Source organism: Actinacidiphila sp. bgisy167, from assembly GCF_057707665.1.
Genome location: NZ_JBYIQP010000010.1, coordinates 1 through 57,671, shown reverse-complemented (window position 1 = coordinate 57,671; position 57,671 = coordinate 1). Strand labels below are relative to the sequence as shown.

The window sequence follows — 57,671 nt, the reverse complement described above, 5'->3', positions numbered from 1 at the left end:
GGCACTGCCCCGCGTCGTCGCAGACCTTGCCGACCAGCAGCTTGGCGCCGGGGGCGACACCCTTGCGCAGCCCCTTGGACGCGGCGCCGCTGCCGAGGACCGTGGACGCCACATGGGTGCCGTGCCCGTGCCCGTCCTTGGGGCCCGTGGGGCTGCCGGTGAAGTCGAGCGCCCCGACGATGCTTCCGGCCACGTCCGGGTGGGTGGCGTCGATGCCCGTGTCCAGCACCGCGACGGTCACCCCGGTGCCGTCGTAGCCGCGTTCCCACGCGACGGGCGCGCTGATCTGCGGAACCGACTGCTCGAGGTCGACATGGGACATGCCGTTGAGCCAGACCTTCTTGACGCCCGCCAGGGATCCGGCGGACCGGGCGGCGGCGGACGTGGCGGCCGTCTTGCCCCGTACGTCCTTCCACCACCGTCCGTCGTCGTCGACGTTCATCGAGCGGCCGTTGATGCTCGGCAGCGCCCTCCCGCCGGACGCCCCGGCGACCTTGCGCGCCGCTTCGGCGCCCGAGGTGCCGGTGTAGGTCACGAGCACCGGCACCGTGGCGCCCTTGCCCGCCGCCGTGAGCGTCGCCAGTTCGCTCACGTCGAACAGCGACCAGTCGAGCAGTCCCTGGCCGACCAGGGCGAGGGCGTCGTCCGGTACGACGTAGACCTTGCCTTGGCGGGTGAGGGTGTGGAACACGACCGGAGGTCCGTCGGGCCGCGCCGCACGGTCGATGTCCCGCACGACGGGCTTGCCGTCGTCGCCGACGCCGAGGTGCACCTTGTCACCGGTGATCAGCGTGACCGGGACGGACCCGCCGGACGCGGCGACGATCCGCGCCAGGTCGCCGTCCGCGCCCGCCGTCGGGCTGCCCGTCCGCGCGACGCCGGCCTTCGGCGTCTGCGCGGCGGCAGGCTCGGCGGGCTCGGCGGCGAAGGTCGCCGTCGTCGACACGACCATGCCGAGGACGGTCAGACCGACGGTCAACGCGCCGAGACGTCTGCCTGGGCGCTTTCTTGCACTTGGCCTCATCTATGGCTCTCCTGAATAAGGTTGACGGAGCATTAGAGAAAAACCACGCAGGACGCCATCGATCGGGCTCCAGGTCCGGGCGAGGACTCCGCGTCCGGACAGCAGACTCGGGGGCACCCGGCGCCGACGGCGCTCACGGTTCGGCGACGGCCTCCGCGCTACAGCGGTTCGTACTCGCCGCCGACGACGTCACGGCCCGCGCCCTCGGGGGTCGGGGCGTCGTCCGGCTCGGCCCGCGGTCGTGCGGGCACCGGTCCGTCCTCTGCGCGGCGTGGCGAACCGGCTGGGTCATCGACCGGTTCGGGGGACGGCTGTTGTGCGGGCACCATGGCACGAGTGTGCAACCGGACGCGGCCGGGCCTCGATTGGCCAGATGCGGGATTTAATCCCGCCGCCCGGCCCGCGAAATTCTTCGTTCGTGGCGACGGCACCCGGAATTTACTCGTCGCCGGGGGACGACGGCCGCCGCACCTCCCCCGCGATGCCGGACTCGACGACCTTGAGCGCGAGTGCCGTCCGCGAGGTCACGCGCAGTTTGCGCATCGCCGACTTCACCTGGCTGGCGACGGTCTGCGTCGACACCACCAAGGTCTCGGCGATCTGACGATTCGTCAAACCAGTGACCAGCAGCCGGGCCACCTCCACCTCTCGCGGCGAGAGCCGGTCGCCGTAGCCCGGACGCCCCCGGCCGCGCACCGCCGCGGGGGCCTCGCCCCCCTGCGCGGTGAGGAACCGGCCGATGCGGTCGGCGTCATGGCGGGCGCCGAGTTCCGACAGTGCCCGCGCGACGTCGGACAGCTGCGGCAACCCGGCCTCGTCCCCGCCGTCGGCGAGCAGGCAGTGCGCGGCCCGCTCCCGGGCGAGCAGGGCGTCGTACGGGCGCGGCAGCGCCTCCCACGCGGCGGCCGCCGCGCCGAACAGCGCCGCGGCGTCCGTGAAGCGGCCGTCGGCCTCCGCCAGGATCGCACGGCACAGGACCAGGGACGCCTGCGCCGCCGGGGCGTCCCGGTCACCCAGCGCCTTCTCGAAGGAGTCCACCAGCTCGGTGGCGCACCCGATCCGACCGGCGGCCGCCATGGCCGCGACCCGCACCGGGGCGAGCTCGACCGCCCTGGTCCAGATTCCGCTGCCGACGGCGGTCTCGGCCACCTCGTCGGTGAGCCGGAGCGCCTCACCGGCCTTGCCCTCGCGCAGCCGCATCCGCGCCAACGCGGCCGCGGCCTCGATGCGTTGCTGATCGTCGCGTCCGGCGAAGCGCAGGCGCTCCTCCGCCGCGGCACGGTCCCCCGCGGCCCCCAGGAGCAGGCCCGCCACCAGAGCGGCCTCGCACCGGTCCTTCCACCGCACCCGGTCGTCGTCGGCCAGCCGCCCCATCCGTTCGGCGAGTCCCGTCCAGGCACCGGTGAACCAGTCGAGGTGAGCCCGGCAGGAGGCGATGCTGTCGAGGTAGTCCAGCAGTTGATGGCGCTCGGCGAGTGCCTGGGCCGTGGCCAGCCGCGCCCTGGCCTCGTCGTACCGTCCCCACCGCATCGCCTCCTCGCCGACGTTCGTGTGGCCGATCGCGACGACGGACGCCTCCCGCAGGTCGCGGACCTCCTCCGGGATGAGCCGGGCCGCTTCCCACCCGGCCTCCTCGCCCAGCATCAGCAGCGCGAAGGCGCGTTCCACAGACAGGTGCACACGGTCGACGGCCGACAGCGAGCGGGCCGGCGGCGCTTCCCGCAGCCACCGCAGGTGCTCCGTCACGGGGAGTGCGTGGCCGAGGGGCAGGGCGAGCAGGATGCGGGCGCGCGCCGCCTCGGCGGAGTGCGGGGAGAGGTCGGGCACCGCCTCGAGGATCTCACCGCGGCCCGCCTCGATCTCGCCCGCCGCCATGAGCACCCGGCCCACCTGGAAGCGCACAGACGCCTGCTCACGCGGCGTCAGGACCTGGTGGTCGAGGGCCGTTCGGAGCGCTTCGATGATCTGCGAGTACGGGTCGGAACCGGACAGCGCCTGGAACTGGATCTTCGTGACCAGCCGCACCAGTGACTCCGCCGGCAGGGCCACGGTGGTGGCGAGGCTGTGCAGCAGCAGGGCCGAGGTGGCCACGTCCCCGGACTGGACGCACTGGTCGGCCGCCTGCTCCGTGTACCGGCACGCCGCCTCGACCTCGCCGGCGAGCCGGAAGTGCCGGGCCAGCTGCGCCACGGGCGGCAGCGGGCACCGCTCAAGGGCCCGGGCCGCCCGCAGATGCATGGCACGCCGTTCCTCGGCGGGTATCGCGTCGTACACGGCGTGGCAGGCCAGCGAATGACGGAAGGACCACTGCCCGGGCCGGACCTCGCGCAGCAGGCCGCCGCCGAGGGCTTCGGCCGCCTGTGCGGCGAACCGGTCGTCCGGCAGGCCGGTGACGGCGCGCAGGGTCTCGTAGTCGGCCGGGCAGGACAGCACCGACACCGCGTACAGAACGGCCCGGGTGTCGGGTCCGACCCGGCCGATGCGGTCGAGCACGGCGTCGCGGATCGTCGGCGGGACGTCGATGCGGTCCAGGCGGCGCCGCGCCCACCCGCCGTCCCGGCGGATCAGGTCGGCCCGGTCGTGCATCAGCCGCACCGACTCCTCCAGCGCCAGAGGAACGCCCTCGGTGCGCGCGTGCAGAAAGGCCGCGAACTCCTTCGAGACGTGTTCCCCGGACAGCATCGACGAGACCAGGGACGCCGTCCCGTCGACGTCCAGCGGCTTCAACGTCAGCCTGATCAGGTGCGCGTCCGCAGGCGGCCGCGAGGTCAGCCGCAGCAGCAGCGAGTCGGGCGGCACCTCGTCCCGCCGGTAGGTCAACACCACGCTGACCGTCTGCGGCCTGCGGGATACCAGGAACAGCAGGAACTCCAGGGTCGCCTCGTCAGCCCAGTGCACGTCCTCGAGCGCGAGGACCGCGACGCCGAGCCGGCCGAGGAGCTCGACGAACGCGCGGAACAACCGGTGCCGGGCGGCGGTCGGGTCCTCCAGCGGCTCCGGCGCCGGCGGCAGATCGTCGGCCCACTCGGGGAACAGGGGCCGCAGCGCCCCGCCCAGCCCGCTCAGCCCCAGTCCGGCGATGGTGTCGACGCCGTCGCGCACCGCGTCCACGACCGCCCCGAGCGTGTACGGCACCCGAAGCTCCGGGCAGGCGCCGACGAGGGCCCGCCGCCCTCTCTCGGCCTGCCGCGCCAGGAACTCGCGCAGCAGCCGCGTCTTGCCGATGCCCGCCTCACCGTCGAGGAGGACGACCGAGGGGGACGGCCCGAGCGCCTCGCCCAGGGCGGCGAGTTCGCGTTCCCGCCCGACGAACCGCGGCGCGGACAGCGCCTGGACCTCGCCGGCATCGGTATCCCGCCCCACCACCGCCGCTCCCTCTGTCGTCCCGTCACGCCGCTGATGACTTTAACCCCAGCAGACAGCCGCCCTGCCTGGCTGTTTCGAAGAGCGGTACGGAACGACCGCCGGGGCCGTGTCGTCGCGCCCGTCGGTCAGGGGCGGGGACTGGTGCTTCCGGCAGCGGTGTGCCAGGCTCGAGGTAACCAGCCTGGCCTGGTGAGGGACCCCGCGCCACCGAACGGTCACATTCCGTGGCCGACGGCCGGTGCGGGTGGTCTCGCTCGACTTCGGGCGGCAATGCGTCGCCTGCACTACGGCCGCTTTCCCAGCGGGAGTCGACCGTGATGGGCTTCGACCCGAATCGGCGACCTGTATGCAAAACCTCGGCATCACCGTCAGCGAAGAACGCAAGCTGACGACGATCATCCTGACCGGCGAGTTGGACCTCGACACGTGCCCCCGTGTCACCGCGGTCACCGACACCCTGCCGCTCGGCGGCAGGACGCTGCGCGTCGACCTCTCCGACGTCACCTTCATCGGCTCCACCAGTCTGAACATGCTGCTCAGCCTCCGCCTGCGCGCCGAAGCCGAGATGGGCTCGCTCGAGCTCACCGGCCTGCGGCACCAGGCGGAACGCGTCCTGGCACTGACCGGGACCCGCCACCTCTTCCGCATCCTCCCGGGCGCTCCGCCCGCTGCCCTGGGCGACAGCGCCTTCGTGCCGGCTGCTGAGGGGTGACCGTCACCGTCCGCTGCTTTTCTGCGCCGAATGCGGCTTACGGGAGGAAGTCGATCTCCTCTCGGGTTAGGCTCCCCACGAGCATTTCCCAGGATGTCGACCAGCGAACGCGGAGCGCTGACATGCCCGAAACCCGCCTCAAGTGCCGCAATGACTCCTCGGCCGCCGCTGTCGTGGCGGCCGGATCCGAGCCTGGCGATCCTCAGCACACCGTCCGCCAGGACGGGCGCCATGTGGTCATCGCCTACGCGAGCCCGCGCTGGCCCTTCGACGTCGCCGAGTGGGCGGCGCTCGAGGGCCACGCCAGCGACAAGGCCGCGGCCCGGGTCATGGCGTCCCTCTAGGCAGGCGCCGACGTGCGCCTGGGGCCCGGCCGGCGGCCGGGCCCGAAGCGCAGTCCCGCGGCAGTGCCCCGGCCTCGTTCAGTCCTCCGTGATCCGGATGATCGTCTTGCCGGGAAGCCGACGCCCGACACGGGCGAAGGCGTCGGGCGCCTCGTCCAGCGGCCGCACGTCCCCGACAACCGGCTTGAGCCGGCCCTCCCTGACGCGGCGGACGAGGTCCTCGAGGCGTGCCCGGTCGACTTCGACGACGAAGAACACGGCCCGGCCCTTGTCAGGTTGCACAGAGGGCGGCGCCGCGATGGTGACCACCGTTCCGCCGGTGCGGACCAGGGCGGTCGAGCGTTCGAGGATGTCGCCGCCGAACACGTCGAGGACGAGGTCCACCGCACCGACGTCTTCGAGCCGGTCGTTCTGCAGGTCCACGAAGGCGTGCGCGCCGAGGCCGAGCACGGTGTCCCTGTCGGCCGCGCGGCCAGTGCCGATCACCCGGGCGCCCGCCTCGTGGGCGAGCTGCACGGCGATCGAGCCGACCCCGCCGGCCGCACCGTGGACCAGGACGGTCTGGCCGGTCACGAGCCCGCCGTGCTCGAAGAGGCCCTGCCACGCGGTCAGCCCAGAGATCGGCAGGGCCGCGGCCACCGTGTGGTCGACGTCCGCGGGAAGCGGGGCCAGATTGCGGGCCTCCACCGCGACGTACTGGGCCAGCGAGCCGTTGCGGGTCCAGTCGGCCAGGCCGAACACCCGCTGGCCGACGGTCAGGCCCGTCGTCCCGTAGCCCAGTTCGGCCACGACGCCCGACAGCTCGTGCCCGGGCACGCTCGGTGTCCGGTCGCGCCCCGCCCGGTCGGTCCAGGTCGCGGGCCACTCCAGCTCCCCCGGCGTGTAGCCCGCGGCATGCACCCGCACGATGACGTCGTTCTCGGAGGTGTGCGGGTACGGCAACTCCGTGAGGGCGAGCCCGCCGACTCCGGCGTCACGGTCGCGAACGGTGATGGCTTGCATGGGTGGACCTTTCTGGGGCAGGGCTGCCGAAGGGGCGGACAGCCGCGGTGGATCGGTGGACGTGCGCTCGCCGTGGCCGTCGTCGGGGTCCCGGCGGCAGGGCGCGCGCAGGAGGGGTCCGCCCCCGCCCGGCGCCGTGCCGGTGGACGGACGGCGCAGTCATCAGCTCGGCCAGGGGGCGCCGAGGATGCGCTCGACCGTGGTCGTGCGCCGGAAGCCGGGGACGAAGTGCTCCAGTATGTCCGCGTTCACGGTCCCGTTCGTGGTCTCCGGGCGGTACCCGAGGCCGTCGACGAAGGCCTTGAGGAACTGGTTCTTGAAGTCCCCCCGCGGATGGACCGCGGTGACTTCCTCCACCTGGGCGGGGGCCAGCTCGTCAAGGGCCAGGCCGAGCACGTCGGTCAGAACGCCGAGATTCGTCAGGGCGATCTCCGCGCCCATCCGTCCGGGGATCTCCGGCGTCGTGTGCAACGCGATGGCGGTCCAGACCACGTCGGCGGCGGCGGCCGAAAAGCCGTGGTCGAGCATGAAGGCGCGGGCGTGGTCGGCTCCGTCGACCTCGAATCGCTGCTCGGCACCCGAGAACGGCGTCATGAGGCCGGTGTCATGGAACATCGCGGACAGGTAGAGCAGTTCGGGGTCGGGCTCCCTCTTCAGCCGGCGAGCGTGAATGGCGCCGAAGACGAATACGCGCCGCGAATGATGGTAGACGAGGGGGCCGGTCATCTCCCGAACGATTCGGGTCGCCTCGGCGGCCGCGGCTGTTTCCGGAATTTCGACCCCGGCGATGATCTCGGACATCGGCTCTGCACTTCCCGACATGCGCGTGTTATGAATGGACGGTGTTTCCGTCTTCCACCCTGCCGACCACCGGGCCCTCCGCGCCACCCCACTTTGGCCGTGAGGCCCACGGATCCGGACAGGCGGAGCGGCGGGAGGCGGACTCCGCGGCGCATCGCGTCGTGATCCTCGTCTACGACGGGGTGACGCTGCTCGACGTGGCCGGCCCCGCGGAGGTGTTCGCGGAGGCGAACCGGTTCGGGGCCGCGTACGAGGTGGTGCTGGTCTCGCCGACCGGCGCCGACGTCACCTCCTCCGCCGGGATCCGGATCGCCGTCGCCGGCGCCGCCGGGGAAGCCGCCCCGGACACCTTCATGGTCGTCGGGACGGACCGCTACCCGCGCGAGGCCGTCGCCCGCGACCAGGTCCAGGCCGCGCGGACCCTGGCCGGCGAGGCCACACGGATCGCGTCCATCTGCACCGGGGCGTTCGTCCTCGGCGCCGCCGGTCTCCTGGACGGCAAGCGCGCGACCACACATTGGAGGGTCGCCCACGAGCTCGCCGCCCGATGCCGGAGCAGCAGCGTCGTCCCCGATGCGATCTACGTCCAGGACGGCGCCACCTACACCTCGGCCGGGGTGACCGCCGGGATCGACCTCGCCCTGGCCCTCGTCGAGGAGGACCACGGCCCCGATCTGACCCGCGACGTCGCGCGTTCCCTCGTCGTCTATCTGCAGCGTGCGGGCGGTCAGTCGCAGTTCTCGGCCCCGCTGCAGAGACCTGCTCCGCACTCTCCGGCCATCCGGCGGATCGCCGACCTCGTGGCGGCCGATCCCGCGGGCGACCACTCGGTCGGTGAACTCGCCAAGCACCTGAACCTGAGCAGCCGGCATCTCACCCGGCTCTTCCGCGACGAGATGTCCACCACGCCGGCCCGCTACGTGGAAAGCATCCGGTTCGACATGGCGAAGGCCCTGCTCGACCAGGGCCACACCGCGACCCAGGTGGCGTCTCTCGCGGGATTTCCGAGTTACGAGAGCATGCGCAGAGTATTCGTGAAGAAAATGGCCATCAGCCCGGCCGCTTATCAGCGCCGCTTCCGGACGGCACTGCGGCCCGACCCGGCGTAGCCGTCACGCTGTGTCGCCGTTTTCACTGCAGTGCCCAGCATCCCACCGCGATCGGAGTCACCCATGAAGAATGCCACGATGCGTGCCGTCGGATACCGCAAGAGCCTGCCGGTCACCGACGAGGCGAGTCTGACCGACCTCGAGCTTCCCATGCCCCAGACCGGCCCGCACGACCTGCTGGTACGGGTCGAGGCCGTGGCGCTCAACCCCGTGGACTACAAGGTGCGCCAGGGGAACGACCCGGGCGGCGAGCCGAAGGTGCTGGGCTGGGACGCGGCGGGCACGGTCGTGGCGGTCGGCGACCGGGTCGAGATGTTCGCCGTCGGTGACGAGGTGTATTACGCCGGCGCCATCGACCGGCCGGGGGCGAACGCGCAGTTCCACGCAGTCGACGAGCGCATCGTCGCCCTGAAGCCCGCCACGCTGGACTTCACCGAGGCGGCCGCGCTCCCGCTGACCTCCCTGACGGCCTGGGAGGGCCTCTTCGAAAGGCTCGGCCTGCAGAACGGCGGCCTGGAGCGCAGCGGTTCACTGCTGATCACGGCCGCGGCCGGCGGCGTCGGGGCGATCGCGGCGCAGATGGCGCGTGCCCTGACCAGTCTGACGGTCATCGGCACCGCTTCCCGTCCCGAGACCGTCGAGTTCGCCAGCCGGATGGGCGTCCAGCACATCGTGAACCATCGTGAGCCGCTCGTCCCCCAGCTCGCCGAGGTGGCGCCGGAGGGGCTCACGCATGTGTTCAGCACGGCGAACACCGACCGCAATCTCGCCGACTACGCCGAGGCGCTGCAACCGTTCGGGGAGATCGTCGCCATCGACGACTTCGACTCCCTGCCCCTCGGCGTGCTGAAGCCCAAGAGCATCTCCTACCACTGGGAGTTCATGTTCACCAGGTCCCTGTTCCGGACGCCGGACCAGGTGCGGCAGCACCAGATCCTGAGCAAGGTGGCGCGCCTGGTGGACGCGGGAGTCCTCACCACCACCGCCCACCGGGACCTCGGCCCGGTCAACGCGGCCAACCTCCGGGAGGGCCACCGCATCCTGGAGTCGGGCACCGCGATCGGCAAGATCACCCTCACCGGGTTCTGATCCGCCGTCCGCACACGTGGGCGGGGCCGCCGATCGCGTACGTCGGTGGCGCGAACCGCGGTGGTGCGAACGGCCGTCGGCCACCGCCGCCGCACACGCCGTAGCCGCGTCCGACCTGTGCCCGGACACGGCCGGGGGCGGTACGGGATGGATCCCGTACCGCCCCTGCCACGACCGCACCGACCCGCCGTCGCCGGCTGCGACACCGGGTCACCCGGGTCGCGGGGATCAGCCGCGGACGATGTTCTCCGCCTGGGGGCCCTTCTGCCCCTGCGTCACGTCGAACGTGACGTGCTCACCCTCCACCAGCTCGCGGTAGCCGTTGCCCGCGATGTTGGAGTAGTGGGCGAACACGTCCGGTCCGCCCCCGTCCTGTGCGATGAAGCCGAAGCCCTTTTCGGAGTTGAACCACTTCACAACGCCAGATGCCACTGTGTTCGTCCCTCACGTGCTGCTGCTACGGCGCACCCCGTGGTGCGCCGGCGACCCCGTTACTGGGCCCCGGCCTTGCTTACCCGATGATCCACCCCGCGCGCCACCGAATAGGCGCGTGTCCGACCGTGTCGTTCAGGTGGTCCTCCCCGACGCACGGCGCGCGGCCGGCTCCGCGCGCCGGGTGTACCGGGTAGGAGCGGGTCTGGGGACGCCCTCGGCGCCCGGGACCATTTGCCGCCGCCCGACCGGACGCTGACCTACACCTCGCCGCGCCAGGAGCCGGTCTCCCTGCCGCGGGCCTCGATGTACTCCTTGAAGCGCTTGAGGTCGCCCTTGGCCTGACGCCTGACGACACCGAGCTTGTCGGCCACCGTGTCGGCCATGCCCTGAGGCTCGTGGTCGAGCTGCAGCATGACCTTGGTGTGCCTGTCGTCCAGGCGGTGGAAGGTGACCACTCCCGCCTGGTGGACGTCCCCGCCCACCGTGGTCCAGGCGACCCGCTCGTCGGGGATCTGCTCGCTGATCTGGGCGTCGAACTCGCGCTTGACGCCGCCGACCTTGGCGACCCAGTGCGTCAGGGTCGGCGTGCGCTGCTCGATCCGCTCGACCCCCTCCATGAAGCGGGGGAACTCCTCGAACTGGGTCCACTGGTTGTATGCCGTCGTGACCGGCACCGCGACCTCGACCGACTCCTCGACCGTCGACATGTGCCCACCTTTCTGGTCGGCATCCGCTTCGGGATGCGGCGTCTTCTGTCTCGTGTGCGCGCCTGCCCGAGCGGGGCGGGGGCAAACGCCGCCGCACGGCGGCGGCAGAGCGGCGCGTGACGCGTCGGGTGCGCTGACGGACTTGGCCGAGCCCCGTCATTCCGTCGGCGGCGTCACCATGCCGGGTCCTGTCCGCGCCATGAGGGGTGCGGCCACGGGGCGCGAAGGGGGCGGCAGCGGCGCCGGGCCGAGAGCCCCCGCTTCACCGCTGTGCACGGGCCAGGACTTGGTTTGCCGTGCGCGTGCCCTTAGGGTGTCAACAATGCGTCAAGATGGGGGCGCAGGGTGTGCCGGGAAGTCTGGTCGGCGTTTGTCAGGGGCGTGAGTGCCCGTTGCCGACGTCCCGGAAGGGTCCGCCTCGATGGCTGCCGCCCCGCGTTCCCGCCCCTTGTTCCTCGGCGTGCTCCCCTTGCCCGAGCGCCGTGCCATCGCCCGCGCGCTGCGGACGGAGACGGTCGGTGGCCTGGTGATGCTCACCGCCGCCGTGGTGGCGCTGGTGTGGGCGAACGGGCCGTGGCACGGGACGTACGAGTCGGTCCGTGAGTTCCACTTCGGCATATCCGCCCTCGGGCTGGACCTGTCGGTGGGGCACTGGGCGGCGGACGGGCTGCTGACGGTGTTCTTCCTGGTCGCCGGCATCGAGTTGAAGCGCGAGCTCGTCGTCGGCGAGCTGCGCACGCCCGAGACCGCGGCACTGCCGGTCATCGCGGCGGTGTGCGGGATGGTGGTGCCGGCCGGACTGTACGTCGCGGTCGCCGCGCTCGGGGGCGGGAGCCTGGAGGGCTGGGCCGTCCCCATGGCCACCGACATCGCCTTCGCGCTGGCGGTGCTGGCCGTCATCTCCACCCACCTGCCCACGGCTCTGCGCGCCTTCCTCCTCACCCTCGCGGTGGTGGACGACCTCGGCGCGATCCTCGTCATCGCCGTGTTCTTCACCTCCGACCTCGACCTCTGGGCTCTGCTCGGGGCGGCGGCCGGCCTGGCGGTCTTCTACGCGCTGCAGCGGCTGCGGGTGACCGGATGGTGGTGGTATGTACCGCTCGGTGTGGCGATCTGGGCCCTGATGTACCACGGGGGCGTCCACGCCACCGTCGCCGGCGTCGCCATGGGGCTGATCCTGCGCACCACCCGGGACGACGACGAGACCGCCTCCCCCGCGGAGCGCACCGGTTTCCTGCTGCACCCGCTGTCCGCCGGGGTCGCCGTTCCCTTGTTCGCGCTCTTCGCGGCCGGGGTCACCGTCTCCGCCGGCGCCCTGGGTGACGTGTTCACCCGTCCGGAGCCGCTCGGGGTCGTGGTGGGCCTGCTCCTCGGCAAGATCGTCGGCATTTTCGCGGGCACCTACCTGGCCGCCCGCTTCACCCGCGCGCGCCTCAACCCCGACCTGGCCTGGGGCGACGTGTTCGGCCTGGCCGTCCTGGGCGGGATCGGCTTCACCGTCGCCCTCCTGATCGGCGAGCTCGCCTTCCCCCCGGCCGAGGCGGAGCACGTCAAGGCCGCCGTCCTTGTCGCCTCCCTGGCAGCGGCATGCCTCGCCGCACTGCTGCTGCACCGCCGCAACCGGCTCTACCGGCGGCTGTGCACCGAGGAGGACCATCGCTGACGCCGCGGAACCGCCCAGCCGACGCACCCCGCCCCGAACGACACGGGCGTCGAACAGCCACACGTTGTTCCGCGTGCACCGGCCCGGTCCGAGGCGCACCCTGGGATTGTGGCGCATCGCCGTTCCTCCACGCGGCGCACGGCCACCTGAGAAATGAGAGGCCCTGCCGCCTGTGGGCTGCGCGGTGGGGCCTCGCCCGCGCGACCTCTAATCTTAAGTCTCGCCCGTTCCTCGCAGGAGGGACATGCACCCGAAGGCCCCGCCGCCGAAGTCGGCGCCCCCGTCGACGTCATCGAGACCCTGCTCATGGCGCAGGCCCACGGGTACCGGCCCGATCCGCGTGCTGTGGCGCTGCTCCACCCCATCCCGGAGCGGTTTCCTCGACGCCACCACGAGCGGTCCCCGGGTCCTCAGCGGCAAGGAACTCGCGCCAGTGGGCGCGCAGGCGACTCCGTGCTCCTTCACGACGCTCAGGACCGCGTCGCAGCAGGCGACCCTCTGCTCCTTCGCCGTCGGCAAGGGCCGCGACGACAACTGGGGCGGAGCCGTCGACGGTCTGCGCATCACCCGGTTCGTCCACGGCCTCGAGGCAGAAGGCGTGAGGGCCCGCCGCGTGGGCTGAAAGCCGCCGTTCCCCCCTGCGAGCAGGCCGGGCCGCCTGCACCGCTGCGGGCCGCACGACGGGCCCGAACCGGCCGGCGTTCGTCCACACCGCCCCGACCGGCCCGCGGCCCGCGCCCCTGCTCCGCCCTTTCGGGCGGGGCCGGGCCCGCGCCGGTCATCAGCGGGCATGGGCCGTTCGGCCCGTTCGGGGGACCCTCGGGCGTACCGGTGGCCCCCACCGGCCCATGTGGGGCCCGGCGGAATCGGCCGACAGTGGGATCCGAGGCCGGCGCGCCTCGGCCCGTCGGCATCACGGCCGAACACGCGCCGCGGCGAGGAGGAGACGAACGATGAGGCACCGCACGACGGGGCATGTGATGACGGCGGAGGTCGTCAGCGTCCGCGAGGGCATCCCCTACAAGGACCTCGTGGCACTGCTGGCACGGCACCGGATCAGCGGCGTGCCCGTGGTCGACGACGACGACAAGGTCCTCGGCGTCGTCTCCGAGACCGACCTGATGGCACGCCAGGCGGCGGGAAGAGGCGGCCCCCGACGGCGCCTGCCACCGCTGTCCCCCACCGCGCGGCGTGACGCCGCCCGGGCCGGAGCACGGACCGCCGGACAGCTGATGACCGCTCCGGCGGTCACCGTACGCGCACGGGACTCGATCGCCGTCGCGGCCCGCACCCTGACCGGGCACCGCGTCAACCGGCTGCCCGTGGTCGACGACGAGGACCGCCTCGTCGGCATCGTCACCCGCGGCGACCTCCTCCAGGTCTTCCTCCGCCCGGACCCCGACATCCGCGACGAGGTCGTCGACGAGGTGGTCGTGCGCGCGCTGTTGCAGCCCCCTCGTGAGATCGTGGTGGACGTCCACCACGGCGTGGTCACCCTCGAGGGCCGTCTGGAGCGCCGCAGCCAGGTCCCGCTGGCCGAGGCCATGGCCCGCCAGGTCGACGGCGTCGTCGCCGTGGTGAACCGGCTCGCCTACCGGCTTGATGACACGCACCAGCAGCCCGCCCGGCCCGCGGTCCACCGCGTCCCCGACGACCGGCCGCACACCGCGTGAGGAGGACGAGGAGGATGGGAAGGACGAGCGGGCCATGTCCGTCCATGACCGCGTGAACGGCCGCGGTCCGGCTTCGGTACCGATCGGGCGGCCGGTGTTCGCGGCCCTGGTCGGACCGGCCGTGGCGGCACCGGCGCGGCAACGCCGCCGACGGTGCGGCGCTGCCGGGCGGTGTGACCGGAGTCCGCGCGAGCCGCTCGCCGTGACCGGGGGACGCCGCCGCGCCGCGGTTCCCCGTCCCGGCACGACGTCAGCGAAAAGGGGACGGGCGGCCCGGCGGCGACGGCTGCCCGTCGACCCGGGACCGGTGGGGCGGGCCTGTCCGGCCCGCTCGGGAAGGAGGAGGCCATGAACCCCGGCAGGCGCCCGGCGACGGTCGGCGACGTGATGACGCGGAAGGTCGTCGCGGTCACCCCGGGCACGTCGTTCAAGGAGATCGTGCGGACCATGGAGCAGTGGAAGGTCAGCGCACTGCCGGTGGTGGGCGGCGGCACCCGGGTCGTCGGCGTGGTCTCCGAGGCGGATCTGCTGCGCAAGGAGGAACACCGCGAGGATGTCGCCCCACCGGTCGTCGCGGATCCCGCCGCGGCGGCCCCCGACAAGGCGGCCGCCGTCACCGCCGAGCAGTTGATGACCGCCCCGGCGGTCACCGTGCACGAGGACGCACCGTTGGCACAGGCGGCGCGGGCCATGGCACTGCACCGCGTGAAGCGGCTGCCGGTCGTCGACGCACAGGGCGTGCTGCGGGGCGTGGTGAGCCGGGGCGACCTGCTCAAGGTGTTCCTCCGCAGCGACGAGGACATCGCCCGCGAGGTGCGGGAACTCGTCATGGCGGAGCTGCTCCGGGAGGCGTGGCGATCCCTGGACATCGACGTGGCCGAAGGAGTCGTGACGGTGAGCGGACTGCTCGCCGACCGCTCCCTTGTGCCGTCCGTGGCCCGGATGGCGCGTTCCGTCGAAGGGGTGGTCGATGTGCGCTTCGATCTCACCTCGAGCCGGGTGTGACGTCCGGCGGGAGGCGGCCGCGAGGGCCCGCGGAGACGGGCGGCCCGGTCGGACCCTCCGGCGGGTCCGACCGGCCCAAGCGGCGGCCGAGGGTCGCGCGCGACCCTGGCAGCAGGCGGAGCACACGGAGCCGTTGCCCGGCGGCCGGCAACGGGGAAGGACGTGACCGGTCATGACGAAGCACTCCGCGCCCACAGCACCGGGGGACATCGGACGGCGTATCGCGGCGCGCCGTCGCGAACTCGGTCTGTCGCACGAGGACGTGGCCGCTCGCACGGGCATCGCCCCGGGCTATCTGCGGTATATCGAGCAGGACTCCACCGCCGCCCCCGGTGTCGCGACGCTGCGCGGTCTGGCGAGGGCTCTGGACACGAGTGTGTCCACGCTCTGCGGCGGCGACGCCGATCTGCCGCCGGGACGCGGAATGGCGGCCGGGCACGCGGAACTGGTGGATCTCGACCGCGAGGAGTGCTGGAGTCTGCTGTCCACGCACGGGGTGGGCAGAGTCGCCCTGTCGACGCCGGACGGACTGACCGTGCTGCCGGTCAACTACTGCGTCGCAGACGGCACGATCGCCTTCCGCACCTCCGCGGCCGCCACCCCCGCGCAGGCCTCCGACGCCACCTGCGCCTTCGAGGTCGACGAGGTGGACGACGCGCTGAGCCAGGGCTGGAGCGTGCTCGTCCGCGGCATGGCGCACACCGTCACCGACCCCGCTGGTGTGCGGCGGCTGGACGAACAGGCCTACACCGGGCCGTGGGCCGGAGGCGACCGCGACCTGTGGCTGCGGGTCACCCCGGCGACCGTGACAGGCCGCCGCATCGTGGTCGGCTGACAGGAGACGGCAGGAGCCGGCAGGACATGGGCAGGACATCGACACCGACGGGAGACCCGGCATGACCGACAGCGCGTTCCCTCCCCCCGCGGGGCTCCACACGCCGCGCGGCGAGGTCGTCGTGGGGGTCGACGGATCGGATCCGGCCGTGCGCGCCCTGGACCGGGCGGCCGACGAGGCGCACCGGCGGGACACCGCCTTGCGGGTCGTGCACGGGCTGCCGTGGCCCGACCCGGGCGAGGTCGGGTTCGGGCTGGACGCCGACCGCGAGCGTCCGGCGAGCGAGGCGGCGCGGACGATCCTGGATCTGGCCGCCCGGCGTGTGGCGGACCGGCACCCGGGCCTGACCGTCACGCTGGACCTGTCGGCCGAGCCGGCGGCCTCGGCCCTGGTGCGGGCGGGCAGGACCGCCGCCCTGACGGTCGTGGGCACCCGGGGTCGCGGCGGCTTCGCCGGGCTGCTCCTGGGCTCCGTCAGCCTGCGGGTGGCGGCCCACAGCGTCAGCCCTCTGATGGTCGTCCGCGGCGAGGACGCGGCCGCGCGCCGGGGCCTCCTGCACGACAGGGTGCTGCTCGGTCTGAAGGACGAGGGCGACGCCGAGGCGGCCCTGTTCGCCTTCGAGGAGGCGGAGCGCCGCGGCGCGCGGCTGCGGGTGCTGCACACCTGGACCCACCCGCATGTGCCGATGGGCGAATGGCCGGTGTCCCACCAGCAGGACCTGGCGGTCCAGGCCCGGCAGCACAAGGAGCTCGCCCGCTTCGCGGTGTCCAAGCTCTCCGAGCGCTTTCCCGACGTCGCCGTCCGGGTGGACTCCGCCTCCGGACACGCGGCCGCGGCGCTGGTGGAGGCCAGCCGCGCGGCGGACATCGTCGTGATCGGCGCCCACCGCCGGGAAGGGCGTCCGCTGGGGATGCGGCTGGGCCCCGTCACCCACGCCGTGCTGCATCACGCGCACTGCCCCGTCGTCCTGGTGCCCATCGACTGAGCCTGGTGCGGTCCGGGCGCCGAGGCCGTGTCCGGCACGGCGGACGGCGCCACCCGATCCGCCCGACGCCCCGGGACCCCGCGCCCTCCGTCCCGAGTGCGTCCGCCCGCCGAGGGCGACCGTCCACGACAAGGAGCTCGCTCCCTCGAGGAGGCCGTCATGAACGGCAGCCCGCGCACCGTGTCCGACGTGATGACCGAGGCCGTCGTCGCCGTCGGGCGGGACGCCACGTTCAAGGAGATCGTCAGCACGATGGAGCGGTGGAAGGTCAGTGCACTGCCGGTCCTGGAGGGCGAGGGCCGGGTCGTCGGGGTGGTGTCCGAGGCCGATCTGCTGCCCAAGGAGGAGTACCGCGACGGAGCGCCCACCCGCTTCGAGCGGGCGCGGCGGCTGCCGGATCCGGGCAAGGCGGGCGCCACCACCGCCGACGAGCTGATGAGCGCCCCCGCCGTGTGCGTGCGCCTCGAGGCCACGCCGGCACAGGCGGCACGGGCCATGGCAGTGCGGGGGGTGAAACGGCTGCCGGTCGTCGATCGCCAGGGGGTCCTGCGCGGGATCGTCAGCCGGGGCGACCTGCTGGAGGTCTTCCTCCGTCCTGACGAGGAGATCGTCGCGGAGGTGAACCGCGACATCGTCGCCCATGTGTTCCCCGGTGAGCCGCCGCCGGTGCGGGCACACGCGTCGAGGAGGGCGTCGTCCACTTCTCCGGGGACCCGGCGGACCCCTCGCTGGTTCCGCTGGCGTGCAGGGTCGCCCGCGCGGTGCAGGGCGTCGTCGACGCCGTCTGGGACTGAGGGGCCGCGTGGGTGGGCGGGGCACACATCGTGGCACCCGGTCAGGCCGCGCAGCAGGGCCGGATCGACCATCCGGGTGGGCCGGGTGGCCCTGGCGCGGGCCGAGGGGGTGGGACACGATCGACAGACAGCGGCCGAGAACGGCGAAGAGCGGGCCGGAGGCCGAGAGCGGCCCGAAGAGCGGGCAGATGCGGAGAACGGCGCAGTGAGCAGGCAGGGCTCCAGAAGCGCCCAAGGGCCCGAGGGGAGCACGTCCTCCCGGCGCACCGCCCCGCGCAACCGTGACGAGGACGTGAGCAGCATGGCACAGAACCCGTTTCCCGCCGCCCCTGGCGACCTGGGGCGGCGCGTGGCCAACCGGCGTCGCGAATTGGGCCTGACCCGCGAGGAGGTCGCGTCCCGGGCCGGCATGGCCACCAGCTATCTGCGCTTCATCGAGGAGCAGTCCACCGCGGCTCCGGGTCCTGGAACGCTGGGGACGCTCGCAGCCGTGCTGGACACGACGGTCGTGGCGCTCAACGGCGGGGAGGCCGACCTGCCGCCCGGTCGTCTCGGCCGCGCGTCGCCGCACGCACAGCTGCGGGAACTCACCCCCGAGCAGTGCTGGTCGCGCCTGGGCAGCCACGGCGTGGGCCGCGTCGCGGTGACCACGACGGGCCGTGAGGCCATCCTGCCCGTGAACTACAGCGTGATCGACGGGTCCGTCGTGTTCCGGACGGCGCCCGGCTCGGGACCGGCCGAGGTCACCGGAACGGACGTCGTCTTCGAGGTGGACCATGTCGACGATGCGCTCAGCCAGGGCTGGAGCGTCCTGGTCCGGGGCCGGGCCTCGCGGGTCCGGGACCCGGATGCCGTGCGGTACCTGGCCGAGCGGGTGTACAGCGGCCCCTGGCCGGGGGACGACGACCGCGATCTGTGGGTGCGGATCGACGTGGCGGGGATCAGCGGGCGGGACATCGACGTGCCCTCGGCAGCCCGCCGACCCTGACGCATTCTGAGGGAAGGGCGGCGGCGGACGAAGCCCGAGGGCCCGTCCGGCCCTGGCGGGCGCGGGGCTCATGGGCGACGATCACGGTGTCACGGGACATCAGCAGCCGGTGCGTACAGGAACAGGGGGCCAGAATGACCGGTGCAGGACAGTTCTCGCCGCAGACCCCGATCCGCGTCTTCCTCGTCGACGACCACGAGGTCGTGCGACGGGGCCTGCGCGACCTGCTGGACGCCGAGCCGGACATCGAGGTGGTCGGGGAGGCAGGCACCGTCGACCACGCGTTGGCCCGTGGGCCGGCCCTGCGGCCGCACGTGGCGATCCTGGACGTGCGCCTGCCCGACGGCGACGGCATCGGCGTCTGCCGGGAGCTGCGTTCCCGCATGCCGGGGCTGGCATGCCTGATGGTGACCTCCTTCGACGACGACGACGCGCTGCTGGACGCGATCATGGCCGGCGCGGCGGGCTATGTGCTGAAGCAGATCAAGGGCTCCGACCTGATCTCCGCGGTCCGCACGGTGGCCTCCGGCCAGTCCATGCTGGACCCGGCGACCACCGCACGGTTGATGTCCAGCCTGCGGCATCAGGACGAGCCGCCGGAGCCGCAGGACGAGACGCTGGCCGCACTCACCCCGCGGGAGCGGGAGATCCTGGAGCTCATCGGGGAGGGGCTGACGAACCGGGAGATCGGCAAGCGGCTGTTCCTGTCGGAGAAGACGGTGAAGAACCACATCTCCCGGATGCTGGCCAAGCTCGGCGTCGAGCGCCGCATCCAGGCGGCCGTGCTGGCCACCCAGCACCAGTCGGCCGGCGGAGAACCGCGTTCCCACCGCTGAGACCCTGCTACGGGCGCCACGCCCGGCGGCGGGCCCCTGCCGCCGCCGGGGTGGCCAGGCAGGGGCGAGGCGCCCGGAGGAACGGCCGGGCGCTAGGAGCGCACGGGTACGCGCCATTCCAGCTGCGTGCCGCCGCAGTCGCGTGCCGCAGCGGTGAACGTTCCGCCGAGCTTCTCCGCGCGTCGGGCGAGGTTCGTCAGGCCGCTGCGGCGGCCACCCTCAGGCAGTCCCACGCCGTCGTCGGTCACGGTCAGGGAGACGGTCCCGGAGCCGACGACCAGGGCGACCTCGGCGGAACCGGCGTGCGCGTGCCGGGCGATGTTGGACAGCGCCTCGCCCAGCACCGCGATGACGTCGTCGGCCACGGCGGCGGGGACGTCGGTGTCGACGAGTCCCTCCATCCGCAGCGACGGGGTGAACCCGAGGGAAGGCACGGCCTGTTCGACCGCACGGGCGGTGCGCACCCGAAGCCCCTGACGTCCAGGGCCCGAGTCGCGGACCCGCAGCCCGAAGATCGTCGAACGGATGATCTTGATGGTCTCGTCGAGGTCGTCCACCGCGCGCAGCAGGCGTTCGCTGGCCTGTGGATGGTCGACGAAACGCGCGGCGCTCTGCAAGGTCATGCCGGTGGCGAACAGCCGCTGGATGGCCAGGTCGTGCAGGTCCCGGGCGATGCGGTCGCGGTCCTCGAGCCGCGCCAGCTGCTCCGCGGAGCGGCGTCGCTCGGCCAGTTCCATGGCGAGCGCGGCCGAACCGGCGAACGCCAGCAGCGGCGCCGTCTCGGTGTCGGTGAACGGGGCCTGGCCTTCGGCGCGGGCCAGCAGGAGCGCCCCGCGCACCCCCTGGGGCGTGCTCATCGGAACAGCCACGGCGGGACCGAGCCCCGCGAACCGGGCCGGGCCGGCGGTGATACGCGAGTCATGCGCGACATCGGGACTGGTGATCGGTTCACTGGCCGCCATCGCGGCGCCCGCGAACGATCCCTCGCGGGGCAGGGTCAGGCCGCGATGCAGATCCGCGTCGGTGCCGGTGGCGATCGCCACCTCGACCTCCGTCCCGCCCCCGATCGGGCGGGCCACCACGCCGAGGTCCGCCCCGGTGATATCACGGGCATGCTCGACGATCAGCTCCAGGACGCGCGACTCATCGACCCCCGACAGCAGGCTCGCGGTGATCTCCGAGTTCGCCTCCAGCCACCGCTGCCTCGACCGGGCCTCCTGATACAGACGGGCGTTGTCGATGGCGACGCCCGCGGCCACCGCCAGGGTGGACAGCACGGTCTCGTCCTCCTCGTCGAAGCGCTTGCCGCCGCGCTTCTCCGTCAGGTACAGGTTGCCGAAGATCTCGTCGCGTACCCGGATCGGCACCCCGACGAAGGAGTGCATCGGGGGATGCCCGGCGGGGAACCCGTACGACGCCGGGTGCTCGGAGAGCTCCTCCAGGCGCAGCGGCTCGGGGTGGCGGATCAGCTCGCCCAGGATGCCGTGCCCGGAGGGCAGGTGGCCGATCGCCCGGATCTGCTCGTCCGACACGCCCACCGTCAGAAACTGGGCGAGCTTCGCGTCGTCCCCGATCACCCCGAGAGCCCCGTACTCGGCGTCCACGAGAGCGACCGCGGCCTCCACGATCCGCCGCAGCACATGCGGCAGATCCAGCTCCCCGCCGACCGACAGCACCGCCTCCAACAGGCTGTGCACCCGGTCACGTGTCCCCCGCACCGCGTCGATGCGCACCTGCAGCTCGTCCAGGAGATCGTCGAGGCGCAAACGGGGCAGGCGCTCCGCGCCCTCGCCGCCTTCCATCCCCACCGCTCCTCCATCCGGCACAGCAGCTCGCAGCTCCGAACAGCTTCAACATAGCGGGATCCGGACCGCCCCGAACGCTTCCCCGGCCGTTCGCGGCGAATCCCGGCGACCGGAGTGCGCCCGCGCACCGGCCTCCGCCACCCGGCGGGGTACGAAGCCGCCGCCCGGAGGGGTTTGCACCCCGGGGCGTGAGGCAAGGGGACCACATGGGAACGGCCCGCCCGTGACCCACCCCGAGGCGGCCTCCCAAGGGCGTGCCCCGCCCCGGCGATCGGCGCGGCGGCCCGCCCAGGCCCCCGGTCGGCGAGGAGGACCCCGTGATCCCGAAGATCCGTACCCATCGTCCCGGGGAGAAGGTGCCGGTCAGCGGCGTCTACGAGTGCACCTGCGGCAAGAGCCACCGCTTCACCACCACGGACGTGCGGGGCCACACCTTCCCGCCGGTACCGGCAGGCTGCCCCGGCGTCTCTTGGCGGCTGCTGACCCCCGTCCACACGGAGCGCAGTCCTTGACGCTCCCCCGGACGCCCGCCCGGCCCCGAGTGGTGACGGCGCACGAGGCCGGACGGGCTCATAGCGCGGTCCCGCCGACGTTCCTTGCCCGAGCTCCGGCGGGGCCGCTCGCGTTCCCGCCCCTGGCGCTGCCGAAGCCGCCCGACCGTCCGCCCGCCGTACCGCGCCGCCCCCGGAGGCCGTCGGAGCGGTCGGAGCAGGCCGTAAAGAACGCGTAAGTTTGCCGGGACCAGGCAATGACCCGGTGCCAGGCACCGTGTCACCATCGCGGTGTCTTCACAGAAGATCAGACCAGCGAGCCGCGGGGGGCGGGATGGGGTGGTTTCTCGGTATCGGCATCGCCGGTCTGGTGGTGCTGGCGCTGGGGCTCCTCTTCGACGGTGTGCTCGAGGGACTCTTCGACGGGCTGGGGGGCCTGGACGGTCTGCTCTCCCTGCCGGTGGTCGCCGGTTTCGTGTCGATGCTCGGCTTCACCGGGGCGATCGTCTCGGGCACCACGGATCTCGGGACGGTGCCCGCCACCGCGGCGGGGGTGGCCGCCGGGGTCGTGGCGGGCTGGCTGACCTGGAAGTTCAGCCAGTCTCTGCTGCACGGGGGGACCTCGGTCACACCACGAGGCGACGATCTCATCGGCGGTGCGGGCACGGTGGTCACCGCTATTCCGGCGGACGGCTACGGCGAGGTGCTGGCGTACCTGGCCGGCCAGCCCGTGAAGCTCGCGGCCAAGAGCTCCGTCGCGCTCCCGCGCGGATCCCGGGTGTGGGTGGAGGCCGCGCTGTCGGCCACATCGGTGGCCGTGCGCCCCGTCGAGGACTGACCGCGCCCCCGCACCCCGCATCCCCGTCCGCCGACACTCCTCGCTTCGCCCCGCGCGCGGCCCCGCCGCGGCGCCACGTCGTCCTCGTCCTTCCTTCTCCGACCAAGGGAATCCGGCATGAGCCCAGTACTCACCTCCGTGGTGGGCGTCGTCGTACTCGTCGTTCTGCTCGCCCTCGTCGTCATCACCCGCTACAAGGTCGCCGGCCCCAGTCAGGCGTTCATCGTCACCGGCCGGCGGGGCAAGAAGTCGACCGACCCCGAGACCGGACGGGTCTTCACCGACAACAGCGGTCAGAAGGTCGTGGTCGGCGGGGGCGTGTTCGTCGTGCCCTTCGTCCAGCAGAGGTTCACCCTGGACCTGTCCAGCCGGCACATCCCCGTCGCGGTCCGGGGCGCGGTCACGCTGCGCGGGGTGAAGGCCCACCTGGAGGGCGTCGCGATCGTCAAGGTCGGCGGCACCGAGGACTCCATCCGCGCGGCGGCGCAGCGGTTCCTGATGCAGCAGAACGGCATCGTCGGCTTCACCCAGGAAGTCCTGTCGGGTGCGCTGCGCTCGATCGTCGGGCGGATGTCGGTGGAGGACGTCATCCGTGACCGCGCGGCCTTCGCCGGCCAGGTGGCCGAGGAGGCGGAGGCCAGCCTGTCCGGGCAGGGGCTGGTGCTGGACGCCTTCCAGATCCAGGACATCACCACCGAGGGCTCCTACCTCGAGGACCTGGGACGGCCCGAGGCCGCGCGGGCCAAGCAGGAGGCGGACATCGCCGAGGCCCTCGCGCGGCAGGCGTCGGAGCAGGCCCGGCTGAAGGCGGAGGAGGAGATCGCGATCGCCCAGCGGACGTTCGCGCTCAAGCAGGCCGAGATCAAGGCCGAGACGGACGAGGCCGCCGCCCGGGCCGCGGCCGCCGGCCCGCTCGCCGAGGCGGCCCGCAGGCAGGAGGTCCTCACCGAGCAGGAGAAGGTCGCCGCCCGGCAGGCAGCGCTGACCGACCGCGAACTCGACACCAAGGTGCGCAAGCCGGCCGACGCCGCTCGCTACCAGGCCGAGCAGGAGGCCGAGGCCCGGCGCATCGCGCTGGTCAAGCAGGCCGAGGCGGACGCCCAGCGTTCCCGGCTGACCGGTGAGGGTGAGAAGGCGCGCCGCGCGGCACTCGCCGAGGCCGTGCGCATCGAGGGCGAGGCGCAGGCCGCGGCCATCGCCGCGAAGGGCTCGGCGGAGGCCGGGGCCATGCAGAAGAAGGCCGACGCCTTCGCCCGGTACGGCGACGCCGCGGTGCTGCAGATGCTGGTCGAGGTGCTGCCTCAGGTCGTCGAGAAGGCGTCCGAGCCGCTCGCCGCCGTGGACAAGATGACGGTGATCTCGACGGACGGTGCCGGCCAGCTGTCCCGTACGGTCGCGGACAACGTGGCCCAGGGCATGGAGCTGCTGAGCTCCACCACGGGAGTCGACCTCGCCGACCTTCTCAAGAGCCTCGCCAAGCGCGGAACCGCGGCTCCGGCTCCCGCAGAGAAGTCCAACGGCAGGATCGAGATCGCCGACTGACGCGCAGCGGGAAACCCCTGGCCTGTACATGGGTTTCCCGCGCCGTATCTCCGTCCCAGGGCGCCGGGTTGGGCCCCATGTGCCGGAACGCCCGCTCCAGCAAGCTCGGTTCGCGATCCGTACGCCCGTACCCCGTCGGGCAAGCACCCTTGCCGCCAGGGTCGTCGGGCGGCCTGCTCCGCACGCTCGCGCCCGCCATCAGGGTGGAGGTCACCGCCGCTCCGACCGCGCCTTCACACAGCGAAGCAGCGGTGGCCGCAGTGTTGCCGTGCGCACCTCCGTGACCCACACGCCCACTGCGCTCCCGGAAGCGGTGAACAGAGGAGACGAACGCGTGCAGCAATGGGCCCATTTCTCCGTGACCGCCGAGACCGCACGCCTGTGGCGGATCACGCTCGACAGTCCGCCGATCAATCTGGTGTCACCGGAGATGCTCACCGATCTCCCGCAACTGGTCGATCTCCTGCAGGCCGCTTCGGAGCTGCGGGTGGCCGTCTTCGAGTCGGCGAACCCCGAGTACTTCCTGAACCACTACGACACCTCCCGGATCAGCGAGACCCCCAAAGAAGCAGGGGCCGGCAGCTACCCGCTGCTGATCGACGCCACCGCACGGCTGTCACGTCTGCCCGTCGTCTCCATCGCGAAGGTGCGCGGACGGGCCAGGGGCGTGGGCTGCGAGCTGATCCAGGCGATAGACATGCGTTTCGCCAGCGAGCGGGCGCTGTTCTGCCAGCCGGAGACGGCCAACGGCAACCTCCCGGGCGGTGGCGGTCTGGAGCATCTGCCCCGGTTGCTCGGCCGGGCGCGGGCGTTGGAGGTGGCCCTGTCCAGCGACGACTACCCGAGTGACGTGGCCGAGCGGTACGGGTGGATCAACCGCATGGTTCCCGACAGCGATCTCGACGCCTTCGTCGACACGCTCGCCCGCCGGATCGCCTCCTTCGACAAGGAATCGATCGCCGCGGTCAAGCAGCAGATCAATCGCTGCACGCTGCCCTCCGCGGAGGATCTGCGGTCCTCCTACGAGCTGTACCTGCACTCCTTCGACTGGCCGGGGTCGCAGAGCAGGCTTCCCGCCGCGATCGCCGCGGGACGCAATCAGCCGGGCGACTACGAGACGCGCCTGGGGTACCACCTCGGGCGCCAGCCCGAGGTGGGCACGGAGTGAAGCCGTCGACGGGCCGGCGGGGCCACACGGGACCGGCGCCGTGGCCGGGATGAAACTCGACCGTGAGTCTCCGCAGCGGCTCCACGGCGGCGGGGACTCACGGTGCCACCGCTCAGGACAGGATCTCGACGTACCCGTCGGTCCCGTGCACGCGGATCAGCTGCCCGTCCTCGATCAGCCGGGTGGCCCGCTCCACCCCCACGACGGCCGGCAGACCGTACTCCCGGGCGATCACCGCCCCGTGGGTCATCAGACCCCCCACCTCCGTCACCAGGCCCGCGACCGCGACGAACAACGGCGACCAGCTGGGGTCCGTGAAGGTCGTGACCAGGATGTCGCCCGCTTCGAGGTCGGCGTCCGCCAGGTCGAGGATGACGCGGGCCCTGCCCTCGACGGTCCCGGCGGAGACCGGCAGGCCGCTCAGCGCACCGGCCGGGACGTCGTCGCGCCGGTACGCCCCGGTCAGAGCCTCGCCGTCCGATGTGAGCACCCTGGGCGGCGTGAGCGAGTGGTACCACCGGAACGCTTCCTTGCGCTCCTGGATGAGCCGGCCGTCCACCCGGTTCTCGCGCACGGCGTCGCGGAACTCGTGGAAGGTGAGGTGGAAGACGTCCTCCTCCTCGTCGAGCACACCGGCCCGCACGAGGCGCGTCGCCTCCTTCAGCAGCGCCTGCTTGTAGACGAAGTAGCGACTGACGATGTCGTACTTCGGGTATTCCCGGTACCCGACGAAGGTTCTGACCCGGTCGATCATCCGCTTGGCCTCGTCGGCCTTCCGGTCCCCGTCCGGGAGGGCCCGCAGCCGGGACAGCACGTCGTGTTCCTTCTGCCGCGCCTTCTCCCGGCCTTCCGCGAAGCGCCGCGCGGCCTCGCCCGGTTCGAAGTTCCTGACGTTGTCGAGGATCAGGGGCACGAGAGCGGTGGGACGCTCGCTCCAGCGCGGCCTCGTGACGTCGATCTCGCCGACGCAGCGCATGCCGTACCGGTCGAGGTACGCCTCCACCGCATCACGCGCCTCTCCCCCGCCCGGCAGCTTCACCAGCTCGTCCAGGAAGTCCTCGTCCTCGACGCCCCGCAGGTACGCGACGACCTCCGTATGCGGACGGATCGCGTCCGCGACGTCCAGCAGCGCCAGCCCCATCTGGGAGGTGACATTGCCGGGCGCGGACAGCGTGAGCGTGTCAGCCGCGTTCTTCTCGCCCAGCCACTCCCGCAGATTGTCGTTCAGCCACCATGTGGCCTCCATCCCAGCGGTGACGACCTGCAGGTTCAGGGGATCCCCGAGGATCCGCTTGTGCTCCTCGAACGCCTCCAGGAGGAAGTCGAACAGCGCCGGTCCGGTCTTCGTCCGGATGTCGCGCCGCAGAGCGGCGATCGACGCCCGACTGCGCTCGATCAGTGCGGTGACGACGGCCGGATCGGTCGCGACCGGCTCGGGAGCGGTGCCGGCCGGCGGCCCGCCGGAGCCCGCGGCCGGCGGCGTGGGGGCGATGTCGCCGCGCTCGAGGACGGTCTCCAAAGCGTCCCTGACCAGCGGATCGCCTCGGCCCATGGCGTCCAGCAGCGCGGTGCGGCTCGCGGGCGAAGCCAGGCGCGGGGTGACGTCGACGAACAGCCTCCCGCCGGCCTCGTGCATCGGCACCATGGCCGTCAGCCGCCACATGGAGAGCCCCAGCGCCTTCATGGGGTCGGTCATCATCTGGCCGTGGCCCACGGAGACGTAGACGCGCTGTCCCCGGTCGCCGGTCCCGGGGACGGGGACGGGGACGGGGTACAGCGTGGTGATCGGCCGGCTCTGGACGAATCGGAAGCCGTCCTCGGCCAGGCACCACTCGATGTCCTGCGGTCGTCCGAAGTGCCCCTCGATCCGCCGTCCGAGTCGCACGAGCTCCACGACCTGCGCATCCGTCAGCGCCGGCTGCCCCTGCCGCCGCGCGTCGATCGCCACCTCCCGCGTACCGCCGTCCGGCAGGGCGTCCACGGCACGCCGCTTCTCGCCGATCGTCCTTGCGACGACCTCGCCGTCGCGCACCGTGAAGACGTCCGGGCTCACCAGCCCGGAGACCAGGGCCTCGCCGAGGCCGAAGCCGGCGTCGACGGTGGCGACCTTCCGGTTTCCCGTGACGGGGTCGGCCGTGAACAGGATGCCGGAGGCCTGCGGGAGGACCATCCGCTGGACGACCACGGCCATGTGGACCGCACGGTGATCGATGCCGTTGCGCAGACGGTAGGTCACGGCCCGCTCGGTGAACAGCGAGGCCCAGCAGCGGCTGACGTGTCGGAGGATCTCCGTGGCGCCCATGACGTTCAGATAGGAGTCCTGCTGGCCCGCGAAGGACGCCGTCGGCAGATCCTCGGCCGTCGCGCTGGACCGGACGGCGAAGGCCACCCGCTCGCCGAACGGGGCGAGCGCCCCGGTGATCGCCGCCGTGAGATCGCCCGGGATCCCGACTGCCTCGACGGACCGGCGCATGTGGGCGCTGAGCGCGCGGATCGCCTCCCGGTCCCCCGGGTCCAGGCGCGAAAGCCGATCCAGGAGGTCACCGAGCGACGGCACTTCGGCCGTGATCCGCCGGAAGGCCTCCGTCGTCACGCAGAAGCCGCCCGGCACGCGGATCCCTTCGATCCGCGAGAGCCCGCCCAAGTGCGCGCCCTTGCCGCCGACGAGCGCGACATGCGTCGCGTCGACCTCGCGCAGATCCAGCACATATCGCCCGGTCATCGCTTCGCCTCCCGCCCTGCCGCGCTCCGTCGCGGCGCGGTGGCCGACCGCACCACCGGCGTTCCCATGTCGTCGAACCTCATCGCGAGCACGTCCTTGTCCTTGATTCCCCGCTCCTGATCGATCGTCAGGCAACGTCCCGGATGCGGTGGCGGTCGCGCCCCCGCGCCTGGGCGCGGCGAGCCCGCGCGTCCACGACCGCCCGGCTCCTCGCCGCTGCCGAGCCCGTTGTCACGAGTCGCGGCAGCGAGCGACGATTGTGCGCCTTGACCCGGGCCTTGCCGCAAGCCCCCCAGTGCGCTATACCTTGAGAGCGGCAAGGAGAGCGTTCTCCTTGCCTTTTCGTTTTCCGTCATCCGCCGGAACGGGCACGCTCCCGCAGGGCGGACCGCGCCCGCGGCGGCCGCCGTCCGATCCGCGCCCACTCGATCGGCCGCGGTGCGGGTGCGGGGCGGCAGGGGCGGCTGTTCGATGGGCCGCAGCAGTCCCCGGCCCGGCGCCGGGCCCCGGCGCGACCGCGGGCTCCCGGCGGGCAGCGGGTACGGGGCCGACGGCCGGGCAGGTGGTACACCGTGGCAGACAAGGACGCTCCCCCGGACCTCGACGCGGTCGCCGACGAGCTGTACCGGCTGCCGCCCGCGCGGTTCACCGGCGCCCGAGACGCACACGCCCGGGCCGCCCGGAAGGCCGGCGACCGGGCCCTCGCCGACCGGATCACGGCACTGCGCAAGCCCACCATCTCGGCGTGGGCCGCCAATCTGCTGGCTCGCGAGCGCCACGACGAGGTCGGCCCGCTGCTCCGGCTCGGCGAAGCACTGCGCCAGGCCCACCGGGAACTCGACGGCGATCAGCTGCGCCAACTGGGCCGCCGGCAGGGGGAACTCGTGCGGGCCCTGTCCCGGCAGGCCGCACAGCTCGCCGCCGATTCCGGACACCGCCTCACCGGCCGAGCCGTACAGGGGGTCGAGGAGACCCTGCACGCCGCACTCGCCGACCCAGAGGCCGGGACGGACCTCACGCGAGGCCGCCTCACCAGGCCCCTCGCGGCCACCGTCGACTTCACGGGCCTGGCCACCACCGCCGACGGGGGCGACCTTCCGCGCCGCCCGCCACCGAAGCAGCCACAGCAGCAGGAGAAGCGAGACCAGAAGCAGAAGCAGAGACCGAAGCCTCGGCGGAAACCGGCGAAGACGGCGGGGGGCGGGCAGCCGGGCCGCCGGAAGGCGGAGCTACGGCGCCTACGCGAAGAGGCCGGGCGAGCCGAGGAGCAGGCACGCCAGGCCGAGCGGGAGGCCGAGGACCTGGAGAACGACGCCGCAGCCGCCCAAAAGGGTTTCGAGACCGCGGTCCGTCACCATGACGAGGCCCAGCAGCACCTCGACGCCCTGCTGGAACAGGTCAAGGACGCCAAGAGCACGCTACGCGCCGCCCGCGACGACCTGGACCAGGTACGGCGCCGGCACCGCGACGCCGGCAAGGCCGCCCGCGACGCCCGCCGCCGGGCGGGCAGGGCCGCGGCCCGCGCCGAGCAGCTGGCCGATGGACTCGCGTCCGGGTCCTGATCCGCAGGCTCGGCGGGGGCCGCCCCACAGCCCCCGCCCCCGGGAACCGCGAGAGCGGGACCGGGAGCGGAGGCAGGCCGGAGCGGGGCCCGGCGCGATGCGTCACCACGCACTGGCTCCGCCGTCCACGGCGTAGTTCGCTCCGGTGATGTAGGAGGCCCGGTCGGAGGCGAGGAAGGCGGCCAGTTCGACGATCTCCTCGGGCCGGGCGAAGCGCTTGAGGAGGGTCTTGCCGGTGATCGCGTCGCGGGCGGCCTGGTTGTCGCCGAGGTCCCGGTCGCTGGCGGGGGTCAGGACGGGGCCGGGGCTGATCGCGACCGCGCGGATGCCGTGGGGCGCGCCCTCGAGGGCGAGTTGCCGGGTCATACCGATGACGCCCGCGTTGGCGGCGGTGTGCCCGACCATCGGCGGGTTGGCGCCGGCGATCATGCCGGCCATGGAGGCGATGTTGATGATCACGCCGCCGCCACGGCGCACGAGGTGCGGCCAGGCGGACTCGGAGACGAAGAAGGGGATGTCGAGTTCGCCGGTGATGGTGGTGTGCCAGTCTTCGACGGAGAAGTCGGGAAGTGGGCCGAAGCGCAGGGCTGCCGCGTTGTTGTAGATGACGTCGAGCCCGCCGTAGGCGGCCGCGGCGTCGTCGACGAGGCGGCGCACCTGCTCGGGGTCGGTGAGGTCGACGGGCGCGATGCTCGTCATCTCGCCTCCCGCTCGTCGTACGAGTTCGACGGTCTCCTCGTTGGCCTCGGCGTTGATGTCGGCTCCGACGACCTTCGCGCCTTCCCTCACGAACACCTGGGCCGCGACGCGGCCCATGCCGCCGCCGGTGCCAGTGATCAGTACGACTTTGCTGTCAAGAAGTGTTGCCATGGGATCTTCTCCTGCCAGGGGATGAACGGGGTGCGTGCGTTCGGCTGTGCCGGCGTCCAGAGGCGGGCGGTGCTCGGGCGCGCGGTGCGCCCGGTTCCGTCGCCTCGCCTCGGTAAGAGCACCGCGCCGGGGCCGGCCGTGGCGGCGTCTGCTCGTACCGGAGTGGACGCCGCCGGGTGGGGGCGGGCCGGTCCGGTCGGCGGGGAGGCCGCGGCACCGGACCACGCGGTCGCCGTGGCGCGCCCTGTGGCGGCCGAAGCGGTGGGGGCCATGGGGCACTCCTCGGGTAGGCGTCGGTGCCCGCAGCACCAAAGTGATTGACACGTCAAGCATCCTCCCGGGGGTGGCCGGCGTCAAGCAGCGACCCGATGGGCGATCCCATGCCCCGGACAGAAGGGATCGCCGGCGGTCGCCTTGTCGGCCGCACCCCGACGAGGCGTCCTTCACACGCCGGTGACCTGCGGCGATGCTCCAGTCCCGCATGGCAGGGTCACCTTGGCGATCAAGGGGACGCGTACGGCGTCAGGCCGGCCGGCGGCAACGCGGCGATGCCGGAGTGACCGACGGAACACTGCGGCGGATGCCGACCACCAGGCGCCCCTTCCGGCTGCCCTCACGGCGGGGGCAGGCCCGGCGATCCGGTGTCAGCCGCCCCGCCGGGCTCGAGCGCTCCGCTCAGCGGGCGCCGCCGGCTCGGATCACCTCCGGCCACCGAACTGCCAGGGTGCACCCCGATCCCGTCGTACACACGGGCCGCCTGGACGGCGCGTGCGGTGTCCTGGCCCGCGGCCCGGAGGAGGGCCGCCGTACCGAGCCATGCGCTGCCGCCGTCGGAGAGCAGGGGCCCGTACGCGATCACGTCTTCTCGCCCGGGCGGGACGTCGAGGCCGGCGCCCGGCCCGCGCCGAGGCCGGCATCCCCGGCTGCCGCCCGTGCGGTCACGGGCGAAGGTCCCGCATCGTGCGCCCCAATGGATCGCGCCATCGGCGCAGAGCACGTCGCGGTGGACGCCGGCCCGGTGGCCCGGCTCGAAATTCCTTCTTCGACAGGCCCGTTCAGCCCGGCTGGCGATCGGCGCCGCCCGGTTCGGACACCGGTGACGGTTCGTATCCCGGACCGGCCCACGGCCCCGGCACCGTCACCAAGGCCGGCGGCAGGGGACGTTGCCGGTGACCTGGACGCTCCCGCGGCGGACGGACGCGACAGACGACCCGTGCGACCGCGGGAGCGACGGGACATTTGACGCATGCGGAGGCCGGGTGGCCGCAGGCACAGTGGTCCGGGCTGCGGGCGGGGCCCTTGGTGCGCGCCCTTTCCGCGCCTCCCCCTGCCCTGATCACCCAGCACACTCCGCGGCACGGCGGGCGCGCGAGGTCGCGCCCGGCGCAGGCAGCCGAGGCGGCGTCCGGATGCCGGGCAGCCGCACAAGGAAGAGAGAATGGCTCCACTCGTCGACGAACCCATGGCCGACACGCGCGACATGCTCATGGCCCACAGCGCGCTGCGCCGGGAGTTCCGACTGCTTCCCGACCTCGTCCGGTCCGTCGCTCCGGGCGACAGCCGGCGCACGCGGGTCGTCGGAGCCCACGCCGAACTGATGTGCCGGATCCTGCGGACGCATCACAAGGGCGAGGACAGGGTGCTCTGGCCCAAGCTGGTCGAGCGGGCCGGCGTCGACGCGGAGTTCATCATGCCGATGATGGAGCAGCAGCACGCCGTCGACGTCAGGTACACCGAGGTGGTCGGACTGCTCGCCCAATGGCGCTCGACCGGACAGGGCGGCGAGGACCTCGCCCATGCGCTCGAGCGGCTTCTGACCGCGCTCCTCCGGCATCTGACGCTCAAGGAGAAGGAGGTCCTGCCGCTGGCCGCGCAGTACATCACTGCGGCCGAGTGGCGCCTCGTGTCTCAGCTCGGCATGCGGAACACGCCGAGGAACGACATGCCGCTCATCTTCGGCATGGCCATGTACGAGGGCGACCCGGAGGTCGTCAAGTCGGTCCTGGCGACGTTCCCGCTGCCGGTCCAGATGATCGTCCCCGTTGTGGCCCGCCGCCGGTACGCTTCCTACGCCCGGCAGGTCCACGGAACGACCTGGCCCCCTCGCGTCGGCGCCTGAGCGTCCGGCCGGAACCGGAGCAGCAGACCGTGACGGCCGTCGCGCACCGGTGGGGCTTCGCCGGCCACGCCCACTTCAGCCGCAGCTTCCGGGCGGTCTACGGTCACTCCCCCGCCGAATGGCGACAGGCCGGCGGCCTGCAGGCTGCACCCCTGCAGGCCACCGGCTTCCTCCATCAGCAATCCGACAGCTGATCAGTCCTGCCGCAGCTGCCCCGTTCCCTCACGGAAGACCGTGCCAGGGGTCCCGGAGAGCGCAGCGGCCGGCTCCTTCGTCCGGGTCAGCGCGACCATCGCGAGATCGTCCTCCGGGAGCGCACCGGCGTGTCGGACGAGGTCCCGGAGGATCTCCCCCAACGCGTCCGTCAGGCAGGGACACTCGTGGTGCGCGGGGTCCTGCCGCACCCACCGCCACGCCGTCGCGCGGTCCAGCAGCGGGTAGCAGTCGCCGGCGGCGTCGCGCGCCTCGACGAGCCCGTCGGTGTAGAGCAGCAGCGTGTCACCGGGAGCCAGTTCGAAGCACTCCTCGATGGCGCCGCACCCGCGCAGGGCGTGCAGTCCCAAGGGGGGCGAGGGACAGCCCGCCACCAGGGCGACGTCACCCCGACTCGCCCGCACCGGCGGCGGATGACCGTGGTTGATCATCCGTGCGCACTGCTCGCCCTCGCACACCTCCAAGAGCAGTGCGGTCACGAAGCGCTCGTCCGTGTCGCGGACAGCGCCGTCGGTCTCGGCGAGGTGCCGCAGGAAGCTCTCCTCCAGGCGTGCCGACAGCTCGCCCAGGGTCGCGGCGCGCGGGGCCCACTCCCGGAACGCCCCGAGCACGGCGGCGACGTCCTCGAAGGTGTGCAGTCCCTTGCCGCACACGTCACCGATGATCAGTCGGGTCGTCCGGCCTCTCCGCGCAACGGCGTAGAGGTCCCCGCCGACCTGTCCCCGCCCCCCGCAGGGCCGGTAGACGGAGGCCAGCTCCAGAGCGCCGATGCGCTCGGGGAGCGGCCGCAGCAGGGTCCGCCGCACCGTGTCCGACACGGCACGCGCTCGCGCCGCGCCGTGTCGGTACCGGTCCTTCACGCGCCCCATCACCACCGCCACCACTCCCGCGGTGACCAGGGGTGCCAGCCCGCACACGAGACTCGGGTGCTCGTAGAACGGCAGGGTCACGCATACCGCGATCAACGCAAGGATCCACGCCACACTCCCTGCGACCGCCATGGGCCGCCTGGGCCGGTCGCCACCCGGCTCCTCCTCGAACTGTTCGATGTCGGGCATAGGCATCACTTCCTCAACTCCGTGCGCGGGACCGGTAACGGCGGATCCCACGAGCGCTCCCGGCCCCGTGCCGTGGCACCCCATGTGTGGGGGACATCTCGACCGTAGGAGGGCTCACGCCGGGCGCCTTGCCCCGCCGTGCACGCGCCTTTGCCCGCCCGTGCAGAAGCCGCGAAGGCGTGGCCGCCGACGGGACCAGGTCGTGGCGGCGGGCGGGGGCCACCGCGTCGCGGGTGTCGACCGGCACGGCGTGGTCGACCTGCAGCAGCGGCAGCGCGGCCGGCTGCGCCGCGTGCCCGAGCGGAACCTCCACGAGGCGCGGGGGCCGGTGGCGAGACGCCAGTCGTCCGAGGTACGGGCGGTGGTCAGGTCCAGCCGGTACTCGGTGCGGGGGCAGGGACAGACCTGCTCGGAGACCTCCCCGCCGGTGAGGCCCACGACAGCGGGATCAGCGTCAGCGCGCCGCTCGGCGCGGCCCCCGCATCAGCGCACGGCCACGCCAGGCGCCTGCCGCACCGTCCTACCCCGTGCGGCAGGCCACACAGCACGCCCGGCGGGCCGCACCTCCCGGGTCAGCGCTCCGCCAGGCCCGTCAGTGCGTCGCGAAGCGCCGCCCGGGAGGTGATGCCGAGCTTGGGGAAGACCCGGCCCAGGTGGCCGCCCACGGTGCGGGGGGAGAGGTAGAGCCGCTCGGCGATCTGCTTGTTGGTGAGACCCGAGGCCGCGAGATGGGCGATCTCGAGCTCCTGTGGCGTGAGGCTGACCGACTCCGGGCCCCCGGCGCGCTTGACCATCCATCCCGTCGCCTGCAGGCTGCGTCTGGCCCGCTCCACCCACGGGCGCGCGCCGAGTAGCTCGAAGGTCGCCAGCGCCGCGCTCAGCGACGCCCTCGCGTCGGTCGTCGACCTCGCCTTGCGCAGCCGTTCCCCGTAGGCGAGGGTCACCCGTGCCAGGCAGAAGGGCCACTGCTGGATCCCGGGATGCGACAGCGCCCGCTCGAACAGCTCGATCGCCTCCTCGTCCGCCTCGGCCGCCATCGCCGCGGACGCGTCGACGAGCATGGCCCTGCGCGAGGAGATCTCGGCGATCCGGGCGTGCCGGGCGGCGGCCACGTGGGCGGCGGCCTCGGCGGGACGCTGGGTGCGTACGGCCGCCTCCACCGTGTCCCCGATCACCAGCAGCGCCACCGGCGTGTAGGAGGCCAGCTCGCCGGCCGGGCTGATGGCGACCGCGTGCCGGTAGGCGCGTTCGAAGTCGCCCTCCCCCTGGGCGACGAGCACCCGGACGTGCTCCGCGAGGGTCACCAGGTGCCGGGCGCCGCGGGACGCGCCCCACAGGGCCATGGCGTCGGCCGTCTCCTCAGCGCTGCGGGCTTCGCCGCGCGCCGCCGCGATGGCGGCCTTGTAGTACCGGAAGTACCAGGAGACGGCCTCGAAGGCGTGCTCCTTGCACAGCCGCACCCCGTGGTCGGCGAGCTCGGCCGCCTCGTCCCACCGGCCCGCGAGGAACGCCTCCGTGCACAGAAGCGGCAGGGTGACGATCTGCCGGCGCCCCCGGGACGGGACACGCGCTATGGCGTCGCGCACTCCGGTGACCCGGTCGACGGCGATGCCCGCGGAGCCGATCCGCGTGATCCTGGCCGGGGAGGTCTCCTGGGGCAGGTCCGTGAGGAGTTTCTCCAGATCGCCCAGGGCCGGCAGCGCCGTGCGTGCCGGATCGCCCTGGGTGGCGACGTTGACCGCCAGCAGGCAGGGCACGTCCGGCCCGAGCCGGTCCACGATCGTGCGGAAGGGCGACCACAGCTCCTCCCGGCCGCCCAGGGTGCACAGCATCAGCAGCAGGTAGAGGGCCTCCTCCAGGGCCGGGTCGCAGGTCGCGTGAGTGAGGTCGGCCTTCTCGATCGCGCCGAGGAGCATACGGTGGGCCGTATCGATGTCGCCATCGCCGTCGAGCATCCGGTGCACCGCGACCGCCGTCGAGTAGAGGGACGCGCGGTCGTCGGACCCGAGGGGCCGGGCGTCGTCCAGGATGCGCGAGGCCATGGTCAGTTCGCCGGAGGCGTCCGTGCGGAGGTAGGCCGCCGCGGCCAGCCGGCGACCCCGGTCGGCAGCGCCGGGGCTCAGGTGCGCGGCCTTGGTGAGGCCCCGGATCGCGGCCAGGGCGTCGCCGCGGCGCAGGACCCGGTGCGCGGTGTCCTCCAGCAGCGCGGCCACGTCCTCGTCCTGTTCGACGCATGCCTCCCCCAGGTGCCACGCCCGCTGATGGGGCCGGTCGCGCAGTACCTCGGCGAGCTCGCTGTGCACGCGCCGGCGTTCAGCGGAGGTGGACGCGTCGATGACCGCGGCACGGAAGAGCGGGTGCCGGAAGGTGACGCGGTGGTCGTTCTCCTCGATCCGTACGAGGCCGTCGCGCTCGGCGGCCTCCAGATCGTCCAGGTCGGCCCCGTCGTCGAGCCTCCGCGCCGCGCGCTGGACGACGGTGAGGTCACCCGTCCCCTCCAGCGCGGGCACCAGCAGCACCCGCCGTGTCCTCTCGGGAAGGTTCGCCACGCACGAGCCGAAGGCCTGGATCAGACGCCGGGTGAGCGGCAGCGCTGTCGGGCGGCGCTCCAGCCCCGCGCGCTGCGGACCGGTCAGTGCCGCCGGCAGCTCGACCAGCGCCAGGGGATTGCCCTGTGCCACGGCGAGGACGCATTCGGTGACCTGGCCGGCGAGGTCGGGGTGGGCGGCGCCGACCAGGAGCCGCGCCGCCTCCTCGTCCAGCGGCAGGACCTCGTGCTCGGCTCCCACACCGGATCCGACGCACCCGCCGCGTCCCTTGCGCGAGGCGGCCAGGAACGTGACGCTGCTGCCCGCGAGCCGGCGGGCGACGAATTTCAGCACCGCGGCGCTGGCGCGGTCCACCACCTGGATGTCGTCGACGACGAGCAGGACCGGCGCCGCGGCTGCCGCCCGGCGCAGCAGCACCAGGGCCGCGTTGGAGACGAGGTACCGCTCGGCCGGGGCCCCCTCGCCGAAGCCGAGGGCCACACGGAGGGCCTCGCGGTGCGCCCCGTCCAGCTCCTGCGGGTCCGTCTCCTCCCACAGGGGGAAGAGAAGCTGGTTGAGCGCCGCGTACTCGACGTCCTTCTCGGACTCCGTGCCCGCCGCCCGCAGCACCCTGGCGCCGGCCGCCAGCGCCCTGTGGGCGAGGTGGCCCAGCAGCGCCGTCTTGCCCACACCGGGATCGCCGTACAGCAGCACCGCACCGCCGGACTCGACCGAGCCGAGCAGTCCCTCGATCCGCTCCACGTCCCCCGCGCGCCCCACCACTTGGGGCGTGTCGCTGTCGACGTCGGCCATGTACACCGAGGGTTGCATCAGAAGTATCTTGCTCTCTGGTTCAGGGCGTGTACGCAAGCATTCTCACACGGCCCTGAGGGCACGCTCAGGCGGGCAATGGTGACTTATGCCTCACAAACGCGGGGAAATTCACCTTCCGTATTCCTGGCGTTCAAGCGCCCGTCCGCTGTGTTCACCCCGGTACGGCGCGGCGCAGCGCCTCGGCCGCCGGGACCGAGGCACTGACGTGCGTTCCGTCGCCGCCGGCCTGCCGGGGCGGTCCGTCGCGATGGTGCCGCCGTGGAATTGCGGTCACAGGGGAAAAGGCCGTGCGCCGCCGTGCCCGTCGTGCCTTCCAGGACGACCGCCGGCACCGAGCCGCCGAACGGAATCCGCGGGTACCGGAATGCCGGCGACGCCGCCGCGCGATACGGGCTCGGCTCACCTGACGGTCACTCCCGGCGGACGTGTGGCCGCCCCGGTCCACGCCCTCGTGGACGGCCGGGTCCGCCGTGCCGGCGGTACGGCGGACCCGGCCGCGTCCGCGGCAGCTCTCCGGTCACACGGCCTCGGGCGCCTGCGCGGAGTACGCCGGCGGGGCGACGAGGGACGCCACGGGGTTGATCACGGTGCGGCAGCGGCTCCAGGAGGTGGCCTCGGCGTCGGTGGGCGAGGCGATCTCCGTGGGATGCGTGGCGGGGGCGGCGCCGAGCAGCCCGCGGTCCCGGCAGTAGTCGTCGTCGTAGATCGTGGAGAGATAGCGGTGCGGGCCCTCGGGGAAGACGGCCACGATGCGCGCCCCGGAGGGGTGGGTGCGGGCGGCCCAGCCGGCGACGAGGGCGACGGCGCCGACGCTCCAGCCGCCCGACGCGTAGTGGGAGCGCGCCAGGGCGCGGCAGGTGTGGACGGCTTCGGCCGGGGCGACCCAGTGCACCTCGGCGAACTCCTCGTACGCCACGTTGCGGGAGTGGATGCTGCTGCCGATGCCCCGTGCGAGGCGGGGCCTGACGGGCTGGCCGAAGGTGACCGAGCCGACGGAGTCCACACCGATGACGTGCAGAGCGGGGTTGGCGGCGCGCAGTGCCCGGCTGACGCCCGCCGAGTGCCCGCCCGTGCCGACGGCGGCGACCAGGACGTCCACCCGGCCCAGCCGCTCGCTCAGCTCCGCGGCCAGGGGTGCGTAGGCGTCCGCGTTGTCGGGGTTGTCGTACGGGTCGGGGCACCACGCGTCCGGATCCTGCTCGAGGAGTTCCCTCACGCGCCGGCGGCAGGCCTCCTGCCAGCCCTCGTAGGGGTGGTCGTCGCGGACGATGTGGAGACGGGCGCCCCGGGAGCGCAGCAGGCGCTTCATGTCCGGCTCCAGGTCCGGGTCGGTCACAAGCGTCACGGGGTGGCCGTGAACCCGTCCGGCGAGTACGAGTCCCAGGCCGAAGGCGCCGCTGGTGGACGCCACGATGGTGGCGCCGGGGAGGAGGTCGCCGCGGTCGCGCGCGCGGCCGACCATGTGGACGGCGGCGCGGTCCTCGAGGCCGCCGGGGTTGGCGCCCTCGAGTTTCGCCCAGAAGCCGCGGCCGGGCGGGGTCAGGGGGTCGGAGATCCACAGCAGGGGGGTGTCGCCGACCGCGGAGGCGAGGTCGCGGCCGGTGGTGGGCTCGTACATAATGTCCGCCTTCTGGTGTCATGAGGGATGCCGTGCGCGGCTCACCCGCCGTCCGACGGGACGGGCGGGGTGAGGGACCGTCAGCCGGTCCGGGCGGACACGCTCTAGATACGCCAGACGCTGAGGACGGACGGCGCCGCGGTCGCTATGCGGGCGCCGGGGGCCGGGCCGCTCCCCGGCGTGTTGTGCGCGGCGGGCAGCCGCCCGGGCGTCGCTGCGCAGGCTCCGATCTGCGTGGGCCCCGTTCCGTTCTCGCGTGGCCCGGTGCGCGACCCCGGCAGCTCGAAGGAGCCCGGGGTGCAGTCCTCGCCGGGGTGGTGGGGAGCGGCGGGGTGGGGTTTCTCCTTCACGTCCGTCAGATGGACGTGTGCGCGGGGCCCGTGGTGGACGTGCGCGGGCCAGCCGGCCACGGCGAAGCAGAATGCGGCCAGTAGCGCGACGAGGAACGGTGGACATGTTCCGCGGTGGCGGCCTCGCACAGGGCGCACCTTACGCCATCAAGTGCCGAGGACCGGTCTCAGGCGTGCTGCGGTGTGCCGCTCAGACGGTGGTCCGCCAGGTTGAGCACTTCGTCGATGAGCCGACGCAGATGGCCGTCGGAGAGTGTGTACACGACCCGGCGGCCCTCCTTACGGGCGGAGACCAGGCCCGCGATCCGGAGCTTGGCCAGGTGCTGGCTGACGGCGGGACGCGCCGCGCCCACCCGCGCGGTCAGCGAGGAGACGTCGGCCTCCCCCTCGGTCAGCGTGTGCAGCACGGCGAGGCGGGTGCGGTCCGCGAGCAGACCGAGGATCTCCGCACCGCGGGCGTAGTGGTCGACGCCCGTCTCTCGCGGATGCGCACCATGCGCAGGTGATAGGTGCATGCGTGCGTTCATACGCACATAATCGGGGAAGGCTCGAACCATGTCCACCCCGGCCCCCGGAAGGCGGCTCCCCATGAACGGCCGGCACTCACACGACCACGAACCCGTCCGGGACCACGCGCACGCGCGGAACCTCGGCCACGCCCACGGCCACGGCGGCCGACGGGGCCGGCCCAGCCTGCGCCGCCGGCCGGCGCACCTGCCGCACCCCCACTCACACGACTCCGCCGACAAGGTGGACCGGGCCCTGGAGTCCTCCGCCGAGGGCATGCGGGCCCTGTGGATCTCGCTCGCCGTCCTCGGCGCCACCGCCGTGGCCCAGGCGGTGGTCGTCGTCCTGTCCGGCTCGGTCGCCCTCCTCGGCGACACCGCGCACAACGCCGCCGACGCCCTCACCGCGCTGCCCCTCGGCGTCGCCTTCGTCATCGGGCGGCGCGCCGCCACGCGGCGCTTCACCTACGGCTACGGCCGGGCCGAGGACCTCGCCGGGCTCGCCATCGTCCTGACCATCACCGCGTCGGCAGGCTTCGCCGCCTGGACCGCCCTGGACCGGCTTCTGCACCCCAGGGACGTCGCCTACCTGCCCGCCGTGGCCGCCGCGGCCGTGATCGGCTTCCTCGGCAACGAATGGGTGGCCCGCTACCGCGTCCGCGTCGGGCGGAGGATCGGCTCGGCGGCGCTCGTCGCCGACGGCCTCCACGCCCGCACCGACGGCTTCACCTCGCTGGCCGTGCTGCTCGGCGCCGGGGGCGCCGCGGTGGGATGGCGCCTGGCGGACCCGATCGTCGGCCTCGCCATCACCGCGGCGATCCTGCTGGTGCTCCGGGACGCCGCGCGGGAGGTCTTCCGACGCGTCATGGATGCCGTCGACCCGGCGCTGGTCGACGCGGCGGAGCACGCCCTGCGCCAGGTGCCGGGGGTCCGGACGGTGCCCGAACTGCGCCTGCGCTGGATCGGGCACCGGCTGCGCGCCGAGGTCGCCGTGGTCGTCGACGGTGACCTCACCGTGCGTCAGGCACACCACGTCGCCGTCGCGGCCGAGCACGCGCTGCTGCACGCCGTTCCCCGGCTGACCGCCGCCCTGGTGCACGCCGACCCCACGCCACCCCCGGGCATGGCCGACCCGCACGCCGAACTGGCCCACCACCAGGCCGCCTGAGCCCGCACAGCGACTCCCCCGCCGCCGACAGCGCGTCAGCCGGTATCGAGCCTGACGGGCGGCCCGGAATCACTGCCGGTGAGCGTGCGTGTACGGGGACTTGACTGGGCATATCTTCCGATATGCACAAGATTCGACACCTTCGACTGGTTCCTCCGCCCCGAGCGCACGACCAGCACCTCGGCGGCTGTCTCCGGGTGAGGTGGGCACGTGGGCATAGTGGGGATGACCCTGACCGTCGTGATCCTCGCGCTCGCTGGAGTGGGGAGGCGGCTCCACCGATACCCCGGCGGCTGGACATTCGCGCTCTCCGTCCGTCATGAACCCGAGCGGCACGCTCTGGCACGCGCCCGGCGGGCCGTCCGCGCGCACCGCCGCAGGGCTCGGCGCGAACTGGCCGCGGCCCGGGCACGGGTGGCCGGTGCGGACCGCCGCCACCGGCGCCGCGTCGGCGACGCCGAGCGGCACCTGGCGAGGCTGCGCCGACCGGGCAGGGGCGCGTTCGTCGCGAGGCTCGGCAGAGTCAGCCTGTACACGCACGTGTTGGTCATATCCGGGCCGGAGACGACAGTGCTGCCGCTGGGCGACTTGGAGGTGCGGTTCGAGCACAGCCCGGCCGGCAACCACCTCTACCTCAGGCGACCGGACGGGGTGCACCTGGTGACCTACCCGCCCGGTGGGCCCGGCGAGGACGGCGTGCGCCGCTTCAGCGTCCGCGTCGAGAACGCGGTGGCCAAGGAGCGGACGTTCCGCACGCGGCTCGCCACGTCGGTCAAGGAGGCGGAGGACGACCTGATGGCGGCCCTCGCCGACACGGGTCCCGCCCGGGACGCCCGCGAACACCTCGACTCGGTGACGGCCCGGCAGCGCCGCGACCCGGCACGCGCCACGGCGCTCTCGGGCCTCGAAGCCGCCCGCGACCGGTGGCAGGCGCTCACCGGGCGACGTCCTCCCCGCTGACGGGCCGGAACGATGCCGCCGCGGCCGGGCGACACCGCGTACCCAGCCGCGCATCCGCCACCGCCCCACCCCCGACCTCGCGGCTGCCGGCCGCACGCCGCGCGGCCCACGCTGCCGCCCCTCCTCCTGCCCGTCGGTGACGCCAGGTCGGGGAAGCGGCTGGAGGGAGGCCGTCGAGCCGCCCCCGGATCAGCCGGCGTCGCCGGGCGGGGGGCGGTCCGGCCGCTCCGGTCCGGCGGCGGATGTGAAGGCGTCCCAATCGGCGCGGCCTCCGGCCCCCATGACGCCGGTGTGCGAGCCGAGTTCGGCGGCGGAGCGGGCGCGCAGCTCGCGCCGCGCCATCCAGGAGACCACCGGGGGGAACAGCGGTCGCAGGGGCTGGCACCAGCGCAGCCAGGACGGTGCGTAGACGTGGTGGGCGCGGCGGACGATGCCGGTGGCGAGCCGGTCGGCGACCTGGGCGGGCGGGTGGACACGGCGGGCGAACGACGGCTGGTTGCGCCGCAGGGCGTGCAGGACGGGGTGGTCGTCGAGCCCGCTGATCATGTCGGTGCCGGTCCAGTGGAGGTAGGCGATGCCGACGGTGACGCCGTCGGGCTCGACCTCGCCGCGCAGTGCCTGGGCGAAGGACTCGGCGCCGGCCTTCGAGGCGCAGTAGGCGCTCATCAGCGGAGCGGAGGAGAAGGCGGCGGTCGAGGCGATCTGCAGGAAGTAACCTCGCGTGTACGTCAGTTGGGGGAGAAAGGCCCGGGCCGTGTTCGCGGCTCCCACCAGGTTGACATCGACGACCCGTTGCCACAGCTCGGCGTCGGTCCGGGCGAAGGGCCCGCCGGCGGCGATGCCCGCGTTGGCCACCACCACGCTGGCGGGTCCGAGTTCGGCCTCCACCCGGCGGGCGGCGGCATCGAGCGCGGAGCGGTCGGTGACGTCCGCCTCGACGCAGATGTTCCGGCGGGGCAGCGAGGACGCCGCCTTCCGCAGGGTCGCCTCCTCCCGGCCCAGCAGGGCGACTCGCATACCGAGGACCGACAGGCGCCGGGCCAGTGCCTCGCCCACTCCGCGGGCCGCGCCGGTGACGACGGCCACCCTGCCCTCCAGCGGGGCCGCGGCCCCGCTGCGGCCTGCGCTGATACCGGTCATCCTCACGGGCACACCGTTTCGGTCATGGACATACGTGCTTCGGCACCTTCGAGTGAAGCCCGGATCCGGGCACGGATGCGCGTGCCGCGTCGGCGGCCGGCCGGGCGGCCACTCGAACGGAGGCCCGCGGCGGACGAAGCGGCTGGAGGGTGTGCTCCGCGGCGCACACCGCGGGTGCCTCGTACGGCCCGCTCCGTGGCGCGGGCCCGCCTCGTCAGCTCCCCGATGGGCCGCGGCGAGCCCTGCCCCTCGGTGCGGCGCCTTGAGCCGCATGCCTGCCGCGCGGCACGGCCCCCCGGGCGCCGCGAGCTCCGCCCTTCACTGCGGCCGATGGCGTTTCCGCAGCTCACCGGCGCGTTATCGGTGTTGACAACGGTCACCGGTACAGCCTTTGCGGAGCAACGCACCGATGTGTTTTCCTTCCGTTCCGGCACCCGCGAAAGTGGAGGAATTTCACATGCGCGCCCACGGCCACGACCACACTCATCAGCACGGTGCCGACGGCCACGAGCACGGTGTGTCCGAGGACGCCGACCGCCGTTGGCTCGGCATCGCGCTGGGCCTGATAGCCGGGTTCATGACCATCGAGGTCGTCGTCGGCGTGATCGCCCGGTCGCTGGCGCTGCTCTCCGACGCCGCTCACATGCTCACCGACGCCGCGTCCATCGTGCTGGCCCTCGTCGCCATGCGCCTGGCCGCCCGCCCGGCGCGGGGCGGCTTCACCTACGGCCTCAAGCGCGCCGAGATCCTCTCCGCCCAGGCGAACGGCATCACCCTCCTGCTGCTGGGCGGGTGGCTGGCCTACGAGGCCGTACGGCGGCTCATCTCGCCCCCGGCCGTCGAGGGCGGCCTGGTCCTGGTCACCGCCCTGGCCGGAATCGTCGTCAATGTGGCCGCGGCCTGGTGCCTTTCACGGGCCAACCGCACGTCCCTCAACGTCGAAGGGGCCTTCCAGCACGTCCTGAACGACCTGTACGCCTTCATCGGCACCGCCGTCGCCGGCCTGGTGGTGCTGCTCACCGGCTTCGCGCGCATCGACGCCATCGCGACGCTCGTCGTGGTCGGCCTCATGGTCAGGGCGGGCTACGGACTCGTCCGGGAATCGGGCCGCATCTTCCTGGAGGCCGCGCCCGCCGGCCTCGACCCGGACGAGGTCGGCGACCGGCTCGCCGCGCACGAAGCCGTCACCGAGGTCCACGACCTGCACATCTGGACCATCACCTCCGGACAACCCGCGCTGTCCGCGCACATCCTGGTCCGGCAGGGCGGGGACTGCCACGCCGTCCGCCTCGACCTGGAAAGACTCCTCGACACCGGCTACGGCCTGACGCACACCACCTTGCAGGTGGACCACGCGCCCGCCGAACTCCTCAGCGTGGGCGACGGCCGGGGCAGCCGCATGACGGGGCACTGCGGTGACGCCCACGGCCCCGTCCACCGCGAGGGACCGCACGTCCACTGACCGGCCCGCGTGACGGCTCGCATGAGGCCGCCCGGGTGACGCTCCGCCACCTCGACGCGTCGCGGTGGCGGCACCGCGAGGGGGGCGCTTGCATCAGCCCATGGCAACCGTACCCATCCCCCTGCGCACCCGGTTCACCGATCTCGTCGGCTGCGACGTCCCGATCCAGCTGGCCGGCATGGGCTGGGTCAGCGGGCTCGACCTCGCCGACGCGGTGTCCGCCGCGGGGGCGCTCGGGATGGTCGGCTACCCGACGGCTTCCCCGCCCGTGCTCGCCGGTCTGCTCGACGCCGTCCGACGGCGCACCTCCCGCCCGGTGGGGGTCAACTTCGTCCTCCCGCTGCTCGAGGACGAGGCATGCGTCGACGTCGCCGCGGAGCGGATGCCGGTCGTCGAGTTCTCCTACGCCGCTCCGGTCCCCCGCCTGGTCGCGCGTGCCCGACGCGGTGGGGCACTGGCGGCGTGGCAGGTGGGCTCGGACGACGAGGCCCGGGCCGCCGCCGACGCGGGGTGCGACTTCGTCGTCGTCCAGGGAAGGGAGGCGGGCGGTCACGTACGCGGGGTGCGGCCGCTGCTCCCCCTCCTCGGCGACGTGCTCGACGCGGTCGACGTGCCCGTCGTGGCGGCGGGCGGCATCGGCACCGCGAGGTCCCTGGCAGCGGTGCTGGCAGCCGGGGCGCACGCGGCCCGCGTCGGCACGCGCTTCGTCGCCACGTACGAGTCCGACGCACACCCGCAGTACAAGCAGGCCCTGGTCAGGGCGGGCGCCGGCGACACGGAACTGACGACGCAGTTCTCGGCCGGATGGCCGGACGCCCCGCATCGCGTCCTGTCGTCCTGCGTGGAGCGTGCCCGCGCCCTGGCGACCGGCGTCGCGGGCGAGACGGTGCTGGGCGGCGTGCCCGTGCCCGTTCCGGCATCCAGCCCGGTCTGCCCGCTGCGGGCGACGACCGGGCACCTGGACGCGATGGCCCTGTACGCGGGCGAGGCCGTCGGGGCGGTCTCCCGGATCGAATCGGCCCTGGACGTGGTCCGCGAACTCGCCGACGGGGCCGCTCTGCTCCTGGGCACGGCATGCGGCGGCATCGGCAAGGAATCCGCCTGACGGCCCCGCGCACCGCGTCCGGTGCCCGCTGTCGCAGACTCCCGCGCCGACGGCGACAGATGGCGTGCGGCCCGCCCGGTCGCTCGCTGCCGCCAACAGCCACGAACGCGCCTCCAATTCACGTCGCCGGAGTGGACGTCCGAGTCTGCGCGGTTCGCCGGCGCACGATACCCGCAGGTATCCCCTCGTCGCGCTCCGCGCTTCGGCTGCGGGCACGTGACTCCCGTACACCGGGTTCTCGAGCGGCGGGCGGGAGGCGGCCGCGGCACAGCACAGCCCTCGTCACCGCTGAAGTCGCCCAGCGGAAGTAGCCCCGCTGCACGCGGCTGACCTCACGGCCCGTCAGTCCTGGTCGCGTCCGGCGAAGTCAAGACCAAAAGCCCGGTATTTGTGTGAAACGACATCCCGCATTTTCTGGGAATCTCCAAGATCGGTAACTTTACGGCAACTTCGTTGCCATCCATTCACGGGTGTGCCTGAATTTGGCGACTATTCAGCGCCCCGAACCCGGAGGATTCCCTTGTCGTTGCCTTTGCCCCGCGGACGCGGGCTGACAGCCGCTCTGGCCGCCGTGGTGGTGATGACGGCCGTCGGCCCGGCGGCGGCGGACGTCGCTCCTGCCTCGTCGCCCGGCACCACGATCTCTTCCACTGCGTCCGCCTCCGGACGCTCCGCCGCCTCACGTACCGTCACGCTGATCACGGGCGACAAAGTGACGGTGGCCGAGGACGGCCGCACGGCGACGGCAGTGGTCGATCCGCAGGGCCGGGCCAGTGGCGTGCACGTCATGTCGGTCGGCGACGACACCTATGTGTACCCCGACCAGGCGTTGCCCTACATCTCGTCCGGGGCGCTGGACGAGCAGCTGTTCAACGTCACCGAGCTGGTCGAGGACGGCTACGACGCCGCGCACAGCGACCGCCTTCCGCTGCTCGTCACGTACAACGACGCCGCCCGCTTCCGGACCGCCACGGTCCCGGACGGCGCGAGGAAGACCCTGACGCTCGACAGCATCCAGGGAGCGGCGATCTCCGCGGGGCACGCGGACGCCGCCGGCTTCTGGTCCTCCCTCACCGGCACCTCGCCGGGAGCCCGGAGGTCGACGCAGGCCGACGGCCGCGACGGGGCACTGGCGGGCGGCATCGCCAAGGTGTGGCTGGACGGCAAGGCCGAGGTCTCCCTGTCCGACACCACCTCGTACATCGGCGCCCCCGAAGTCTGGGGGAACGGCAACACCGGGCGCGGCGTGGACGTCGCCGTACTCGACACCGGAATCGACGCCGCGCACCCGGACTTCGCGGACCGGATCGCGGTGACGCAGAGCTTCGTGCCCGGCGAGGACACTTCCGATCATGCCGGGCACGGGACCCACGTCGCCTCGACCATCGCCGGTACCGGCGCCGCGTCAGGCGGCACCGAGAAGGGCGTGGCCTCGGGGGCGTCGCTGCACATCGGCAAGGTCCTGGGCAATGACGGCAAGGGGCAGGACTCCTGGATCCTGGCCGGTATGGAGTGGGCCGCCCGCGACCAGCACGCCAGGATCATCAACATGAGCCTTGGTGTGGACAACGGCGGTGACGGCACCGACCCGCTGAGCCAGGCCGTGAACAGGCTGAGCGCGGAGACCGGAGCGCTCTTCGTCGTCGCGGCGGGCAACTCCGGCCCCGATGCCTACACCCTCGGCTCTCCGGGCGTGGCGGACGCGGCGCTGACGGTCGCGGCGGTCGCGAGTTCCGGCAAGCAGGCCGACCAACTGGCCGGCTTCTCCAGCCGTGGTCCGCGCCAGGGCGACCACGGCCTCAAGCCCGATCTGTCCGCCCCCGGCGTGGCCGTGCTCGCCGCCCGTTCGCAGTACATGGCAGGCGGCGAGGGCCCGTACCTCTCCATGAGCGGTACGTCGATGGCCACCCCGCACGTCGCGGGCGCCGCCGCTCTGCTCGCGGCCGAGCATCCGGACTGGACGGGGCAACAGCTCAAGGACGCGCTGGTGAGCACCGCCAAGGGGGCCTCGAGATACAGCCCGTATGAGGCGGGCAGCGGCCGGCTCGACATCGCCGCCACCGCGAAGGCCACCCTCATCACCCCCGCGTCGGTGTTCGCCGATGCCCGCTACCCGTACACGGCGGGCCAGACGGTCCGCAAGGACGTCACCTACACCAACACCGGCGCGGCTCCCGTGACCGTGGACCTGACCATCACCGGCGGAACCTCGTCGGAAGGCCAGCAGCTCCCGGAGGACCTGTTCACGCTGACGGCATCCCGGCTGACCGTCCCGGCGCACGGCACCGCCACCGTCGGGGTGATCAGTCACCTCGACAAGGCCGAGAACGAGACGGGCTACAGCTCCCTGCTCACCGCGACGGGCCAGGACGGCACCGCGTACACGCACACGCCGATCGGCCTGAACAAGGAAGGCCCGCGGCACACGCTGTCCTTCAGCGCCAAGGACCGGCGAGGCAAGCCGCTGTCGGGCACCCTCATCCTCCAGGACATCACGCGGAACGTCGTGCCCAGGATCCACACGCTCGACGGGGCCGCCGGCGTCAGCGACGGCGTTCTGCCCGGCACCTACGCGGCGTGGCTCTACGCCGATGTGCCCGGTGTCGACGGCACCCACAGCCGGGGCATGGCCGTGTTCAGCGCGCCCCAGATCACCGTCGACCGCGACCGCACGGTGGTCTTCGACGCCGCCACCCTGCGCAAGGCGGAGGCCACCACCCCCCAGCGGACCGCCAACAGCTTCCTGCGCGTGGACCAGTACCGCTCCTACGGTGACCTGGCGCCGTATGCCGACTCCTACCAGCCCGTGTGGTGGCTCTACGACAGCCTCTGGCTGGCACCCACCCCGAAGGTGACACTGGGCCATTACACCGCTGCCACCCGCTGGCGCCAGGTCCAGCCTCCGCTGACGCTGTCGTCCGGTTCGCAGTCCTACGACAGTCTCGTCATCCAGAGCCAGTCGCCGATACTGCCCGAGGGCACGCTCACCTACCCGGCTGTCTACGCCGGTGACGGCTCGGCCGCGGACTTCGGCAAGCAGCGGCTCCGCGGCAAGGCGGCAGTGGTCCGCCGCAGCGATTCGGTGCCCGCGCCCGACCAGGCCGCCGCCGCCAAGAAGGCCGGCGCCAGTACGCTGCTCATCCTCAACGACGGCTATGGGCCCCTGGACGCCTGGGCCGAGCGGGGCGACGCCCCGCCGCTGCCGGTCGCGTCGCTCGGCACCGACGACAGCGTGCGGCTGCTCAGCCGCATCCGCCTCCACGAGGCACCGCTCAAGTTCGTGTCGCACCCGTATGCGCGGTATCTGTACGACCTGATCCGGTACCACAAGGGTGCCGTCGCCCAGGACCCCTCCTACCACCCGCGTGCGAACGCCCTCGCGCGCATCGACGAATCGTTCCGCCACACCCAGCAGGTCCAGGCCCTGGAGATGCGGCAGGACATGTCCCTCGATCACAGGACTCTGACCGGCGCCGACAGCAGGGTGCGTGCCCAGGGCACCCTGACCTCGTGGGTCACGGCAGGTCCGAACGTCGAATGGACCAACAACGCGAGCACGAATCAACTCGGCAATCCCGGTTCACTCGCCCTGTGGGGTGACGCGCGCTCCTACAAGCCGGGCAGCGTCTTCAAGGAGACCTGGTTCTCGCCCGTCCTCCACCCGCGGCTGCTGGACCACACCGGCGGAATCCCCGCGCCCTACCGGAGCGGCAACATCCTCAGCTCGTCCATCCTCACGCCCTGGGGGGACGCCGGCGGCCACGCCGGCCTGCTCTTCAGCGACGGTGGTACGTCGAAGACCTCGCTGTACCAGGGTGACCAGCTCCTGGACGAAGTGGACAACGAGCACATCATCAACGTCCCGGACGTGTCGCCGGAGCCGACGCCTTACCGGCTCGTGGTGGAAGGCCGTCAGGACATGCCGCAACTGGCCTACTCCACCCGCACCCGTACCGAGTGGGGTTTCCGCTCCGGCTACGAGAACGACGACTACGCCACCCTGCCGCTCATCCAGGTCGGCTACTCGGTGCCCACCGACCTGTCCGGCAAGGCACCGCGGCAGGCGACTCTCACCGTCACTCCCTCACATCTTCCCAGCGCCACAGGCGCCGGGGCGATCCGCACGACCACCGTCGACGTCTCCTACGACGACGGTGCCACCTGGCACCGCACGCCGCTCAGCCACAAGGGCAGCGCCTGGAGTGCGAAGCTCGGGGCGCCGTCCAAGGCCCGCTACGTGAGCCTGCGCACCACTGTGCGGGACGCCAAGGGCAACAGCGTGAGCCAGACGCTGGTCAGGGCGTTCGGCCTCACGTAGGCGCCGCGCCGCACCATGAACCGGGGCCCCTGTGCGCGACAAGCGCACAGGGGCCCTGAGCGTCGACACCGCGAAGAGGAGCAAACCGGCCCACGCGGAACGTCATCCCAGGCGCGTCAGCTTCGCGCCGAACGACGGCGACGACAGGTGGCCGCCCAGGGCGACGGGGACCCTGACGGCGCTGCCGTCGCCGCCGACGGTGAGGACACCGACCGGTGAGCCGGCCGGCGCCGCGTGCGGGAGGCCGCCTCGGGGGGCGTCCAAGGAGACGCTGACCTTCAGCCCGCTCCAGCCGATCGCCCGGACGTCCTGCGTCGCCACGACCTCGGTGTGGCCGCCGAGACCGTCGTCGACATAGCCGACGGCCTCGCCCTTCCTGACGACGGGCTGGGAGAGGAGCGCCCCGAGACCGGACTCGAGCAGGATGCCGCTGCGGTTCAGCACCGTGTCGAGGATGGGCGCCTTGTGCTGTCCGAGCACCGCGCCGACGACGAGCTGCTCCGTGCCGCCGACCTCGCGGACCGCCGCGAACAGGAGGTTGCCGCCCGCCTTGGTGCTGCTGCCGGTCTTGATGCCGACGACCTCGCCGGAGCCGAGCAGCCCGTTGACGTTGCGCTGGACGTCGCCGTTGACATCCGTGTAGCGGGTCTTGGCCGCGAGTTCGGCGAAGACCGGGATCCTCATCGCCGCGTGCCCCAGCCTGACCTGGTCGCTCGCGGTGCTGACGGTGGTCGCCTCCAGACCGCTCGGGTCGGTGTACGTCGTGTCGTCCATCCCGAGTTCGCGGGCGGCGGCGTTCATCTTCTCCACGAACGCGGCCTCGGAACCCGCGTCCCAGCGCGCCAGCAGGCGGGCGACGTTGTTGGCCGAGGGCAGCATGACGGCCGCCAGCGCCTCGTACTCGCTGAGTTCCTGCCCCGCGGTCACCTTGACGACCGACTCCCCCGCGGCGAGTCCGCTGCCGTACTGCTCCTCGGCCTTGCGGTCGACCTCCACCGTCTCGCCCGTGCCGCCCTCCTCGATCGGATGGTCGCGCAGGATGACGTACGCCGTCATCACCTTCGCGACGCTCGCGATCGGCACCGGCCGCTGCGCGCCGGACGCCCCGATCCGGCCGAGGCCCTCGGCCTCCAGCACCGCCTGGCCCTCGGTGGGCCACGGCAGTGACGGCCACTCGCCGGCGAAGGTGTGGGAGGACGCCGCCGTCAGCCGCAGCGTGGGCGCCGGCAGCGGGCGCACAGCCTGGACCCCGCAGAAGGCGAGCAGCAGCAGGACGAGCACCGGGAACCAGCTCCACACCGGGATGCCGGGGGTGCGCTCGGCCGTCTCCGCGGGCGGCGGGGGTGGCGGGGGCGGAGGAGGATTCGTCAGCTCGTCCAGCAGCGTCCGGCGACCCCCGGCGAGGGCTACGGGCTCCCCCGCGCCGTCCGCCTCGTTCGACTCGGGCGTCGCCCCCGTCGACTCCTGCCGATCCGCCCCGCCGGGAGACTCGCCCGTCACGCCGACCTCCTCGACGACATTCCGTTGCCGATGACCAGTCTCCGCGGCGCGGCGGCCGCGGCATCGTGAGCGCCGCCGAATGAGTGCCCCGCCACCCGCCCGGCCCCTTCCGGTCCCCCGGCACACGGCACCCTCCCCGCTGAGCGGCGGGGAGGGGTCGGCCCTGGGTCGGCTCGGGTGGTGGCGGCCACACCGCCGATATACGTTCGGGGAAGGGAGGACGACGACGGGCCTGCGGCGGCGCCGCGACGGATGCGCGTGCCGGGGCCCGACACCGCAGCCGGAAGGGTGCCTCCATGAAGGTCCAAGGGGCCGTTGCCCTCGTCACCGGAGCCAACCGCGGGCTCGGCGAGCAGTTCGTGCGGGCGCTCTTCGACGCCGGGGCCGCCAAGGTCTACGCCGGAGCCCGCGACCCCGCGAAGGTCTCCGTCCCCGATGCCGTCCCGATCCCGGTGGACATCACCGACCACGCGTCGGTCCTCGCCGCGGCCGAGCAGGCCGGGGACGTGAACCTCCTCGTCAACAACGCGGGTTCCACCACCCGGGCGAACATCCTGACAGCCGAACTGGACGCGTTCCGCACGGAGTTCGAGACCCATGTGCTCGGCACCCTCGCCATGAGCAGGGCCTTCGCCCCCGTCCTTGGGAGCAACGGGGGCGGCGCGATCGTCAATGTGCTCTCCGTGCTGTCCTGGCTGGCCATTCCGCGCAGCGCCGGGTACGCCGCCGCGAAGTCCGCCGAGTGGTCGATCACCAATGCCCTGCGGGTGGCCCTCGCCGAGCAGGGGACGCAGGTCACGGCGCTGCACGTCAGCTACCTCGCCACGGAGATGGCCGCGGCCGTGACCGGCCCGAAGTCGGATCCCGCCACCGTGGCGCGCGCCACGCTCGACGCGGTGGCGGCCGGAGCCCACGAGGTGCTCGCCGACGACGTCACCCGGCAGGTCCGCGGTGCCCTGTCCGGTGATCTGGAAACGCTGTACCCGCAGTTGCACGGCGGTGAGGCGTTGGTCTGACTCGCCGCGGCGGACCGGGACGGGAGATTCCATGACGGGCGGCGACGCGCAGGGCGCTCCTGACCTCCATGACCTCGGCGGCCAGACCGTCGTGGTGATCGGCGGCAGCGCGGGCATCGGATTCGAGACAGCGCGCCGCGTACGGGCCGCCGGTGGCGAGGTCGTGCTGGCCGGCCGCGACCCCGAGCGGCTGCGGCAGGCGGCTGCCGAGCTGCGGCCATCGATCACGGCGGCGTTCGACGCGACGGACACCGACCGTCTCGGCGCGTTCTTCGAGGGCCTGCCCGGCACGGTCGACCATGTGCTCCTCACCGCCGGCAGCCCCTTCTACATGCCGCTGGACGGGATGGACCTCGCGGCTGCCCGCCGTCACTTCGGCGAACGCCTGGCCATGACCCTGGGGGTGGCGCTCCACAGTGCCGGCAGGGTCCGCCCCGGCGGCACGGTGCTGTTCCTCGGCGGCACGGGCGGCCGGCGCCCCGGCATCGGCATGGCCGTGGCGTCCGCCCTCACCGCCGCACTTCCCGCGCTCACCGCGAACCTGGCCCTGGAGCTGGCTCCGATCCGCGTCAACCTCATCGCCGCCGGCTTCGTCGACACCCCGCTGTCGGCGTCGCTCCTGGGCGACCGGATCGAAGCCCGGCGCGAGGAGCTGCGCGCCGCCCTGCCCGTCCGGCGGCTCGTCGGCCCCGCCGACGTCGCCGCGCTCGCCACCCACATCATGGTCAACGACGCGCTCACCGGCGCGACATACGACATCGACGGCGGCCAGAACCTCATCGCGCACTGACTCCCGGGAGTGAGGCTGTCATGATCACATGGTTCATCACGGGAACGGCCCGCGGATTCGGTCTGGAGATCGCGCGCCAGGCGCTGGAACGCGGTGACCGCGTCGTGGCGACGGCACGCGATCCCCGTGGCGTGGAGAAGGCGCTCGCCGGGTACGGCGACCGGGTGCTCGCCGTCGCGCTGGACGTCACCGACCAGGCGCGGGCCCGTGCGGCGGTCGACGCGGCCGTGGACGCCTTCGGCGGGATCGACGTCCTGGTCAACAACGCGGGGCGCGGTGTGCTCGGCGCGGTGGAGGAGATTTCCGACGAGGCGTTCCGGTCGGTCTACGAGACGAACGTCTTCGGCCTGGTCAACGTCACCCGTGCCGTCCTGCCGGTCATGCGCCGGCAGAGGTCGGGCCGCATCCTCAATCTCAGTTCCATCGGGGGTTTCCGGGGCGCGCCCGGCTTCGGCGTCTACTGCTCGACGAAGTTCGCGGTGGAGGGGCTCTCCGAAGCCCTGCACGACGAACTGGCCCCGCTGGGCATCCACGTCGTCATCGTCGAACCCGGCTACTTCCGCACCGACTTCCTCGACGCCTCCAGCCTGCACACCGAGGGCCGGGTGATCGACGACTACGCCGCCACCGCCGGCGCGGTGCGCGACGCCGTCCCCGGCCTCAACCACGACCAGCCCGGCGACCCGGTCAAGGGCGCCCGAGCCATGATCGAGCTCGCCGACTCCGCCCACCCTCCGATGCGCGCGCAACTCGGCAGCGACTGCGCCGCCGCGATGGACGGCAAGATCGCCCAGCTCCGGAAGGAGGCCGACGCATGGCGGGCCCTCGCGCTGTCCACCGACCACGACGACGTCAGCTCAGCGGTCTGACGGGCCGCCGGGCGCAGTCGGCGCCGTCCCGGCCGAGCCCGTGGCCGGTGCGTCAGAAGTACGAGCCGGACGCCCCGGAGGTGACCGGGCCGAGTCCGCTCGGCAGATGACGGACGGCGGCCGCCACCGCCTCCCGCGCGGTGGCGGTCACGGCGAGGACGCCGCCGCCGGCGAGCTCGGCGCTGACCGTGTACTCGTCGCCGTCATACGATGAGAGCCGTGGCCCGGTCGGGTTCAGGCCCGGGCGCGTGGTGGTCGAGAAGCACAGCGTCCAGCCCATCCTGAAGGGATAGAGAGCCCGCAGGGCCGGTTGGACGTACGCCTCCTCGACCAGCGGCCGGTACCCGGGCACGACCACCGTCCGCGCCTCGTTGCGCAGACCCCGCCACTCGGACTCGGCCAGCAGCACGGGGTCCCCGTCCGGCACCTCGAACCGGTCGGTCAGGCGCACGAACGGCGCGGCCCGGCGGATGTCGCTCAACGACGCCCCCTCGTGCCACGCCCGTGCGGCCCTCATGAGCTGGTCGAACTCCCGTGCACAGCCTTCGACGAGGGGCGTCCCCTGCGCCGTGTCCGTACCGCGGATCCACCACTCCCGCTCCCAGGTGGACGCGGTGACCCGCAGCGGCGCCCGGTGCGGCAGCCTGCTTGCGACGGCGGCACCGGTCATGGGGTCGGGGTCACCGGGCAAGGCCGTCACGGGCAGGGAGGGGCCGGCCTGCTCCGCCTCGGCCCGGAGGGCGGCGGCGAGGCCGCCCCGCTCCGCGATGTCCGGAAAGAGCTCGGCTGGGTCACGTTGCGGAGCCACGAACGCTGATTGTGCCCCAACCGCCCACTCATGCGCGACGCGTGGGCGGGAAGCCGGCACCGGTCAGGTCGACTGCCGCACCACCAGACGCGTCGGCAGGACGACTTCCCGCCGGCCCTTGCCACGTTCGGCGATCTCGTCCAGCAGCAGCCTCGCCATGGTGTGGCCCATCTCCTCGATCGGCTGGCGCACGCTGGTCAGAGGCGGATCGGTGTGCCGGGCCACGATGGAATCGTCGAACCCGATGACGGCGACGTCGTCGGGTATCCGCCGTCCCGCGGCCCGCAGTTCGAGCACGGCGCCGGAGGCGGTCACATCGGAGGCAGCGAAGACGGCGTCGAGACCGGGTCGTCGGGCCAGGAGCGCGCTCATGGCCTTCCGTCCGCCCTCCTCGGTGAAGTCACCGGTGGCGATCAGTTCCTCGTCCACCGCGATGCCGGCGGTCCGCAGGGCCTCGCGGTAGCCGTCGAGTCGGGCCTGGGCGACGTCCATGTCCAGGGGTCCGGTGATGGTGGCGATCGTGCGCCTCCCGCCGTCCAGCAGATGCCGGACCGCCCCGCAGGCTCCGCCCTGGTTGTCGGCCTGCACGTGCCCCAAGCTCTCCGCGGGGCCGCGGCGTCCGGCCAGCACGGTGGGGATGGCCAGTTCCGCGAGCAGGTCGGGGAGCGTGTCGTCGCGGTGGACGGCCACCATCAGCACGCCGTCCACACGCTGTTCGGTCAGATACGTCGCGAGCCGGGCCCGCTCGCTCTCGTCGCGGACGAGCACCAGGAGCAACTGCATCTCGCTGCCCGCGAGACCCGAGGTCACGCCGCGGATGATGGCGGAGAAGTACGGCTCGGAAAAGAGCCGCGTCTCCGTCTCGGGAACGACCAGGGCGACCGAGTCGGTGCGCCGGGTCACCAGGGAGCGCGCGGTGCGGTTGGGGATGTAGCCGAGCTCCGCGATCGCCTGCTGGACGGCCGCGCGCGCGTGTTCGCTCACCTGGGGAGAACCGTTGATCACCCGAGAGACCGTGCCACGGCCCACACCGGCGCGAGCGGCCACCGCCTCGAGGGTCGGCCGCCGGGCGCGGCTGGTCTCGGGCGGCTGGGAGGCAGGACTCATCTTTCACCTTCCGGCGTGGTGCATGGACCGCTTCATTGTGACCCCAGGCATCCGGCGGCTTGTCCCCGGTGTGGGCAAAGGGGCCGATCCGATCCGGCATCCTGCCGATGACCTGCAGGTTTCCTAGGCCGACAACCTACAGGTCGGACACATCGACGTGACATGTGGGACACGCTTACGCAACGACCGCGCCTTCAAGTCTTGACATCTGGCCTGCCACGAAGGAGTCTTCCGGCATGCCGCGTGGGAGCGGTCCCACGGTTCGCCGGGGGCGTCTCACGCGACCCCGAAGAACCGAAGGCCTTTCCCTCCGATCGCGCATCGAACCCGCGTGACCAGCGCTGACGCACCGCGCACCACGCTGTCGTGCTGGCCACTGCTCGACCCGGGAGGGGCAGGTCGGGACCGTCGACCGCTGGCGGCCCGAGTCCTGAGGTCCGTTCCCCCAATGGAACAAGGAGTAGTGGAAATGCGCATAACTGGCACCGGCGGCGGTCGCGGCCGCAGAGTGGCGGCCCTGACCACGTCGGTCCTGGCGGCCTCGGCAGTACTGCTCACGGGATGCGGCAGTGACGGCGGCGACTCGGACGCTTCCGGCTCCGACGGCAACATCACCCTCACCGTGCAGGACTACGGGCAGTTCGGCTACAAGGAGGCCGGCCTGTTCGAGCAGTACCACAAGCTCCACCCGAACATCACGGTGAAGGAAGAGGTCACTGCCAACGAGCAGGACTACTACCCGAAGCTTCTGCAGCAGCTGAACACGGGCAGCGGGCTGGGGGACGTGACCGGCCTCGAGGTCGGCCGCATCAAGGAGGTCGTCGACACCCAGGCCGACAAGTTCGTCGACCTGAGCAAGTCGATCGACGTCAACGACTGGGTGTCCTGGAAGGAGAAGCAGGCCACCACGAAGGACGGTGCGGTCATCGGCGCCGGCACGGACATCGGTCCGATGTCGCTGTGCTACCGCAAGGACCTCTTCGAGCAGGCCGGCCTGCCGAGCGATCGCGAGGACGTCGCCAAGGCCGTCGCGGGCGGCTGGCAGGACTACCTCAAGCTCGGTGAGCAGTACAAGGCGAAGGCGCCCAAGGGCACCTTCTTCATGGACTCCGCGAGCGCCATGTACAACGCGGTCGTCAGCTCGGACGCCCAGCAGTACTACGACGCCGACGGCAAGGCGGTCTACAAGGACAGCCCCGCCGTGAAGAAGGGCTGGGACCTGGCCGCCGAGGCGGCGCAGAAGAAGCTGTCCCAGGGCCTGCCGCAGTTCACCGACGCCTGGACGGCCGCGCTGCGCAAGGGCTCCGTCGCCAGCGTGGCGTGCCCCGCGTGGATGGCCAACCAGATCTCCAACAACTCCGGTGACGCGTACAAGGGCAAGTGGGACATCTCCCGCGCGCCCGGTTCGACCGCGGCCAACTGGGGTGGCTCCTTCCTGGCGGTCCCCAAGGCCGGCAAGCACGTCAAGGAGGCCACCGAGCTCGTCAAGTGGCTGACCGCCCCGGAGCAGCAGGCCGCGCTCTTCAAGGCTGCCGGTCTCTTCCCGTCCAACAAGGGCGCCTACGAGCTCCCCGACGTGAAGAACGCGAAGCTCGAGTACTTCAACAACGCGCCGGTCGGCCAGATCTACGCCGAGGAGGCCCAGAGCATCCCCGAGGCCGTGCTCGGCCCGAAGGACGGCGTGATCAAGGACTCGATCTCGAACCAGATCAACAACATGGAGCAGCGGGGCACCAAGCCCGCTGACGCGTGGAAGGCTGCGACGGAGACGATCGACAAGGCGATCGGCTGACGCACCACCGGTGCGGGCTGCACTGACTGCCGCCCGCACCGGCC

Annotated in this window: 46 protein-coding genes and 2 pseudogenes (1 of these 48 running past the window's edge); 29 read left to right on the top strand and 19 right to left on the bottom strand. The window is 72.8% G+C overall.

Annotated elements, in window-relative coordinates; genetic code table 11:
• Both AC3ET4_RS06290 and AC3ET4_RS06285 read right to left on the bottom strand, forming a co-directional pair.
• Nucleotides 1–979: the beginning of a S8 family peptidase gene (locus tag AC3ET4_RS06290; RefSeq protein WP_431946780.1), read on the bottom strand. Its footprint begins 2,657 nt before the window's first position; the window shows 979 of its 3,636 coding nt (coding positions 1–979); the start codon lies at nt 977–979; its stop codon lies beyond the left edge, outside the window.
• A gap of 483 nt (nt 980–1,462) precedes the next feature.
• Nucleotides 1,463–4,390 (bottom strand): helix-turn-helix transcriptional regulator, encoded by a 2,928-nt coding sequence (locus AC3ET4_RS06285; protein WP_431946779.1) that lies wholly within the window; start codon nt 4,388–4,390, stop codon nt 1,463–1,465.
• Between the two features lie 346 nt (nt 4,391–4,736).
• Between AC3ET4_RS06285 and AC3ET4_RS06280 the strand changes: the two genes are divergently transcribed.
• Nucleotides 4,737–5,102, top strand: a complete 366-nt coding sequence (locus tag AC3ET4_RS06280) for an STAS domain-containing protein (protein ID WP_431946777.1) — start codon at nt 4,737–4,739, stop codon at nt 5,100–5,102.
• 122 nt (nt 5,103–5,224) lie between these two features.
• Nucleotides 5,225–5,446: a hypothetical protein gene (locus AC3ET4_RS06275; RefSeq protein WP_431946775.1), complete on the top strand. Its 222-nt coding sequence runs from the start codon at nt 5,225–5,227 to the stop codon at nt 5,444–5,446.
• Nucleotides 5,447–5,524: 78 nt separating this feature from the next.
• Here the strand turns inward: AC3ET4_RS06275 and AC3ET4_RS06270 are convergent, their stop codons facing one another.
• Complete coding sequence (locus AC3ET4_RS06270) at nt 5,525–6,448, bottom strand: NADP-dependent oxidoreductase (protein WP_431946773.1); 924 nt, start codon at nt 6,446–6,448, stop codon at nt 5,525–5,527.
• Nucleotides 6,449–6,610: 162 nt separating this feature from the next.
• On the bottom strand, nt 6,611–7,249 hold the full coding sequence (locus AC3ET4_RS06265) for an HD domain-containing protein (protein WP_431946876.1): 639 nt from the start codon (nt 7,247–7,249) through the stop codon (nt 6,611–6,613).
• 161 nt (nt 7,250–7,410) lie between these two features.
• On the opposite strand from AC3ET4_RS06265, the gene AC3ET4_RS06260 reads away from it, so the two are divergent.
• On the top strand, nt 7,411–8,358 hold the full coding sequence (locus tag AC3ET4_RS06260; RefSeq protein WP_431946771.1) for a GlxA family transcriptional regulator: 948 nt from the start codon (nt 7,411–7,413) through the stop codon (nt 8,356–8,358).
• A 63-nt stretch (nt 8,359–8,421) separates the two neighbouring features.
• Nucleotides 8,422–9,447: a zinc-binding alcohol dehydrogenase family protein gene (locus tag AC3ET4_RS06255; protein ID WP_431946769.1), complete on the top strand. Its 1,026-nt coding sequence runs from the start codon at nt 8,422–8,424 to the stop codon at nt 9,445–9,447.
• Nucleotides 9,448–9,675: 228 nt separating this feature from the next.
• Here the strand turns inward: AC3ET4_RS06255 and AC3ET4_RS06250 are convergent, their stop codons facing one another.
• Complete coding sequence (locus AC3ET4_RS06250; RefSeq protein WP_431946767.1) at nt 9,676–9,879, bottom strand: cold-shock protein; 204 nt, start codon at nt 9,877–9,879, stop codon at nt 9,676–9,678.
• Nucleotides 9,880–10,139: 260 nt separating this feature from the next.
• Nucleotides 10,140–10,589, bottom strand: a complete 450-nt coding sequence (locus AC3ET4_RS06245) for an SRPBCC family protein (protein WP_431946765.1) — start codon at nt 10,587–10,589, stop codon at nt 10,140–10,142.
• Between the two features lie 421 nt (nt 10,590–11,010).
• Between AC3ET4_RS06245 and nhaA the strand changes: the two genes are divergently transcribed.
• The 9 genes and pseudogenes from nhaA (at nt 11,011) to AC3ET4_RS06200 (ending at nt 19,368) form a co-directional block, all read left to right on the top strand.
• Complete coding sequence (gene nhaA / locus AC3ET4_RS06240) at nt 11,011–12,252, top strand: Na+/H+ antiporter NhaA (RefSeq protein ID WP_431946763.1); 1,242 nt, start codon at nt 11,011–11,013, stop codon at nt 12,250–12,252.
• A 433-nt stretch (nt 12,253–12,685) separates the two neighbouring features.
• Nucleotides 12,686–12,874 (top strand): hypothetical protein, encoded by a 189-nt coding sequence (locus AC3ET4_RS06235; protein ID WP_488175908.1) that lies wholly within the window; start codon nt 12,686–12,688, stop codon nt 12,872–12,874.
• Nucleotides 12,875–13,205: 331 nt separating this feature from the next.
• Nucleotides 13,206–13,925, top strand: a complete 720-nt coding sequence (locus tag AC3ET4_RS06230) for a CBS domain-containing protein (protein WP_431946759.1) — start codon at nt 13,206–13,208, stop codon at nt 13,923–13,925.
• A 348-nt stretch (nt 13,926–14,273) separates the two neighbouring features.
• Entirely contained in the window at nt 14,274–14,930 is a 657-nt protein-coding gene (locus AC3ET4_RS06225) for a CBS domain-containing protein (protein ID WP_431946758.1), read from the top strand.
• A gap of 172 nt (nt 14,931–15,102) precedes the next feature.
• Nucleotides 15,103–15,765: a pyridoxamine 5'-phosphate oxidase family protein gene (locus tag AC3ET4_RS06220; protein WP_431946756.1), complete on the top strand. Its 663-nt coding sequence runs from the start codon at nt 15,103–15,105 to the stop codon at nt 15,763–15,765.
• A 61-nt stretch (nt 15,766–15,826) separates the two neighbouring features.
• Nucleotides 15,827–16,750, top strand: a complete 924-nt coding sequence (locus tag AC3ET4_RS06215; protein WP_431946754.1) for a universal stress protein — start codon at nt 15,827–15,829, stop codon at nt 16,748–16,750.
• Nucleotides 16,751–16,909: 159 nt separating this feature from the next.
• Nucleotides 16,910–17,544 (top strand): annotated as a pseudogene (locus tag AC3ET4_RS06210) (CBS domain-containing protein).
• Between the two features lie 301 nt (nt 17,545–17,845).
• Nucleotides 17,846–18,532, top strand: coding sequence for a helix-turn-helix domain-containing protein (locus AC3ET4_RS06205; protein ID WP_431946752.1), 687 nt, complete (start codon nt 17,846–17,848; stop codon nt 18,530–18,532).
• A gap of 134 nt (nt 18,533–18,666) precedes the next feature.
• Entirely contained in the window at nt 18,667–19,368 is a 702-nt protein-coding gene (locus tag AC3ET4_RS06200; protein ID WP_431946750.1) for a response regulator, read from the top strand.
• 92 nt (nt 19,369–19,460) lie between these two features.
• Here the strand turns inward: AC3ET4_RS06200 and AC3ET4_RS06195 are convergent, their stop codons facing one another.
• Entirely contained in the window at nt 19,461–21,170 is a 1,710-nt protein-coding gene (locus tag AC3ET4_RS06195; RefSeq protein ID WP_431946748.1) for a sensor histidine kinase, read from the bottom strand.
• A gap of 320 nt (nt 21,171–21,490) precedes the next feature.
• Between AC3ET4_RS06195 and AC3ET4_RS06190 the strand changes: the two genes are divergently transcribed.
• The 4 genes from AC3ET4_RS06190 (at nt 21,491) to AC3ET4_RS06175 (ending at nt 25,212) form a co-directional block, all read left to right on the top strand.
• Complete coding sequence (locus AC3ET4_RS06190; RefSeq protein WP_431946747.1) at nt 21,491–21,685, top strand: hypothetical protein; 195 nt, start codon at nt 21,491–21,493, stop codon at nt 21,683–21,685.
• A 313-nt stretch (nt 21,686–21,998) separates the two neighbouring features.
• Nucleotides 21,999–22,502 (top strand): hypothetical protein, encoded by a 504-nt coding sequence (locus AC3ET4_RS06185; protein WP_431946745.1) that lies wholly within the window; start codon nt 21,999–22,001, stop codon nt 22,500–22,502.
• 117 nt (nt 22,503–22,619) lie between these two features.
• On the top strand, nt 22,620–24,044 hold the full coding sequence (locus AC3ET4_RS06180; protein WP_431946743.1) for a flotillin family protein: 1,425 nt from the start codon (nt 22,620–22,622) through the stop codon (nt 24,042–24,044).
• A gap of 334 nt (nt 24,045–24,378) precedes the next feature.
• Nucleotides 24,379–25,212 carry an enoyl-CoA hydratase/isomerase family protein gene (locus tag AC3ET4_RS06175; RefSeq protein WP_431946741.1) on the top strand — a complete coding sequence of 278 codons (834 nt, stop codon included), beginning with the start codon at nt 24,379–24,381 and terminating at the stop codon, nt 25,210–25,212.
• A 112-nt stretch (nt 25,213–25,324) separates the two neighbouring features.
• On the opposite strand, the gene rph is transcribed toward AC3ET4_RS06175, so the two are convergent.
• A complete protein-coding gene (gene rph / locus AC3ET4_RS06170; RefSeq protein ID WP_431946739.1) occupies nt 25,325–27,934 on the bottom strand; it encodes a rifamycin-inactivating phosphotransferase in 2,610 nt (869 codons plus the stop codon).
• 572 nt (nt 27,935–28,506) lie between these two features.
• Between rph and AC3ET4_RS06165 the strand changes: the two genes are divergently transcribed.
• Nucleotides 28,507–29,496 (top strand): hypothetical protein, encoded by a 990-nt coding sequence (locus AC3ET4_RS06165; protein ID WP_431946737.1) that lies wholly within the window; start codon nt 28,507–28,509, stop codon nt 29,494–29,496.
• A gap of 102 nt (nt 29,497–29,598) precedes the next feature.
• On the opposite strand, the gene AC3ET4_RS06160 is transcribed toward AC3ET4_RS06165, so the two are convergent.
• Nucleotides 29,599–30,366, bottom strand: coding sequence for an SDR family NAD(P)-dependent oxidoreductase (locus AC3ET4_RS06160; RefSeq protein ID WP_431946735.1), 768 nt, complete (start codon nt 30,364–30,366; stop codon nt 29,599–29,601).
• A 613-nt stretch (nt 30,367–30,979) separates the two neighbouring features.
• Nucleotides 30,980–31,225 carry a hypothetical protein gene (locus tag AC3ET4_RS06155; RefSeq protein WP_431946733.1) on the bottom strand — a complete coding sequence of 82 codons (246 nt, stop codon included), beginning with the start codon at nt 31,223–31,225 and terminating at the stop codon, nt 30,980–30,982.
• A gap of 579 nt (nt 31,226–31,804) precedes the next feature.
• Between AC3ET4_RS06155 and AC3ET4_RS06150 the strand changes: the two genes are divergently transcribed.
• Together AC3ET4_RS06150 and AC3ET4_RS06145 are read left to right on the top strand one after the other, a co-directional pair.
• Complete coding sequence (locus AC3ET4_RS06150) at nt 31,805–32,485, top strand: hemerythrin domain-containing protein (RefSeq protein WP_431946731.1); 681 nt, start codon at nt 31,805–31,807, stop codon at nt 32,483–32,485.
• Nucleotides 32,476–32,679, top strand: a pseudogene (locus tag AC3ET4_RS06145) (helix-turn-helix domain-containing protein); the annotation flags it as partial. The gene AC3ET4_RS06150 and the pseudogene AC3ET4_RS06145, both read left to right, overlap by 10 nt.
• Here AC3ET4_RS06145 and AC3ET4_RS06140 read toward each other — a convergent pair.
• The 5 genes from AC3ET4_RS06140 to AC3ET4_RS06120 all read right to left on the bottom strand — a co-directional run bounded on the left by AC3ET4_RS06140 (nt 32,680) and on the right by AC3ET4_RS06120 (nt 39,601).
• The gene (locus AC3ET4_RS06140) at nt 32,680–33,756 is read right to left on the bottom strand and encodes a PP2C family protein-serine/threonine phosphatase (protein ID WP_431946729.1); all 1,077 of its coding nucleotides are present in this window, start codon (nt 33,754–33,756) and stop codon (nt 32,680–32,682) included.
• 572 nt (nt 33,757–34,328) lie between these two features.
• Nucleotides 34,329–37,115, bottom strand: a complete 2,787-nt coding sequence (locus AC3ET4_RS06135; protein ID WP_431946727.1) for a helix-turn-helix transcriptional regulator — start codon at nt 37,113–37,115, stop codon at nt 34,329–34,331.
• 520 nt (nt 37,116–37,635) lie between these two features.
• Nucleotides 37,636–38,736, bottom strand: a complete 1,101-nt coding sequence (locus tag AC3ET4_RS06130) for a PLP-dependent cysteine synthase family protein (protein WP_431946725.1) — start codon at nt 38,734–38,736, stop codon at nt 37,636–37,638.
• A 104-nt stretch (nt 38,737–38,840) separates the two neighbouring features.
• Entirely contained in the window at nt 38,841–39,146 is a 306-nt protein-coding gene (locus tag AC3ET4_RS06125; RefSeq protein WP_431946723.1) for a hypothetical protein, read from the bottom strand.
• 107 nt (nt 39,147–39,253) lie between these two features.
• Nucleotides 39,254–39,601, bottom strand: coding sequence for an ArsR/SmtB family transcription factor (locus tag AC3ET4_RS06120; RefSeq protein WP_431946721.1), 348 nt, complete (start codon nt 39,599–39,601; stop codon nt 39,254–39,256).
• 73 nt (nt 39,602–39,674) lie between these two features.
• Between AC3ET4_RS06120 and AC3ET4_RS06115 the strand changes: the two genes are divergently transcribed.
• A complete protein-coding gene (locus AC3ET4_RS06115) occupies nt 39,675–40,760 on the top strand; it encodes a cation diffusion facilitator family transporter (protein ID WP_431946719.1) in 1,086 nt (361 codons plus the stop codon).
• Nucleotides 40,761–40,970: 210 nt separating this feature from the next.
• Nucleotides 40,971–41,720 carry a hypothetical protein gene (locus AC3ET4_RS06110; RefSeq protein WP_431946717.1) on the top strand — a complete coding sequence of 250 codons (750 nt, stop codon included), beginning with the start codon at nt 40,971–40,973 and terminating at the stop codon, nt 41,718–41,720.
• Nucleotides 41,721–41,909: 189 nt separating this feature from the next.
• Here AC3ET4_RS06110 and AC3ET4_RS06105 read toward each other — a convergent pair whose 3' ends face one another.
• On the bottom strand, nt 41,910–42,860 hold the full coding sequence (locus AC3ET4_RS06105; protein ID WP_431946715.1) for an SDR family oxidoreductase: 951 nt from the start codon (nt 42,858–42,860) through the stop codon (nt 41,910–41,912).
• A gap of 457 nt (nt 42,861–43,317) precedes the next feature.
• Between AC3ET4_RS06105 and AC3ET4_RS06100 the strand changes: the two genes are divergently transcribed.
• The 3 genes from AC3ET4_RS06100 (at nt 43,318) to AC3ET4_RS06090 (ending at nt 49,745) form a co-directional block, all read left to right on the top strand.
• On the top strand, nt 43,318–44,322 hold the full coding sequence (locus AC3ET4_RS06100) for a cation diffusion facilitator family transporter (protein ID WP_431946713.1): 1,005 nt from the start codon (nt 43,318–43,320) through the stop codon (nt 44,320–44,322).
• A gap of 100 nt (nt 44,323–44,422) precedes the next feature.
• Nucleotides 44,423–45,427 carry an NAD(P)H-dependent flavin oxidoreductase gene (locus AC3ET4_RS06095; RefSeq protein WP_431946711.1) on the top strand — a complete coding sequence of 335 codons (1,005 nt, stop codon included), beginning with the start codon at nt 44,423–44,425 and terminating at the stop codon, nt 45,425–45,427.
• Between the two features lie 526 nt (nt 45,428–45,953).
• A complete protein-coding gene (locus tag AC3ET4_RS06090; RefSeq protein ID WP_431946709.1) occupies nt 45,954–49,745 on the top strand; it encodes a S8 family serine peptidase in 3,792 nt (1,263 codons plus the stop codon).
• Nucleotides 49,746–49,847: 102 nt separating this feature from the next.
• Here the strand turns inward: AC3ET4_RS06090 and AC3ET4_RS06085 are convergent, their stop codons facing one another.
• Nucleotides 49,848–51,245, bottom strand: a complete 1,398-nt coding sequence (locus AC3ET4_RS06085) for a D-alanyl-D-alanine carboxypeptidase family protein (RefSeq protein WP_431946707.1) — start codon at nt 51,243–51,245, stop codon at nt 49,848–49,850.
• Between the two features lie 296 nt (nt 51,246–51,541).
• Between AC3ET4_RS06085 and AC3ET4_RS06080 the strand changes: the two genes are divergently transcribed.
• The 3 genes from AC3ET4_RS06080 to AC3ET4_RS06070 are packed head-to-tail and all read left to right on the top strand — an operon-like array spanning nt 51,542 to nt 53,920.
• Entirely contained in the window at nt 51,542–52,261 is a 720-nt protein-coding gene (locus AC3ET4_RS06080; RefSeq protein WP_431946705.1) for an SDR family oxidoreductase, read from the top strand.
• A 31-nt stretch (nt 52,262–52,292) separates the two neighbouring features.
• Nucleotides 52,293–53,051, top strand: a complete 759-nt coding sequence (locus AC3ET4_RS06075; RefSeq protein ID WP_431946703.1) for an SDR family oxidoreductase — start codon at nt 52,293–52,295, stop codon at nt 53,049–53,051.
• A 20-nt stretch (nt 53,052–53,071) separates the two neighbouring features.
• Nucleotides 53,072–53,920 (top strand): oxidoreductase, encoded by an 849-nt coding sequence (locus tag AC3ET4_RS06070; RefSeq protein ID WP_431946701.1) that lies wholly within the window; start codon nt 53,072–53,074, stop codon nt 53,918–53,920.
• 52 nt (nt 53,921–53,972) lie between these two features.
• Here the strand turns inward: AC3ET4_RS06070 and AC3ET4_RS06065 are convergent, their stop codons facing one another.
• Together AC3ET4_RS06065 and AC3ET4_RS06060 are read right to left on the bottom strand one after the other, a co-directional pair.
• Nucleotides 53,973–54,728: a DUF6193 family natural product biosynthesis protein gene (locus tag AC3ET4_RS06065; RefSeq protein ID WP_431946699.1), complete on the bottom strand. Its 756-nt coding sequence runs from the start codon at nt 54,726–54,728 to the stop codon at nt 53,973–53,975.
• 63 nt (nt 54,729–54,791) lie between these two features.
• Nucleotides 54,792–55,835, bottom strand: coding sequence for a LacI family DNA-binding transcriptional regulator (locus tag AC3ET4_RS06060; RefSeq protein ID WP_431946697.1), 1,044 nt, complete (start codon nt 55,833–55,835; stop codon nt 54,792–54,794).
• A gap of 469 nt (nt 55,836–56,304) precedes the next feature.
• Between AC3ET4_RS06060 and AC3ET4_RS06055 the strand changes: the two genes are divergently transcribed.
• Entirely contained in the window at nt 56,305–57,627 is a 1,323-nt protein-coding gene (locus AC3ET4_RS06055; protein ID WP_431946695.1) for an ABC transporter substrate-binding protein, read from the top strand.
• Nucleotides 57,628–57,671 lie beyond the last annotated feature (44 nt).

Coding starts and splice junctions, on each gene's coding strand:
- AC3ET4_RS06205 (WP_431946752.1), top strand. CDS start 17,846: ATGGCACAGAACCCGTTTCCCGCCGCCCCTGGCGACCTGGGGCGGCGC.
- AC3ET4_RS06280 (WP_431946777.1), top strand. CDS start 4,737: ATGCAAAACCTCGGCATCACCGTCAGCGAAGAACGCAAGCTGACGACG.
- AC3ET4_RS06095 (WP_431946711.1), top strand. CDS start 44,423: ATGGCAACCGTACCCATCCCCCTGCGCACCCGGTTCACCGATCTCGTC.
- AC3ET4_RS06115 (WP_431946719.1), top strand. CDS start 39,675: ATGAACGGCCGGCACTCACACGACCACGAACCCGTCCGGGACCACGCG.
- AC3ET4_RS06230 (WP_431946759.1), top strand. CDS start 13,206: ATGAGGCACCGCACGACGGGGCATGTGATGACGGCGGAGGTCGTCAGC.
- AC3ET4_RS06135 (WP_431946727.1), bottom strand. CDS start 37,115: ATGCAACCCTCGGTGTACATGGCCGACGTCGACAGCGACACGCCCCAA.
- AC3ET4_RS06055 (WP_431946695.1), top strand. CDS start 56,305: ATGCGCATAACTGGCACCGGCGGCGGTCGCGGCCGCAGAGTGGCGGCC.
- AC3ET4_RS06075 (WP_431946703.1), top strand. CDS start 52,293: ATGACGGGCGGCGACGCGCAGGGCGCTCCTGACCTCCATGACCTCGGC.
- AC3ET4_RS06275 (WP_431946775.1), top strand. CDS start 5,225: ATGCCCGAAACCCGCCTCAAGTGCCGCAATGACTCCTCGGCCGCCGCT.
- AC3ET4_RS06130 (WP_431946725.1), bottom strand. CDS start 38,736: ATGTACGAGCCCACCACCGGCCGCGACCTCGCCTCCGCGGTCGGCGAC.
- AC3ET4_RS06120 (WP_431946721.1), bottom strand. CDS start 39,601: ATGCACCTATCACCTGCGCATGGTGCGCATCCGCGAGAGACGGGCGTC.
- AC3ET4_RS06060 (WP_431946697.1), bottom strand. CDS start 55,835: ATGAGTCCTGCCTCCCAGCCGCCCGAGACCAGCCGCGCCCGGCGGCCG.
- AC3ET4_RS06080 (WP_431946705.1), top strand. CDS start 51,542: ATGAAGGTCCAAGGGGCCGTTGCCCTCGTCACCGGAGCCAACCGCGGG.
- AC3ET4_RS06255 (WP_431946769.1), top strand. CDS start 8,422: ATGAAGAATGCCACGATGCGTGCCGTCGGATACCGCAAGAGCCTGCCG.
- AC3ET4_RS06105 (WP_431946715.1), bottom strand. CDS start 42,860: ATGACCGGTATCAGCGCAGGCCGCAGCGGGGCCGCGGCCCCGCTGGAG.
- rph (WP_431946739.1), bottom strand. CDS start 27,934: ATGACCGGGCGATATGTGCTGGATCTGCGCGAGGTCGACGCGACGCAT.
- AC3ET4_RS06220 (WP_431946756.1), top strand. CDS start 15,103: ATGACGAAGCACTCCGCGCCCACAGCACCGGGGGACATCGGACGGCGT.
- AC3ET4_RS06245 (WP_431946765.1), bottom strand. CDS start 10,589: ATGTCGACGGTCGAGGAGTCGGTCGAGGTCGCGGTGCCGGTCACGACG.
- AC3ET4_RS06160 (WP_431946735.1), bottom strand. CDS start 30,366: ATGGCAACACTTCTTGACAGCAAAGTCGTACTGATCACTGGCACCGGC.
- AC3ET4_RS06195 (WP_431946748.1), bottom strand. CDS start 21,170: ATGGAAGGCGGCGAGGGCGCGGAGCGCCTGCCCCGTTTGCGCCTCGAC.
- AC3ET4_RS06225 (WP_431946758.1), top strand. CDS start 14,274: ATGAACCCCGGCAGGCGCCCGGCGACGGTCGGCGACGTGATGACGCGG.
- AC3ET4_RS06200 (WP_431946750.1), top strand. CDS start 18,667: ATGACCGGTGCAGGACAGTTCTCGCCGCAGACCCCGATCCGCGTCTTC.
- AC3ET4_RS06070 (WP_431946701.1), top strand. CDS start 53,072: ATGATCACATGGTTCATCACGGGAACGGCCCGCGGATTCGGTCTGGAG.
- AC3ET4_RS06265 (WP_431946876.1), bottom strand. CDS start 7,249: ATGTCCGAGATCATCGCCGGGGTCGAAATTCCGGAAACAGCCGCGGCC.
- nhaA (WP_431946763.1), top strand. CDS start 11,011: ATGGCTGCCGCCCCGCGTTCCCGCCCCTTGTTCCTCGGCGTGCTCCCC.
- AC3ET4_RS06270 (WP_431946773.1), bottom strand. CDS start 6,448: ATGCAAGCCATCACCGTTCGCGACCGTGACGCCGGAGTCGGCGGGCTC.
- AC3ET4_RS06215 (WP_431946754.1), top strand. CDS start 15,827: ATGACCGACAGCGCGTTCCCTCCCCCCGCGGGGCTCCACACGCCGCGC.
- AC3ET4_RS06180 (WP_431946743.1), top strand. CDS start 22,620: ATGAGCCCAGTACTCACCTCCGTGGTGGGCGTCGTCGTACTCGTCGTT.
- AC3ET4_RS06150 (WP_431946731.1), top strand. CDS start 31,805: ATGGCTCCACTCGTCGACGAACCCATGGCCGACACGCGCGACATGCTC.
- AC3ET4_RS06100 (WP_431946713.1), top strand. CDS start 43,318: ATGCGCGCCCACGGCCACGACCACACTCATCAGCACGGTGCCGACGGC.
- AC3ET4_RS06185 (WP_431946745.1), top strand. CDS start 21,999: ATGGGGTGGTTTCTCGGTATCGGCATCGCCGGTCTGGTGGTGCTGGCG.
- AC3ET4_RS06140 (WP_431946729.1), bottom strand. CDS start 33,756: ATGCCCGACATCGAACAGTTCGAGGAGGAGCCGGGTGGCGACCGGCCC.